The following is a 57,671-nucleotide window of genomic DNA, read 5'->3' as shown; positions in this document are numbered from 1 at the left end:
AGTCTGGATGCCAGCGAAGTGGAAATGTTGTTCACCCTGATGACAGAGTTAAAACATCGCGGGATGAGCCTGATCTTCGTCACCCATTTTCTGGACCAGGTTTACCGCATTACCGATCGCATTACCGTTCTGCGCAACGGCAAGTTTATTGCCACGCACGACACCGCTACGCTGCCGCAACTTGAGCTGGTCAAACTGATGATTGGCCGGGAACTGATGGCGACCGCGCTGCAGCGTCAGGGCAGTACGCTGAAGAGCAACCAGCCGGTCGTGTCATTCGAAGATTATGGTAAGAAGGGCACGATCGAACCCTTCACGCTTCAGGTCCGGCCCGGTGAAGTGGTCGGGCTGGCAGGCTTGCTGGGCTCGGGGCGGACCGAAACCGCAGAGGTGCTGTTTGGCATTCGCCGCGCCGATCGCGGCACAGCAAAAATCAAGGGCAGGGTTGAACCGATCCGTACGCCCGCGCAGGCTTCCCGTCTGGGGATGGGCTTTTGTCCGGAAGACCGAAAAACCGACGGAATTATCGGGGCGGCTTCTGTCCGCGAGAACATCATTCTGGCGTTACAGGCGCAGCGCGGCTGGCTGCGCCCGATCAAGAAACGCGAGCAGCAGGCGATTGCCGAGCGTTTTATTAAAAGCCTGGGCATTCGCACACCGCACGCGGAGCAGCCCGTCGAGCTGTTGTCGGGCGGAAACCAGCAAAAGGTGCTGTTGTCTCGCTGGCTGGTGACAAAACCGCAGTTCCTGATTCTGGATGAACCCACGCGCGGCATTGACGTGGGCGCACATGCCGAAATTATCCGCTTAATTGAATCGTTATGTGCCGATGGGCTGGCGCTACTGGTCATTTCCTCGGAGCTGGAAGAGCTGGTGGGCTATGCCGATCGCGTCATCATTATGCGCGATCTGAAACAGGTAGCAGAAATCCCACTGGAAGCGCTTTCTGTGGCGGCAATCGTTAACGCCATTGCTGATGGAGGTACGAAGCATGCTTGAATCACCGGTTACCCCGACCCGGGCGGCACGTCGCACGTTCAGGCTGCCGCCAGGCATGCCGCAACTTATCGCGCTGTTGCTGGTGCTGTTGGTCGACAGCCTGGTCGCCACGAATTTCTTCGCCATCCATTTACAGGATGGCCGGCTGTTTGGCAGCCCGATTGATATCCTCAACCGGGCTGCGCCGGTAGCCTTACTGGCCGTCGGCATGACCTTAGTGATTGCCACAGGCGGGATCGATTTATCGGTCGGCGCCGTTATGGCGATTGCCGGCGCGACGGCGGCCACGCTGACCGTGGCGGGCCACAGCGTGCCGTTTATTATTCTGGTCACGGTGGCCAGCGGGCTGGCCTGCGGGCTGTGGAACGGCATTCTGGTTGCGTTGTTACGCATACAGCCATTTGTGGCGACCCTGATTTTGATGGTGGCCGGGCGCGGCATCGCCCAGTTAATTACGCAGGGACAGATCGTGACGTTTAACAACGACAGCCTGGGCTGGTTCGGCAACGGCGCACTCTGGCTGTTGCCGGTGCCGGTCTGGATCACGATTGCGGTCGCGCTGCTGGTCTGGCTGCTGGTGCGTAAAACGGCCCTTGGGTTGTTTATCGAAGCCGTCGGGATCAACCTGCGCGCTGCGCGTAATGCGGGCGTGAATGGCTGGCTGGTCGTGATGTCCACCTATGCCATCAGCGGAATCTGCGCAGCGGTGGCGGGGCTGATTGTGGCGGCCGATATTCGCGGGGCCGATGCGAACAACGCGGGGCTGTGGCTGGAGCTGGACGCCATTCTGGCGGTGGTGATTGGCGGTGCCTCGCTGATGGGCGGGCGATTTAACATTCTGCTGTCGCTGATGGGGGCACTGATTATTCAGGCGATGAATACCGGTATTTTACTGTCGGGCTTTCCGCCGGAACTTAATCAGGTGGTGAAGGCGGTGGTGGTGATGTGTGTACTGCTGCTGCAATCCCCGCGCTTTATTGCGATGTTTAAACGGAGACGTGCATCATGATTAAACGTCATCTGCCTTTAATGATTACGCTGCTGGTGTTTGTACTCGGCTATCTGTTTTGCCTGAGCCAGTTTCCCGGTTTTGCCTCGACGCGGGTCATCTGTAATATTCTGACGGATAACGCGTTTCTGGGCATTATCGCGGTGGGCATGACCTTTGTGATTCTGTCGGGCGGCATCGATCTGTCTGTGGGGGCCGTCATCGCGTTTTCTGGCGTCTTCCTGGCCAAAGTCATCGGCGATTATCACCTTAATCCGCTGGTGGCCTTTGCCCTGGTCCTCTGCATGGGGGCGCTGTTTGGTGCGATGATGGGCTGGCTAATCGACGCACTCAAAATCCCTGCGTTTATTATTACGCTGGCGGGCATGTTTTTCCTGCGTGGATGCAGCTATCTGGTCTCCGAAAACTCCATTCCGATTGATCATCCGCTGTACGCCACGCTTTCCGGCCTGGCCTGGAAAGTGCCGGGCGGCGGGCGGCTCAGTTTGTTGGCGTTGATCATGTTGCTGGTGGTTGTAGGCGGGATGATTCTGGCGCACCGCACCCGGTTCGGTAATCAGGTGTACGCCATCGGGGGCAATATGACTTCCGCGCAGCTGATGGGCGTTTCAACCCGCGCCACGACCATCAAAATCTATATGTTGTCGACCACGTTAGCCTCGCTGGCGGGTATTGTGTTTTCCATCTACACCTCTGCGGGTTATGCGCTGGCCGGGCTGGGCGTTGAGCTGGATGCCATCGCCTCTGTCGTCATCGGGGGAACCCTGCTGTCCGGTGGTGTAGGGACCCTTCTCGGCACGTTATTTGGCGTCCTGATTCAGGGGCTGATTCAGACCTGGATTAACTTCGACGGCACGCTCAGTTCCTGGTGGACCAAAATCGCCATTGGCATCCTGCTGTTTGCCTTTATCGCCCTGCAACGGTTACTCACCGTAATGTGGGACAGGCAGCAGAATGCACCGGTGAAGCGGCTGAGTTGACGTCAGGCAGGTGCATGAGAAAGCGGCGCTGCGGCGCCGCTTTTGTCGGTGTCGGGCAGGGAAGAGGGACGCGACGAACCTGCGGCAACCTTATCGTCATCTCAGGCGCGAGCATCAACGATGAGGGCTCGGGCGCAGGGGGAATAAGCCCGCACGGCCGCCGGGCTCTGTCTTTGAAACCGCCGCGCCGGTACCCGACGCGGTAAGGTTATTAAAAGCTCGTCCAGCCGTCGTCGGCATTGTCCGCCTTCGTGGTAACCGCCTTCGTCTGGCGTGGAGACATGACCGTGGGCGCGACACCGGCCGTCGCCACCGTGGTCGCCGGAGAACCCAGGCTGAACACGGAAACGGCCTGTAACAACATGTCGGCCTGTTCTTTCAGACTGGATGCGGCAGACGCGGATTCTTCCACCAGTGACGCATTCTGCTGTGTGGTGCTGTCCATTTCCGTCACGGCGGTGCCCACTTGCTCAATGCCACGCGCCTGTTCGGCACTGGCAGTGGTAATCTCTTCTACCGTATCTGTCAGTTTGCCCACAGCAGACAGAATGCCTGACATGGTTTCAGACGCGTGAACAACCAGTTCATTTCCCTGGCCTACGCTTTGGGCGTTTGCCGCGATCAGCTGGCGAATTTCACCGGCTGCGGTGGCGCTGCGCTGTGCCAGCGATCGCACTTCACTGGCGACGACCGCAAAGCCTTTGCCGTGCTCGCCTGCACGGGCGGCTTCCACCGCGGCGTTAAGCGCAAGGATATTGGTCTGGAAAGCGATCCCGTCGATAACGGCGGTGATTTCAGCGATACGGCCGGAGCTGTCGCTGATGGATTTCATGGTGCCGGTGATCGCCTCTGTCGCGTCACTGCCTTTATTGGCCACTTCCCGCACACTGACTGCCAGTTGCCCCGCCTGACGGGCATTGTCGACGTTATTTTTGACCGTCATACCCAACTGCGTCATCGTTGCGGCGGTCTGTTCCAGCGAGCTGGCCTGTTCCTCGGTACGTTGTGAAAGCTCCGCATTACCCTGAGCAATCTGTGTGCTGGCCGAGGCAACACTCTCCGCGTTTTTCCTGACCAGGCTGACCGTATTGATTAGCGAATCCTGCATTTCGCGGATGGCGGACAACAGTTTGCCCGTTTCATCTTTACCCGTGGTTACGACCACACCACTCAGATCGCCGTGAGACACGCGATAGGCGGCCTCAACCGCTTCTTTCAGTGGACGTGTAATACTGCGGGTGATAATCGCGGCGGATATGGCGGCCAACAGCAGCGCAACAATCCCGGCAATAATGAGTATCATCAGCGCATCGGCGCGATCTTCCCCCGATTTGTCGGCCGCGTATTTCATGCGCGCTTCCTGAAACGTCTGCATCTCTTTCAGCGACGCCATGAAGTCACCCTGCGTCTGGTAACGGGGGCCAAAAAGCAGTTGCGTCGCCTCATCACTTTTTCCATGCTGAGCCAGCGCGACAACCTCATCGATAAAAGGCAGGAACAGGGCTGAGCGGGCGTTCAGTTGGTCAAAAATCGCTTTGCCCTGAGACGTGCTGACCTGTTTGCCCATCTGCGCGATCAGCGTATCCACTTCATGACGTTCCCCACGGTAATCACTTATGGCTTTCTCTCTTTTCGTCACGTCTTTAAGAAGAATGGCATTTCGTGCCAGACGGCTCATATCAGAGGTGTAATAGCGCAACGCAGCAGACGAGGAGGATTTGCTGTAGAGCGCGCCCGAGATCTCATCATTGGCGTTGCCGAGTGAGTTAATTTTTATCACGCCGATCAGGACCATAAAAATAACCAGCAGCGCCATAAAGCCGAAGGCGGCCCCAAGCCGTATTCCAATTCTGATGTTGTTCATATGCATTCCATAGTGTCAGGCCCCGGCATGAACGAGCCCGATGGGCGAGCTGATGCGAAAATGTTTTACGTAAAGGTCGGAAGGTGATCGGTATAAAATTTTGTAAGGTTAACTATCGCCAGTCGTGGTATCGGCATTATGCGACAAAGGCTTTAGGTGAAATATTCACGTTGAGTAACATTTAACCATGTGAATAATTTGTTAAATAAAGCACGGCTGAGTGGTTGTCTTATGGCCTCGTGCGGCACATCGTCAGAACGAGACCGCTAAAAGCCGTGACAGGCGTAAACTGCCAGGTTCAGAAAGGGCGTAACCCGTCGGGTGAGGAAAAAACGTATCTGTGTCGATATAGCCGCCAGACAGCAGCGGTAGCGGGCGCAAAACGGCCGGACAGGGCGCGGACCCACACCGCAACGAAACAGACGGAAAGGCGGTTCAACGGTTGATGTCTCAGGTAACGCCCGTCCCCGTGCACAGGCCCGTTACTTGCCTATTCCCAGCTGCAGTTTCCGTTGGCAATTTCGCTCAACGGTTCTTCCCGCCACGGCCAGGGGTGCCTGAGCACCACGCGGCTGGCGAATTTGGCAATGCCGATTTCGTCGTCCAGCAGCCGCGCCATTAAATCCTGAAACCGGTAAAGGTTGGGGGCGATGATTTTCAACAGATAATCGTAGCCGCCGCTGATGTTGTAGCACTCGACAATCTCCCGATACTGACGGGCACCGGTTTCAAACCGCAGGAAATCAGCAGGGTAATGACTCGCCAGGGTGATCTCGGAGAACACCACCAGATTGCAGCCCAGTTTATTCAGTGAAATCCGGGCGGCATAACCGGCGATAATGCCGCTCTGCTCCAGACGGCGGGTTCGCGCCAGACAGGGACTGGGGCTGAGGTTTATTGCCTCAGCCAGTTCGACAATCGAACAGCGCCCCTCGCGTTGCAGATGCTCAAGTATCCGGATATCGGTGCGGTCAGGGAGCCTGGCATGTGACATAGATGGCGTATTCTCTCAGGTTGAATGGCCCATGCGTGCTGCGGTGGCGTCCGTCAACGCCTGGTCGAGCACGTCGATTATTATTTCCGCCTGTTCGGCCGTCAACACCAGAGGAGGACGGATCTTCAATACGTTATGGCCCATGGCGCAGGCACTCAGCAATACGCCTTTTTGCCGCATCCGGTTCACCACCTGACTGGTCAGCCAGCGGTCGGCTGCGCGGCTCTGCCGATCAGAAACCAGTTCCACGCCGACAAACAGGCCCTCCCCCCGGACATCGCCGATGGCTTCGTGCCGGTGGCTCAGGCCGCGAATGCCTTCCAGCAGCCTGTTCCCGGTTTCACGCGCATGCGCAATCAGTTCCTCTCGCTCAATGGTATCCAGCACCGCCAGGGCCGCCGCGCAGGAAACAGTATTACCGGCAAAGGTATTGAAGTAGCGGGAGCGCTGCCCAAACTCCGCCAGCACGTCGGCTGTGGCCAGTAAACCGGCAACAGGCTGACCGTTGCCCATGGGTTTGCCCAGCGTCACGATATCCGGTCTGAGTCCGTGACGTTGAAAGCCCCACATGTTTTCGCCCGTGCGGCCAAAGCCGGGCTGGACTTCATCGGCGATAAACAGGCCGCCAGCCTGCCGGATGGCGTTCACCGCGCCGTGCAGGAAGCCGGTCGGGCCGGGCAGAATCCCGTCGCTGGTAAAGAGTGAATCCACGATCAACGCGGCAGGCTGAATGCCGTGACGTTGCAGATCGGCAATGGCCATTTCCACATCCTGGGTAAAACGTTCGCTCAGATCGACACCGTCGGCGTGATAGGCGCGCGGGGCAGGGACCAGCCGAACATGCGGCCCCAGATCGACGCTTTTGCCCAGCGAGGGTGAGAACTGTGAGACGGCGTCCGTAATGCCATGATAAGCGGTTTCGGTCACAATAATTCCGGTGCCACCGGTCCGGATTTTGGCAATACGAAAGGCCAGATCGTTGGCTTCACTGCCCGTGCAGGTCAGCATCAGGTGAGCCAGGTGGGTTTCAGGTACCGTCGCCAGCAGGCGCTCGGCCAGAGTCAGAATCGTGTCATGCAAATAGCGCGTGTTGGTGGCCAGCGTTTTGACCTGATTGCAGATGGCGTCCGTCACCGCCGGATGGCAGTGCCCCAGCGAGGTCACGTTGTTATACACATCCAGATAGCGACGCCCTTCGGGATCGAACAGCCAGGCACCCTCACCGCGCACGATGTGCAGAGGATGTTCATACATCAGGCGATAGGCCGGGCCCAGCAACGCATCGCGGCGGTCAATCATCGCCGCGGTCACCGGGTCAACATTGGCCTGTCCGGGGATATAGGCATTAACCATATTCAGGTCGGTGGTGCTTTTCATGGAAGTCTCCCGTATCAGAGTTCGGCCAGCAGGCGATCACGTGCCGTGTCGCGGGTCAGGTCTGCCAGCATCGACAGCGCCTCCCAGGCGGCAGGATTGTGACGCATGATGTAAGCGCGGTTATGTGGATAGCGGGCCGCGCGCCATTCGGTAATCAGGACTGTAATCAGATGACGCGTCGCCATCAGGTCGGTGACAATAGCCTGTTCCAGATCGGTGAGCGGCAGGGTTTTGTGGTAGGCACCGACGAACTGCGCAGCTCCTGCGAAAGGATCGTCACAGCCGGTCATCTGAAAGGCCGCGGCAGTGGCCACTTCGCCTACCAGCGGTGCATAGATCATGTCGCCAAAGTCAATGATGCCAGTGAGACGCTCCTGTGCATCTGGCGCAACCAGCACGTTATACAGGTGATAATCGTTATGGATCACCTGCGCCCGCAGCGAGCCAAGACGCGGCAATACCTGGGTGGTGAAGCGCATCATAAATTTTTCTGCGAGGCGACGCCGTGCCGGATCGATGACTGCCTCCAGTTTGTCCATCAGGCGATGCGCGGCGGAAACATTCCACAGCAGATCGTGGCGGGCGGCCGGATGTAAAAAATCCTGTAACGCCAAATCCAGCCGGCCCAGACAGCACGCCATGGCCCGACGCTGTGCGGGGGTAGGTTGGGTATCCCTGACCTGAGTGCCCTCCAGCCAGCTCAGCATACGAACCAGCGTGGTGCTCCCTGCTGGTAACGTGACAACGTCACACTTCTTGCCCGCTGATGTGCGCACGACGCGCGGTATGGGCAGATCCGGTGCCACCTCGGCGATATGCTCAAGCGCGGCGATCTGGAAATCGACAATCGCCTTCGCTTCGGCGGGATTACTGATTTTCAGGACAAAACGCGTACCGGTCGGGGTTTCGATGCAGCAGTTCTGGTCGCGTTCGCTTGCAAGTGGCTGCACAATGGTATCCGTCATACCGTACCGCTCTGCCACTAACGCCTGTACGGCAGATAACGACAGCACAGGCGCGGCGGTATTCAGGGCGACAGCCTGATGTGTCTCAGTTTCAGACATGATGTTTCCCTGCCGTTGAAGAGATTACAGGCCCAGCAGGCCGGGAAGCTGGCGGAAGTCGGTCAGGCGGTTCACACCGTAACCGTCAATGGCCGGCTCATGACCGCGATCGATAAACGCCCTGGCCATAAAGCCCAGATCGCACGCTGTCATCAGGTCATAACGAAAACTGGATGAGCAGTGCATCATCTGTTCGGGGCCGCAGCCCAGTTGGTCGAACATATACTCAAAAATTCGGGCACGCGGCTTGTAGGCCTGGGCTTCTTCGGCGGTGTACACCGCATGAAAGGGCGCGCCGAGACGGGTAACGCTGTGCGGGATCAGGTCGATCATGGAATTGGATAAAATCACTAACGGAATATGCTGTGCTATCGTCGTCAGCGTCTCAACCACATGCGGATGAGGTTGCCAGCTGGCCACGGCAGCATAAAGCGTCTGCGCATCGCTTTCCCGATAGACGACGCCATGGGCATGACAGGCGCGCTGAAGCGCATTTTCAATCACCTGGTGAAACGGTTTCCAGGCACCCAGCACCTCATCAAGCCGGTAGAAACGAAAATGCGCCAGGAAAGTCGCTATGTGCGCTTCGCTGACCCGATCGGCATAAATGCCCTTTGCCGTCGGGCCCATTTCGAAATTGATTAGCGTGCCATAGCAATCAAAGCTGATAAATTTTGGCCTGAAAATCATTTGCTTAACCTCTTTCATGTGGATGAAAGAAGTATATCGCGCGACGCAAACACATAATTTCTTATTACCGCGACAAAGAAGGGGTTTTTGCTCAATTGCGGCCGCTTTACGGCATCGGCCCGGGTGGTGGGGAAGATCCTCACTGACGGGGCAGGCTGAAACGGCGGGACCGGACGTAATGATGCCCAAAAACGTAGTGCGTACGGGCATTGTGTTTTACACTGCGCGCTGCAAAAATTAAGGTGATAAACGATTAAACAGGCGACAATGGCGATGAACGGTACAATTACTACCTGGTTTCAGGATAAAGGCTTTGGTTTTATTAAAGATGAAAACGGCGATAACCGTTATTTTCATGTCATCAAAGTTGCCAATCCTGACCTGATTAAAAAAGATGCCTCGGTCACGTTCGAACCTACGACGAATAATAAAGGGCTGTCAGCGTTTGCGGTGAAAGTCCTGCCAGAGAGTAAATACATTTATATTGCGGGTGAGCGCATCAAACTTACCGCGATTAAATCTTACGTTGTTTTCAGTGAAGACGTTCCGGCAGATGCAGGGATTGATAAAGAAAACACGGTGCTGTCGGTGGGAATACTGATGAATAATATCCGACCCAAATCAGCGCAAAAGACGAAAGCGATGCGCACCCTGAAAAAACTGGCGATCACGACCTTTCAGGGCGCAACCTTAATCTTCACGGAAGATGAGATTGATATTGACGCTACCGTCAAAATGCTCAAAATCTGATGCCCGATAACGCCGCAGGCCCGCTGGGACGACGGCCTGGCCGACAAGGCGATGCCCACGGAGCGAGGCCATGCGCCGCCAGCAGCGCCGTTATGACGACGCGCCGCCTGCCACGCGCCGCAGATTCGCACCTGACCTCGCGCTTTCCGCCTGTCTGCCGACGCAAAAAGGCGGGGCGGTAACGCCTCAGGCTCACTTCTACACCCTAATTTCACCGATGCAGAGACGACAATGACAAAACTCACTCTTCAGGAGCAGTTATTAAAAGCGGGACTGGTAACCAGTAAAAAAATGGACAAGGTCCAGAGAACCGCGAAAAAATCACGCGTGCAGGCGCGCGAAGCGCGAGAAGCCGTAGAAGAAAACAAAAAAGCGCAGATCGAGCGGGACAGGCAGCTCAGCGAACAGCGTAAACAAGCGGTGCTGGCGAAAGAGTATAAAGCGCAGGTGAAGCAGTTAATTGAAATGAACAGAATCGTCGTGGCAAAAGGTGAGATCGGTTTTAACTTCACGGATAACAACCTGATTAAAAAAATCATGGTCGATAAACCTGTGCAGACCCAACTGATTAACGGTCGCCTGGCCATCGCCCGTCTGATGGCAGAAAACAGCGACGAGCCGCACTACGCGATTATTCCGGCCAGCGTCGCGGATAAGATCGCGCAGCGCGATCCCGACAGCATTGTCTTAAACAGCGCACTCAGTCAGGACGCGCAGGAAGAGGACGATCCCTATGCCGATTTCAAAGTGCCAGACGATTTGATGTGGTAATCCACGCGACATCCGCCGCTTCAGAGCGCCTCCGCCTGGTCGCGGGGGCGCAGAATAACCGCGTGGCGTTTTCCCCCTAAAACGGACTGTCATGACGGGCCTGAATCGCGTCTCCGCTGACAGGATGGGTAAAATGCAGCTCGCTGGCATGCAGCATCAGTCTGGGTGCCCGTGCGCTGTGCGGCGGCAGACCGCCATACCACTCACAGCCTAAAATAGGGTGCCCCAGGTGCTGACAGTGAATACGCAGCTGGTGAGTGCGACCGGTTTCAGGACGTAACTGCACCCGCGTGACCGGCAGAGACGGCCCGTCATCTGGGACATACGTAAAACGCGCCAACACCTGATAGCGCGAGCGCGCTGGTTTGCCGGTGCGTGCGCAAATCGCCATCAACGGAAACTGCTTCGCAATCGGCGCATCCACTCTTCCCTCATCGTGTTCAACGTGGCCGCAAAGTAGCGCGGTGTAAACTTTGCTGACGCTTCGCTGACTGAACTGCGCGCACAGGGCGGCATTGATCGCCTTATTACGGGCAATGACCATCAGCCCGGAGGTGCCGAAATCCAGCCGGTGAACCAGGGTACAACCGGGAAAGCGCGCTGCCAGCCGGAAATGGACCGAGTCCTGATTTTTCGGGTGCCTGCCGGACAGGCTCAGCAGCCCGCTGGGTTTGTTAATCAGCAGCAGGTGCGCGTCCTCATAGAGGATCGCGATCGCCTCATGGCAGGGCGGCGCAATAAAATCGTCGAACAGGGCAGACATCAGGCAGCCTCAAAGGGAAGCGGGCGCGGATAGTAACCCATTTTCCGCCCGCAGGCGAATTACGCCAGGCGCAGGACAAGCCCGCGCACGCCGCGTTAGTTAATGCCGGTCACAGCGGCTAACGGCTGATAGCCAGCGCGGTGATTGCTGGCGTGCTTACCGGCAGGCCGAACGTCATCAGTTCACTGCGGGGATCTGACCAGATCAGCACGGTTGCGGGCACCGCGCCAGTAAGCTCCGGGCGTGACTCGCTGTTCACCGCCTTGTTGCAGGCGGGAACAGACATCACGACAGGGCGCGACAGACCAGGCGCATCCTGCCAGATAACCGGGCCCGCGCCACAACAGGCTGCATTATCTTTCCGTCTTTCCCTGGCGCTGGCAGCGACACAGCCGGTTACGGGGCGTCAAAAAAGGTTAATAAAAAATACCTAAAGGTTTTTCATGAATACCCGTTATAGATAAATGCAGTGTGATCATTATAACTGCATAAAAAATAAAGATTTAGGGCGACTGAATAAAGGGAATGGCATTCATGATGAACAAAATTATCGTTACGGGCACGCTGGCTTTACTCTTTCTGACGGGATGTGCGGAGAATAAAAATACGCATTTGATCAAGGCGGAGAACGGCAGTTCACTAACCGTCAACACGATTTTCGCACCTACCGATATGAATAATAATACCTACGCGGATGTTAAACTGCGCCAGGTCACGCCGGCCCGAGCCGGGACAGGAATGGGAATAGCGGTACTGAGTGCCGTGCTGGGGGGCGGCATCAGCACGGGTTCATTTGATAAGAATAACTACAAGGGCAGTGATATTGACAGCATGCCGGAACCCACCGCCGCGTATTTCACGCCCAAAGCCGACGTCAAAATCCAGCAATGGCTGAATAAAAATGGCGGGGGTTATGCTTACACACAACCCTTGTTCATTGCTGCCTCAAAATGGTCGCTGGTGTACACCGATATGTCGTCCGGCAACAGTAACTACGATTTAACGTATCGGGTCCTGTTTTATAAACGTCCGGAAGGCGGCACGATCCTGAGTCCCTATGTGGTTTCGGAATGTGAACCCGCGCATGTCACCGCACCGCTGAATGACTGGACGGCCAACCATTACGCCAAAGTCACGCAGGTGACGCAAAAGATGATGGATGCCTGCCTGCTGGAGCTGGATAATCAACTGCCACGCTTACTGAAAAAATAGTGAGCAGTACGGCCTGTTTTAACCGGCAGGCCGTGCAACAAGCGCCTCAGTCTCCGCTGTAAATCCGCCTCCCAACGTCCTTTATCCGCTGCGCCATAAAGATAATGACCGCAGCAATTAATTTTCAGGCCGCGCCTGCCGATAATCTAATCACAACTCTGAACGGAGGGCGTTTCGATGTCTGAACTTAAACTGTCTTTATCTGCGGATGATACGCGCACACTGATCATTCGTGCAGGTTTTATGCTGCGTAATTTACGTAACAGCCTACGTGAACTGGGCTACGATCAAATCCTGTCAGAGGTCGCGGGCGGGATCCCGGATGCCCGCGCGCGTCTGGGCTATGTGGTGACTATGACCGAAAATGCGGCCAGTGAGGTACTGGGCTGCGTGGAGCTGACACAGCCTGCGCAGACAACGCTACAGGATACGGCGGAAAGTCTGCTGGCGCGCTGGAACAGCACGGCTATCACACCGGAAAACGAGGGCGCGGCACGGGCGCTGGCGGAAGAAACGCGCACATGGCTTGGCACAGTGCCGCAGTTAACCGGTTTCACCCGTCAGCAACTTCAGGCGGTGATGATGGCTCAGGGTTTCCAGGACCTGACGGGCCAGATTATCCAGCGCATGACGAAAATGCTGAACGAGCTGGAAGTCCACCTGGTTCAGGTGCTGAGGGATAACGTGCCCGCACAGCCTGTGGCCAAAGTGGCCAGTCCACCGGCTGCTGCACAGCCATCAGAGAGCCCGTCAGCCTCGCAGGATGACGTGGACGATTTGCTCGCCAGCCTGGGACTCTAAGGCTGGACTCGCTCTCTTTAAGACCCATCTCTTCCGGCATACTAAAGGGTTGGCTGCGCCATTCGTCAGGCAGGGGGCGACCTCTCAGCGATACCGCCCACCGGCGCCTTTTCCGCAACACCGACGGCACAGCGGGACAGATTTCTTCTCCCGTTTTGCCAGCCGCACCGCGCATCCTGGCGCGGTACTGTCAACGGCGGCAGTCGCGTATGCCTGCCTGGCCGTCGGCTGTCAGGGCTTGCGCTGACATAAACATCCCCACACAGAACGGCGATCCGCTGCTTCGCGAAAGAATAAAAATGCTATAAATAACAGTTAATTGTATTCGGCTGTCTCGGGCCATATGCATGCTGGCAGGGCTTTTTTACCGACAGGTCAGTCAATTGTTAAAAAATTTCATAAACTAATGTGCGCAATGACTTCATTCGTAGATAACCGGGAACACAACGGTTACTGATTTTAGTGACTTATCCGACAACTCAGGTTGCTGACGGACTATAAGGGGAAATGATGCCATTACTTATTGGGGAGTTATCGGGTGCGCCAACATGGATACCTGCTGTATTGCTCGTCACGCTTTCATTTATCGTGGGCTTTCTGGCCCGGTTTATTTTTCTCAGGTTCATCCGCTTCTGGCAGAACCGGGACCGAAAACTGTTCAAATCACTGGAAAAGCACCTGCGCGGTTCGCTGTTTCTGTTTATCCCCTTGGTGTTGATCAATATCGGCATTAACTACATCGATCTGCGTCCTGAAACCGTGGCGTTTATCACCTCCACCGCCAATATCTTTATCATTTTATCGATTTGTTCCATTTTGATTCGGTTGACCAATGTGGCGCAGGATATGCTTTTCATTCGCTACGATATCAATCTGTCGAACAATCTGCGTGCCCGCAAGATTCGCACGCAGTTAATATATGTGAAAAAAGTGGCCATCGTGATCCTGGTTTCGCTGAGTCTGTCGATGATCTTGCTCAGCTTTCCCGGCGTGCGTAAATTCGGCACGACCATCCTGGCCGGTGCGGGCGTCGCAGGCATCATCATCGGTTTTGCGCTGCAAAAGTCGCTGGTTAACCTGTTTGCCGGTATTCAGATTGCCTTTACCCAGCCGATCAAAATTGATGACGCTGTTGTGGTGGAAAAAGAGTGGGGCTGGATAGAGGAGATCAATCTGACGTATGTGGTCGTGCGTATCTGGGATCTCCGTCGGCTGGTGCTGCCGATTACCTATTTCACGGAAAACGCCTTCCAGAACTGGACGCGCAACAACGCGCAAATCCTGGGCTCGGTGTTTCTGTATGTGGATTACTCCCTGCCGCTTGAGCCGCTGCGCCAGCATTTCGAGAAAGTGCTCAGTGAAACCAAACTCTGGGATCAGCAAACCCAGGTGCTTCAGGTCACCGACACCTCTGAAAAAACCATGACAATCAGATTATTAATGACGGCACAAAATTCGCCCACCGCCTGGGATTTGCGCTGCTACGTGCGGGAAAAAATGATCGAATTTATTCAGCAGAACTACCCGCAGAGCCTGCCGCATGTCAGGGCAACGCTGACTGAGACGGACTCGCGCTGACGCCAGGGGTTCTCACGTCTGTATTGAGGCAGGAGGCTGGCTCACCCGTGTGGGGCAAACGGGCGTGGGGCAAGGAAAGTGTGGCGTTAAGCCACAGGCGGGCGCGACGTCTGGACTGCATTGACACGCCGGTCTCAGGGACGGTCAGAGGCACCGCTGCGTGCGGGGCGGTGGCGTTCCTGGCGGACAGCGTGATTGAGCAAGATAACTGCCGCTGTCGACAGTCCGTCAGGGACAGGCTTTGTCGTGATGACGCCCACCTGTTCCTGGCGGTTTGTGCCGAATTTATTGCTCTCTGGCGGCGGTTGCCGCCTTTTTTACACCTGGAATGCCGCGACCATGCCGCGCAGCGCATGCGCCTGTTCCGACAGTGAGCGTGACGCCGAAGACGATTCTTCAACCAGTGCGGCATTGTTCTGCGTCACGCCATCCATCTGGCTCACCGCGATACTGACCTGCGAAATGCCCTGCATCTGTTCGGAGGAGGCCAGAGAGATATTATCCATGGCGTCAGCCAGTTCGCCGACCATTCCAACGATTTTCAGGATGCTCTGACCGGTTGAGGAGGCAACCGTCACGCCGCTTTCCACCTGTTCAACGGCCTGTTCTATCAGCGTTTTAATGTCACGTGCTGCCGTAGCGCTGCGCTGGGCCAGCGTGCGCACTTCGCCCGCGACCACGGCGAAACCGCGTCCTTCCTCGCCGGCACGGGCCGCCTCAACAGCCGCGTTCAGGGCCAGGATGTTGGTCTGAAAGGCAATGCTTTCGATCACGGCGGTGATGTCGCGCACTTTAGTGGCGCTGACCGAAATGTCATGCATGGTGTGCGTCATGCGCTGCACGTCAGATTCGCCCGTGCGAGCAAGCTGTGCGGTTTCACGTGCCGAATCCGCCGTCTGCTGTGCACCGGCCGTATTGCTTTTCACCGTGGCCGTCAGCTGCTCCATGCTGGCAGCCGTCTCCTGCAAAGCCGCCGCCTGCTGTTCGGTACGTGAGGACAGTTCGGTATTGCCCTGCGCGATTTCATCGGCAGCCAGCGCAACGGAGGCCGAAGCCTCTTTAATCTGGGAAACCAGCGCACGGAGCCTGGCTTGCATGACGTCAAGGGAGGCCAGCAGGCTGGTGGTGTCCTTGCGGCGCAGTGATACGGTGGCGGTCAGATCGCCGGCTGCGATGGAGGCGGCCAGCGCCTGCGCCTGTGCCGGTTCACCGCCCAGCTGGCGCATCAGCACGCTGATAGTGACCGCACAGGCACCGACCGCGACAATCACAGAAGCGGTGGCCAGTAGCATCAGAATCAGCGAGGCGCGGGCAGTAGAATGGCTGTTTTGTTGCACAGCAGCCTGGCTGTTTTTCTCCTGAATCTCTGTCATATCGCGCAGAGCATTCAGTAACTTAGTCTGAACAGGACGCACGTCCTTTAACAGATAGTCCGTGGTTTCTTTATCAAGATTGGCCAGCCCGAGCCTGGTTGCCTGATCCAGGGCGGCAAACGTTGGTCCTTCGCTGTCGGTAATTCTTTTGAAAGCCTCACGACCCGCCGGCGTAGAGTCGGTTGCCAGGATAGCGCCGAGCGCCTGACGGTTAGCAATAAAGAGCGCTTTCTGTTTCTGAATCCGCGTGACTTCAGGCTGCATCGCCTGGGTGTCGCTGAGCAGCGCGATATTCCTGACGGCAATGCCCATATCTCTGACTTCACCGTACATGGATTGCGCTAACTGATACTTTTTCATCTTGATGTTGACGGTATCGTCCATGCCTTCACGGGCATGATGCAGGGCCTGTTGGGCGATCCCGGTGCACAGGATGAACAAAAGAATAAGCAGGCCAAAACCTGCAATAAGGCGTGTGGATATTTTCATTATTGTCTCATTATGTAGGTTAAATTTGCTGTGTTTGCGTTCGTAGCAAAAAGGCATTACTTTTTACGGCTACGTTTAAATCGTATCAGAAATAAGCAGTTTTGCTTTTTCGTGCGCACATTTTGCCGAACAGGCCTCATCACATTTTCCAATGACGCATGGCCTTGTCACTTCAGCGTGAGCATGACACTATCCTTGCCTGTCTATACATGTACTGTCACCCTGCGTTGGCGTCCGCCGGACGTAAACAGCAACGCACCCCATACACTGCCCAGTGAGGAAATGATGCCAGCCGAAACATCTGCAGCAGGTTATTCAGGCGTTGAGAAACCGCGCCTCTCTGAAAGCCGTTCCATTGATTACATCCCACTGCGGGAGCGACATGGTCATCCTTTTAGCCAGTTCACACTGTGGTTTGGCGGAAATCTGCAAATCACCGCGATAGTTACGGGTGCGCTGGCGGTGGTGTTGGGGGGCGATGTGGTCTGGTCACTGGTGGGATTACTGGTCGGACAGATCCTGGGCGCAGGTATCATGTCATTACATGCGGTTCAGGGGCCGCGCCTGGGTTTACCGCAAATGATCACCAGCCGCATGCAGTTCGGCGTCTATGGGGCAGTCATTCCGCTGCTGCTGGTATGCATGATGTACGTCGGTTTTTCGGCCAGCGGTACCGTGCTGGCCGGCCAGGCGCTGGCTAAGCTGGTGCATGTCAGCAATGCGACGGGCATGATCCTGTTTAGCGCGCTAATCATCGTCATTGCGGTGCTGGGTTACCGGGTGATCCATCAGCTTGGCAAACTGGCCAGCCTTGTTGGTGTACTGGCTTTTGCTTATCTGTTTATCACATTGGTGGTAACGCATGACTTAACGCCTGTCTGGCAGAATCAGCACTTCACGCTGGCTCATTTCCTGTTGGCGGTGTCGCTCTCCTCCTCATGGCAGATCGCATTTTGCCCTTATGTCTCCGACTATTCGCGCTATTTGCCTGCGAATGTCTCCGCGAAAACGTTGTTCTGGTCAGTGTTTTTCGGCACCGTAACGGGGACGCAGGCGTCCATGACGCTGGGTGTGATTGTCGCGGCGCTGGCCGGAAAGGCGTTTGCGGGCAATGAGGTTGGCTATATTGTCAGCCTGGGCAGTACGCCCACGATGGCGATGGTGATCTATTTCGCTATCTGCTTCGGCAAAATCACGTTCACCACCCTGAACGCTTACGGCAGTTTTATGGCACTGACCACTATTGTCTCGGGTTTCCGCCAGCAATCCGCAATGGGTCGGGGTGCACGCATTCTGTTTGTGGTCCTGATGGTCAGTGTGGCCTGTGTGATTGCATTGCTGAGTGAACCTGCTTTTCTGAAAACGTTCACCCATTTTCTGCTGTTTTTACTGGCGTTTTTCGTGCCATGGAGCGCGATTAGCCTGATCGATTTTTATGTGATCACCCAGGGCAAAGTGGATATTCCTGCGCTGTCACAGCCAGACGGACGTTATGGCCGCTGGAACAGGGTGGGAATTACCGTTTATGTCCTGGGTGTGCTGGTACAATTGCCGTTTATCGACAATCCACTTCACCATGGTTCACTCACCTGGCTGTTTGCCGGTAACGATGTGTCGTGGTGTATTGGCTGGTGTATCACGGCACTGCTGTGGTGGATGGCCCGCCGCTGGGATCGCCGGGGCACACCCGTCCATTCAGTCTCCCCGGCAGAATAGCCGTTGCCATGCTTTCTGGCGGCAGGTAAGACAGGTTAACGGGGGAATGGAAAAGCGGTTTACGGCATCTTCCCCGTCTCAACAACGGACAACATCGCGTCACAGGCATTTCCGAAAGGGACCCGATGAATCATCCTGACCGTGTCGATGTTCATCGCAAACCGGGCACAGAACCGCCTCCGCCCGTACAGAATTCATGAGGTTACGCCTGGCCTGCGGGCGTTGCCGTCAACGTAACACACTGCTGTTCACAGAAGCTGGAGATCGCATTCGAACAGCATGATCCCCCTGTGTCGGGAGATGTCTGATACGCCGCGTTTTATCGTGACATGTTTACTAACAATATTCTGAAAAATAAGTTTTCGCCCTCCCAGCCGCGCTATGCGCGACTTTGCCGTATTGGCTTTGCTTTCTGTCCGCTCTGTCCCACCTAAATTCCATTTTGTCATCTATATAGATTTTCCTGTCAGCCGTTACTGACAGGTGAAGGAAACACACATTTTCATTTGCAGAGATCTTTCCGGCAAATGTATTCAGCAAAATCGGACTACACACAGCAGTAGCAACATTATCGGGGAAAACACCATGGAAATTGCCACACGTCTCGCTGCAGGCTTCAGTCTGCTCATCCTGCTTTTTGTGCTCTGCACAGGCATTGCGCTTCACGCACTCTGGCAGGCACGGGACGACATGGATAATGCCGTCAACAATAAAATGTATCGGTACAATCTGATCCAGGATATGCGCAGTGCTGCCCGGGATATGTCCGTTGCGGTAAGAAATATTGCCTTACTGAGCGATGCAAAAGAGAAGCAAACCGAGTGGGAGCGGGTGCAGAACCAGAAAGCGAACTACCTGGCGAAACGCGAAAAACTGGTCAGCAGCATGTCGCAGAATGTATCAGCCGAAGGGAAAAATGCCCTGGAGAACCTGCTCGCTAAAGATGACCAGGCGCTGAACCTGATCACCATGGCAGGCCAGAAGGCGATGCAAAGCGACCAGGCGGCCACAATTGATTACCTGCTGAAAACGGTACGGCCGGTACAGCGGAAAATGCTGGACGCCCTGGATCGGCTTTCCGAGATTCAGATGGAGGTGAGTCAAAAAACGGTTTCTGATGCCAGAGAGTCAGCGTCACGTACGGCCAGTCTGATGGCGATAATGGTCTTTTTGTCTCTGGTTGTTGCTGTGATGGCCTGCGTTATCATTATCCGTACGCTGATGCGCCAGCTGGGCGGCGAACCGGCGCAGGCACAGGCGCTGGCAGCATCGATTGCGTCCGGAAATTTAACGTCACCTGTCACACTTCGTCGCAACGACACGACCAGCCTGCTGGCTTCCCTTCATGTCATGCAGGCCAACCTGCGCAACATGGTCGCGAATATCCGGGATACGTCGAACGCTGTCGCGTTAGCCGCCGATGAAATTTCTAAGGGGAATGCCGAGCTTTCTTCCCGCACCGAACAGCAGGCGGCAGCTTTACAGGAAACGGCCGCCAGCATGGAGCAGCTGACGGCCACGGTGAAAAGCAACACCAGCGGCGCACGGCAGACCGCCGAATCTGCCCGCGAAACCGCCCGTCTTGCCCGAGGCGGCGAAGAGGATGTGCAGCGGATGGTCGATACCATGCAGGACATATCCATGAGCGCAACGAAAGTGCGTGATATTACGACCGTCATTGAAGGCATCGCTTTCCAGACCAATATTCTGGCGCTCAATGCTGCGGTTGAAGCGGCACGCGCAGGCGAAGAGGGCCGGGGATTTGCGGTAGTGGCCGGTGAAGTCAGAACGCTTGCGCAGCGCAGCGCTACGGCTGCGCGCGATATCAAACTGCTGATTGAAGAGGCGGTAGGTCAGGTAGAAAACGGCACCACGGTGGCGTCTACGACCGGACAGAGCATTGTCAACATTGTGGGGAGGGTGAACGAGCTGGCTGAGGCTATGGATAATATTTCTCTGGCTTCCTCTGAGCAAATGCAGGGCATTTCGCAGGTCAGCATCGCGGTGAGCCAGATGGATGGCGTAACGCAGAACAATGCAGCCCTGGTCGAGGAGTCATCCTCTGCCTCCCATTCGTTGTCAGAACAAGCGCATGCGCTGCGTAACATGGTGGAGGCATTTCAGGTCTGACAGATCACCGCCCGCCGGGCTATCCGGGCGGGCGGTGCAGTAACCGGATGAACCCTGTTATCTGACGCAACGTCATGAATGTTGAGGGGGATATCCTCACTGTCTCAGCTGACAGCGAGTCATTATCAGCATGACACGGGTGACTAACAGGATGCGCCTGGCTGCGAAAATCAACGCCCGGTGAGGCGCAGCCCCTGTCAGGGCTTTCTGATGCGCGCTGACCGGCTGATGGCGAAAGCCGCCTGTGAGACACTTTTCTGTTAACGTAAATATGTCCCGCGCCTGCGTCGTAAAAAAATAACCTCATGTTCACGATGCCGTTTAAAAAAGCAGACAGCAGCAAAGCGTTTATATGGCTGCAATGACACAGCATTGCAGAAAAGAGAAAAATGATATAAGGCTATTAAAATAGTGTGGCGCTTATTTAGTTTTGCGAAAAAATAACATCTGATTACATCTCTTATGGTATTCCCTACAGTAATAATGCGGCGCTCAACTACACTTCCTGCGCTGCGCTATACAGTGTCGGCCTAAAGGTGGCAGTTTATTGATTGGTGTTAGCCCGGCATGCCGGGCTTTTTTTATGGCTACAAGTAATGAGTTATCGCTTAAGGATAAATTAAAAATAGGGTTTTATGCGTTGCCGGTTCATCACTGTACAGGCATTCAGCGTGGCTGATGACGTGAAATGTCTCTGTATTGAAAACGACAGGGTAACGGTTTAATGGCACGTGTCGCAACGCGATTTTGCCATAATTTTTTGTTTTAACAGTATTTTTATGGCGTTTTCGTGTAGTGAGGCTGGCTGTCGCATCAGAAAGCAGCAGGACGCCGCTCTGCAATGTGAGGACGCGATGCAGGATTCCCCCCTTACAGAACAGCGCTCCCGCGTAAAGAAAAAATATTTAAATATGTCATTTAAAATACTGCTTTAATTTTCTTGATGGTTTTTCCCTTTTAACAGGAAAAATGAATGATAAAGGCGGGGGCTTAACGTCAGGCACAGAAAAAGGGGTGTTATTACGTTTTAAATGCGCGGCATTAAACTTTTAGAAAACAGCGTTGCAAAAATAACTGAGGCCTTTCAGTGAGTTGTTTTTTCAGGAGGGAGGCATGTATAAATGGCGTGTAAACAGAGCGGGAACTCCGTTTGATTATTTTTTTATGGCGCCGATATTTTATTTGACTGTCTGTATGTCGCCTCTTTTCTGAATCATATCAGACGTATTTCTTTTTTCTTTTACCAGGTAAAAACAATGACTATAACTCAGCGTCTTTTGTTCACGTTTTCGCTGCTTTCCGCAGCGCTGGTCGCTATGGTTGTCGTATCTGTCAGCGTATCGCAAGGGTTTCAGACCCGCTTCAAATACGTTAACGAAAATACGGTCCCGTCAATCACCGGTATTTCAAAGATGATTGAAGGCAGTAATGCCGTCATCATCGCCCTTTATCATCATCAGAGCGTGACTGACCTGGCCAGGCAGGCTGTCATCGAAAAAGAAGTCAACGACACAATCAAAAATATTCGTGCGCTTAATCAGCACTACCTTGCAGAGGACACGTCCAACGAGCAAGACAGGCAAATGACGGAAAAGGCGTTTACGATGATTAATAAAATAGAACGCGACCTGCCAGCCTTTCTGGCCGCCTCACGTGCTCAAAATGATGCTGTGTCTCTGGGAATGTTGCAGGGGACAACAGGGATTGGTGCCGAAGCCCGACAGCTCATTGCGAATTATCAGCAGCAACTTCAGCTCAATACCGATCTCGCCAATGCGCTCAGCAGAGAAAACGACAGAACCTATCACCATACGCTGTTAACCCTGATCACCGGCTCAGCCGCCGCTATTTTGCTGCTGGGGTTTTTTACCGTTAAGACAATTTTATCCATTCGCCGCCAGCTGAATGCCATGCGCCTGACGATGGAGCAGGCCAGCGAAAACCTCGATCTCACTCTCAAAGCAGATGACACACGCTCTGATGAAATCGGCCTGACGGCAAAAGCGTTTAATCATCTGATTCAGACTGTGTCGCTGTCACTAAACGCTGTGGAAAGTGCCGCGCAGTCTGTCAGTACAGCGTCATCGCAAATGTCAGCGGGTAACGAGGATTTATCGGCAAGGACTGAAGAGCAGGCGGCATCACTTGAGCAAACGGCTGCCAGTATGTCAGAGCTGAGTGAAACGGTGCGTCAGACGGCAGAAAATACCCGACTGGCCAGCCAGTTAGCGAAAAATGCGCGTGAGATTTCAGAAGACAGCGCAGATCGGGTGAAAACAATGCTGACGACGATGGGCGATATACGCGAAAGCTCGGCCAAAATTACCGACATTATTTCTCTCATTGAGGGGATTGCCTTTCAGACCAATATCCTTGCCCTGAATGCGGCGGTCGAAGCCGCACGGGCAGGCGAGCAGGGCCGTGGTTTTGCGGTCGTGGCTGGCGAGGTGCGCAACCTGGCGCAGCGTTCGTCGTCATCAGCCCGCGAGATTAAAGCGCTGATTGAATCGTCAATGGGCTTTGTGGAAGCCGGTGCGGTACAGGCTGAAGGGGTGGGTACAAATATGCACAAAATGAACGATGCCGTCCGGCAGGTTACCGATTTGGTCGATGAAATCTCTGTCGCCGCCCAGGAACAGTCTCAGGGAATTAGCCAGGTCCATCTGGCCGTCAATCAAATGGATGATGTGACGCAGCAAAATGCGGCCCTGGTGGAAGAAGCATCCTCTGCGTCGCGTTCATTAATGGAACAGGCCTCAGCATTAAACCGCCTGGTTGCCACGTTTGTTATCCAGCGTGCAGGACCTGACGCGCTTAAGGAAGTGAAAAGCGCGATAGCTCCGCCCGCCATGATGCGCCCTGTCAGCAATATTGTTCCCGCTGCAGCGGAGACCAACTGGCAGAGTTTTTGAAAATCAACACAAACGCCTGTGCTGCTGAAAACGGGCGCAGGCTCTGAACGGGCAGGGGTCACCACAGATTTTCCGTGGTGACCTTGCGGTTCTTACAGAACGTGATCCTTGCAAAAAAAACCCCTGCCGGAGTAAGTTGAAATCCGCCTGACGTGTCACGTCACCGAGGCACGCCACGACCGGGCGTGCGATGACAGAAACACGCAGGCTGTTCGCCGCTTCAGGCGGGAAACCCGGAAGGCAGAGCTCAATTCGTCATGCAGAAACCCAACCCTGAAGATGTGGCAGAGGCGTAAAGTAAAGGTGCAGGCAGGCGCGATGGGTCCGGCGCTTCACCGCACGGAACGGCGGGCGAAGGGTCGCGCGCGTGCGCTTCCTGAAGAAGCCCTTTCAATGACGAACCTTAATTCTATACAGTCAGGTCACTATGAAACCATCACTGAGCAGATATGCGTTGGCCGTCTTTGCGAGTGCGGCTTTTCTCTTCCCGTCCCTGTCGGCTGTCGCCAGCCCGGTTCCGGCTGGCAACGTCCAGTCCGTGCCGCCGCAGGATGCGCCCTGTTGCGGCGCGCTCACGCCCAACGCGCAAAAGATTCTTGCCGTGCTTGACCATGCAGACGTGGAGCATTTATGGCTGAATCATCATCACGTCAACTGGGAAACGGGCAAGCCTGACAGACCGGATAACTATTCTGGTCCCGGTAATCATACGCACTGCAGTGCGTTTGCGGCGGCGGTAGGCGCACGCCTGGGCGTCTATATGCTCAGGCCGCCTCAGCACAGCCAGATTTTCCTGGCGAGCGCACAAACGCGCTGGTTTGACAGTAGTGAAGGGCGTCAGTCAGGCTGGATCAGGGTCAGCGATGCGTGGCACGCTCAGCAGCTGGCGAATAAAGGCATGCTGGTGGTGGTCGCCTATGAAAGCCCCGATCAGCACAGACCGGGTCATATCGCTGTTGTCAGGCCGTCACGTATCTCGCTGGCAAGATTACGCACTGACGGTCCGGATATCACCCAGGCAGGCAGCCGAAATATGACGATCGGTCACGCCGCTGACGCCTTTTCAGGCCATCGGGGCGCCTGGCCTGATGGGGTTAAATTCTTTGCACATGCACTACCGCAATAAGGGTATTCGGGGCGCGCTTAGCGCCTTGTTATCACCAGCCTGAGGGGTGCCATATTATGCTAAACAGGGCCCGTTCTTTCCGGTCTGAAAACACAAGCACGTGGTGAAACAGCCAGCCTGTAGCGCTGTTCGCTTCATGCAACCTGTTAAAGCTTTCTGCTGGCAGCAACACCTGGTGCGGGCAGACCTGTCTCCATTTCCTCTGAAACCGACCCGCTGTATGACGACCTGTAAGCCGTTCCCTGTTATCTGGTATAACCGGCCTTATCACCTGAACGACGGCGATCCCGACTTCTTCCCGGAGCATATAATCCCTGCTATTCACAATCGAGCGGGTCTTTGTCGGGTAACCACTGACAAGACAGTGTCTGATTTCAGGCAGCGCCCGGGCCCGCATGATGTACGGATAAAAAAACGGCTATCTCTGCGCGGCGTCCCTTTTAGTAAGGAAACAGTTAAAAACCGCTGCGTTAGGAGAAAAAATGGCCGCCTTACATTGATGGGATGGCGAACTTTAAAGAGTGGGTAAAACCCATCCTGCGCATTCAGGCTGACGTGAGAATCAGGCGTAATTTTCCAACGATGCGCAATATCGCCTTGTTTCTCGCCTGCGCCCCTGGCGGTCTTGGTGTTTGTTTCAGGATTAACGCCTGACGTTATAAATCATTAACAGGCTTTTCATTACATTATCCTGTGGCGAGGGTTGAATACGTCATAAGCCTGTGAATCAAAGAGTTAGCGTGATTTTATATTGCATCGTGTGAGGAATACTTATATTACTAATTGACAAGCCGTGCGCTTCTCTGACGCTTCAGTGTGCAACAGACCCATCATAAGGTGACGTATGACAACAAAGCCCGCCGCTGAAATCAGGGTAGAGCCCGGTGTATTTAAGACGTTAAAAACCTTTCCGGCGACAGTTCACGCGCTGCTCATTTTTACCCTGATTATTCGGTTCAGCTATTTTATGGCCTGGCCATTTATCGCAATGATCATGACACAGAACTACCACATGTCGCCTGTTGCCATCGGTTGCGCGATGACCAGTAGTGCGCTGGTATCCGTGGGGCTGGGCATGTATGGCGGCCAGATTTCGGACAGGTTAGGACGACGGATTATCCTGCTGATGGGCTGTGGATTTTCGGCAGTCGGCTATATCCTTCTGGCGCAGGCGACGGGAGTCGGTCTGTTTATTACCGGCCTGATGATTATCGGCGTTTGCTTTGCGTGGGTCGATCCGCCTTTGCGTGCGTTAATGAGTGATTTACTGGGCGATCGTCGCCGCCGCGCACTGGCTTTGCAAGTGCGCTACTACCTGGTCAACGTCGCTGCGGTGTTGGGCCCCCTGGTGGGCATTGCTTTTGGCCTGACGTCTCAGAAAGGCACATTTCTGATAACCGGCCTGAGCTATTTCCCTTTTTTTATCTACGTGCTCCTGTTTATCCCGGCGGGTAAACCGGTGAACACGCCGCCGGCCGACAAGGTTTCCGCTGTTAGACTTCACCAGGTTATGGGAATTATTATCAGAGATAAAATTTTTGTGGCCGGGCTTTTGTGCAGCACATTGTGCAGTATCGTTTTTATTCATTTTGAAGCGGTACTGCCCCAGTACCTTCTGTTACTGAACAGCGACGCGGCTGTAAAGCTGGTGACGTTAATACTGGTCACGAATGCCTCGACCGTGCTGGTATTTCAAACCTTTCTGGTCCGCATTATGGCGAGGATGCATTTACCTCAGCGAATTCTGTTGGGTGCAGTGATTTTCTTTTTCTCACAGCTGTGTTTTTTCTCCCTGCGAACAGCGGATAGTTGGCTTTGGCTGTCTGTCACCGTGTTGTTTAGTGCAGGCGAAGCGATTCTGATGCCGAACCTGAATATTTTACTCGACCAGTTGGCACCCGCAGAACATCGAGGTGCCTACCTGGGCGCCTCAACATTGTCAACGCTCGGTATTGCTGCCGGGCCGCTACTGGGTGGTGTGATGCTGGCCATGACCGGGCCGGGCGTATTTATAAGCACGGCCATGCTGAGCCTCCTGCTCTGCGCCATTATTTATGTCAACAGGCAACGTATGCTGGCACGTTTGCAGGCGAAATCGTGAAGGCACCTGTATAGCGCAAACGGGAGGCGGTCACGGCAACTGACATGCGCAGCAACGAACCAGAAGATCGGGTCAGGCGTGATAACTGTCCGGCGGGGAGGTCAGGATGCCGAACCGGCAAGAGCGTCGGCAGGGCAGGTCTACGATGCAAACCGGTTTACAAAGCACGATGAGGTGAAGAGGGAAGCCTGTATTCAGCCATGTGGGCAGGAAAGGCAGGCTGTTTTGCACAGTTTGCCTTGTGGGCTCGGTGAGAATTCACGCCTATTGTGCCCGTGTCAGCCGGCTAATCACAAATGCTAGCGTTGAGCGGGGCCTGCAACAGATGACTTGCCCGCTGCAAACCCGCATCCCTCTGTTCAGGCCGGTGTCTGATCGTCCCGTATTTCCTCCCGCGCCGCATGGCGTGTGGCATTGGCGACCGTGCCGTGGTCGATCAGTTTTGCCTGCAACAGCAGATTATACACGGGCGCATGGGGCCGGTTCAGACGGTTCTGCAGAAGCTGGATGGCTTCGTAGCCCAGCTCCCGACACGGGACGGCAAAGCCTGTCACCGGCCTGCCGGCCGCGCCCGCCAGCTGACTTGCCAGATCGGTCGTCATCAGTGAGATATCTTCGGGAATACGCAAGGAACGTGCCGCCAGCACAGTCTGAACGCCGGTAATAATCCCTTTGCCCACCGGCACTATCACATCGGGCCACTCCTCACGCGGATGTTCGTCCAGCCAGCCCTTCAGGGCGGCTTCGGTTTCATGCTCAGAATAGGCTTCAACCACAATCAGGTCCTTCTGCGCGCTAAAGGGCAGGTGAAAATGGCGATACGCGTCTTTAATTCCCTCCAGCCGCAGAAACAGCGTTTCACGGCGCAGACAGGTGACGGTCAAAACCCGGCGGTGCCCTTGCTCAAACAGGTGCTGCATGGCGCTGAACCCAATCGCATGGTGATCGGGGGAGACCGCATCCAGTTTCATGTCTTTATCGCGGGAATTTATCAGGACGCAGGGTTTATTCAGCGAGGCTGCCAGGCTGAATATCGCCTGATCGTCGGTGCCGATGATGATGATCGCATCGTTGCTTTTTGCGCCCGCCTTCTCCAGAAACAGTTTCACATCGGCACGCTGTTCCTCCAGTGGGCAGTAACTGATGTGCACATCATGGCTGGCACAGGCTTCGGCAATCCCGCGCGTCACTTCCAGATAGAAGTGATCGCCGCGCGGCGCAAAGGTCCGGGCGGGCGCAAAGACCACCAGACCGTTAATTAACAGGCGGCTGCTGACCATGTCGTGCAACACACCCAGTTGACGTGCACAGCGCACAATCGCATTACGGGCTTTTTCACTGGTATAAGCCTTGCCGCTCAGTACGCGCGAAACGGTACTGACAGAGTACCCGGTTTTTGCCGAAATTTCGTCCATCCTGAGCTTGCCCGCCATAGTGTGATCCCCGTCCCAATCAATTTTTGCAATTTTTTGCAGCCGTAGTGGCTTGATAGTAATGCGGTTTTACATGCTGTTCACAAACTACCTTGCCGCTCTGCGAACATTCTCACAAAAACAGTTTGTCCCACGACAGCCGCTTTTCTATGTTCCTCGCAAAGACGACAGCGACGGTCAAAGACGGAGAAGTGGCATGTTAAAAATTGCGATAGTAGGTATGGGTAATATTGCCAATTTACATATTCAGGCGTTTTTGCAGTTTCCCGAACGCGGCAAAATTGTGGCGGTAGTGGATGTGTACCCGGACAAAGCCCGCGATAAATTGCAGCGTTACGGCCTGAAGGATGTACGCGTGTACAGCGATCATCTCGCCATGCTGGCGGATGGCGCAGATATCGATGTGGTGGATGTCTGCACGCCGCCTTATGTGCATGCCGAGAATACGATAGCGGCGCTACAGGCAGGCAAACATGTGCTGTGCGAGAAGCCGATGGCGGCATCGCTTGAAGAGTGCGATGCCATGATCGCGGCGCAAAAGGCCAGCGGCAAAGTGCTCTCCGTGGTGGCGCAGAACCGCTTTACCGATGCCTTCTGGCGGTTAAAAGCGGCCGTGGATTCCGGCCTGGCAGGAAAGATTTGTCACGCCCAGGTTGATTCATTGTGGTGGCGCGGTCATGCCTACTACGACCTGTGGTGGCGCGGGACGTGGGAAAAAGAAGGTGGGGGCTGCACGCTCAATCATGCTGTGCACCACATCGATGCGCTGCAATGGATGCTCGGCGCACCGACGGACGTGGTCGCCATGATGAGCAATGTCGCCCATGACAATGCGGAGGTCGAAGATCTCAGTGCCGCTATTTTCCGTTACCCGAACGGCACGCTGGCACAGCTGACGGCCTCGGTGGTGCATCACGGTGAAGATCAAAAAATCATTTTACAGGGCGAGAAAGCGCGGCTCTCTGCGCCCTGGCAACCCGTTGCTTATCAGGCGGCGGAAAACGGCTTTCCGGAACAGGATCATCACATCGCGCTGGAAAACGAACTGGACCAGCTGTATGCGCAGATCCCGTCCTTGACATGGACACTGCATGCCGGTCAGGTGGATGACTTTTTCTCGGCCATTGAGCAGCAGCGTGCGCCGCTGGTAGACGGTGAGCAGGGCAAGCAATCCCTGGCGTTAATCACCGCCATCTACAAGTCGGCTATAACCCATACCACCGTCACGCTGCCGATTGCCAGCAACGACACCTTCTACCGTACCGGTGGCCTGATTGCCAGCGCACCGCACTTTTATGAAAAACAGGCCTCCGTGGAAAATTTCGCGGATGAGGATGCGATCCCGTTAGGCAAAAACTTTGCGTGAGGACAACAGCATGAATCAAAAGGATGGCATGAACTACGCGCCGAAAGGCAAACCCCAGCCGGTTGTAAACCCAGGCGAGTTTATTATCGCTGCCGCCGGGCTGGATCATGGGCATATCTATGCGATGTGCAATGGCCTGACTGAAGCCGGGGCGACGCTGAAATGGGTTTATGACCCGGATGCGACCAAAGTCGACAGGTTCCTGCAACAGTTTCCGCAGGCTCAGGCGGCGGATTGCCTGGACACGATCCTCGCTGACACACAGGTGCGGCTGGTGGCAGGGGCGGCCATTCCCTCGGAACGCTGTGCGCTGGGACTGAAAGTCATGGCGGCCGGGAAAGATTACTTCACCGATAAAGCCCCACTCACCAGCCTGGAACAGCTGGACGATGCCAAAGCCATGTGCGCCAGAACCGGCCGCAAATATGCGGTGTACTACAGCGAGCGTCTGCACGTTGAGAGCGCGGTTTTCGCGGGACAGCTGGTGGAACAGGGCGCGATTGGACGGGTGGTGCAAACGCTGGGCACGGGCCCGCATCGCGAAGGAACCGGCCGTCCGGACTGGTTCTATCAACGTCGCTACTTTGGCGGCATTTTGTGCGATATCGGCAGCCACCAGATCGAGCAGTTTCTCTATTACACCGGCAATGGTCAGGCTCGAGTGGTTGCCAGTCAGGTGCGCAATTTTCACCATCCGCACCATCCGCAGTTTGAAGATTTCGGCGAGGCGATGCTGGCAGGGGAAAATGGCGCAACCGGCTATTTTCGCTGTGACTGGTTCACCCCGGAAGGCTTATCGACCTGGGGCGACGGGCGAATGACGCTGCTCGGAACCGACGGTTACATCGAAATTCGCAAGTATACCGATCTCACGCGTGACGAGCAGGATGTGGTTTACCTGGTGAATCAGGACGGTGAGTTTCGCTACAGCGTGGCGGGCACGGTGGGTTTCCCGTTCTTTGGCCAGTTGATCAACGACTGTCTGCATCGCACAGAGCACGCCATGACACAGGAACATGCGTTTAAAGCGGCTGAACTGTGTATCAAAGCCCAAATGTTAGCTAACGCGGTGTAGTCAGCCCGCACGCCCATTCTTTTCCAATTCTGTTGATAACAGCGACGGCAGGCACTGGCTTGCCGTTATAAAACACCGACCAGAACAGGAAGCAGATAAATGGTTAAACCGACTGAACGTCGCGTCGGGTATGGCGTAGCAACAGGCTACGGCATTACCGACTTATTTGGGGGCGGTGCCTTTGCAGTGATAGGTGCCTGGTTACTGTTTTTTTATACCACCTACTGCGGGTTATCGGTGCTGGAAGCCGGATCCATCTTCGCCATCGCCAGGGTGATTGATTCCGTACTGAGTCCGATCATGGGGTATATCACGGATAATTTCGGCCATACCTGGGCCGGGCGCAAATTCGGCCGTCGTCGTTTCTTCTTGTTAATTTCCTCGCCTCTGATGCTGCTGTACGGCGCATTATGGGTCACAGACATGAGCTACTGGTATTATCTTGGCACCTATCTCACCATCGAATTGTTATCTGCCATGGTGCTGGTGCCGTGGGAAACCCTGTCGTCAGAAATGACCAACCGTTTCAGTGAACGCACTCGCCTTTCCGGCGTGCGGATGATGTTTTCCTCGCTGGGAAGTTTTCTCGCGGTCTCGGTACCGGGCGTCATCATGACGTACACGGGCAAAGACAACGCCATCACCTATACACTCACGGGCGTGATTTTCTCAGTGATTTACTGCGTCGCGGTATTTATTACCTGGTATACCACCTGGGAAGCGAAAGATATTCAGGATGCAGACGAGGTTCAAAAGCCACCGGTACCCGCGCGTCATTTTCTTTCGCATGTGAAACACATGTTTGTGGATCTCGCCTCGTCATTTAAAATTCGGGCGTTTCGTCAGCACCTGCTCATTTATATCTGCTCGTTCACAGCGATGGATGTGTTTCTTGCCGTTTTTACCTATTTCGTTATTTATGGGTTAAAACAGGATGCCTCATTAGCCTCGCTGCTTCTGAGTAATATGATGTTTATGTCTATCCCCGGCACCTTTTTATTTATGCTGTTGCTGGGCAAATTTTCTATGACGCCCTCTAACGCCTTGAGACTCTCTTATATATCTATTGCCGTCGTGTTGCTTTTTCTGTATGCCGTTTATCTCTGGCAGTGGCATGTACCCGTGCTGTTATTTAGCGCCGCCTTCCTGTTTATGGGGATAGCGCGCGCGGGGCTGTATTATATTCCGTGGAATATTTACAGCTTCATTCCCGATATTGATGAAATGGTAACCCGTCAGCGCCGGGAAGGCATTTTCGCGGGCGTCATGGTGCTTACGCGCAAAAGTTCGGTCGCGATTGCCATCTTTACTATTGGCGTGGTGCTCCAGGAAAGCGGGTTTGCCAAAGGGAACGGCGCTCAGCCTGATAGCGCAATCACCGCCATTGTCCTGCTGATGGCAGGCGTGACAGGCGCGCTTCTGGCCGTGAGTTTCTGGCTGACGTTCCAGTTCAAACTGACCCAGCGCAGCCACAAATTGCTGATTAAAGAAGTCGCACGCCGTAAGCTGGGCGGTTCACCTAAAGACTGTGATGCCGAAACCCGTGAGGTGATCAAAGCGCTGACCGGTTATGCCTATGATGATGTCTGGGGGGCCAGTAAAAAAGAACCTCTACAGGATGCTGCTGTAAAGTCAGAACTGAAAGGGTAAGCGAACAGGCCGTTGGCGTGACTCACCGGAGAAATATAAACCGCCAGAAGCGTCAATGGCCAGCTAGAAATAAGCAGAACGGATAAATGAATATCATGCGACGCGAGTGGATATGATTTTCGTCGTCATTTTCCCGCTATTTGGCGGACGCTGCCTGCTCATGATTATGCAAATGAAAAGTGACGTCGGCTCGCTATTTACGCGTGATTTAAAATTCTGCCTTTTAAGCGAAACACGGCGGGTAACGCCGTTGGGACACAAAAAGCGCATGGGCTGCAATTAACCGCAGCGAGGTAACATTTTGCAAAAATTAAATCAGGCTTTGCGCCCTGCTTAACAGGCGTGTTCCCAATCCTGTACCAGGCTTAAGCAAAAGCCATTGATACAGGTTGGGATAAAAATGAAAGAAACGAATCGTACTTTTGGGGTCAAACCGTATGGCGGCTCAGCGGGTGGCTGGGGCGCATTAAAAGCTGTAGCGGATGCGATTCGGGGACAAATGGCGGTGAAACAGGACGTCATTGCCCTGTTCAGGGTGAACCAGCCCCAGGGGTTTGATTGCCCCGGCTGCGCCTGGCCTGATCCGCAGCATACGTCTTCTTTTGAGTTTTGCGAAAACGGGGCCAAAGCGGTGTCGTGGGAAGCCACCAGTAAGCGTGCCACGCCCGATTTTTTCGCGGCTAACAAGGTCAGCGATTTGTGGGCGCGCAGCGCGTTGGATCTGGAAGGCGAAGGGAGGCTGACCCATCCGATGAAATATGATGCGGCCAGCGATACCTATCAGCCCATCGCATGGGAAACGGCCTTTCGTGAAATAGGTGAGCGGCTGCGCAGCTATAGCGATCCGAACATGGTTGAGTTTTATACCTCTGGCCGCGCATCGAATGAAGCCGCTTTTCTCTGGCAGTTGTTTGCCCGCGAATACGGTACCAATAACTTCTCAGACTGTTCCAATATGTGCCACGAGCCGACCAGTGTGGGGTTGCCGGAATCCATCGGCGTAGGAAAGGGCACCGTCGAGCTGGATGACTTTGACCATTGCGACCTTGTCTTATGTATTGGTCATAACCCGGGCACCAACCATCCGCGCATGTTGGGCACGCTCAGAGAGGTGTCAAAACGTGGTGCGACGATTGTTGCGATTAATCCGTTACGCGAACGCGGGCTGGAGCGGTTTACCTCACCGCAAAGCCCAATCGAGATGCTGTCGATGGGCTCAACCGAGCTGGCGTCAACCTATTATAAAGTGCGCGTAGGCGGTGACGCGGCCATGTTGAAAGGGATGATGAAATTCCTGCTCGCTATGGATGCGACGGCCAGAGAACAGGGCGAACCGGGTGTGCTGGATGAGGCCTTTATTCATGAACACACTGAGGGCTTCGAGGCGCTGAAGGCCGATCTGGAGGCGACCAGTTGGGCGCACATTCTGAAAGTCTCAGGGATGGAGCGTGAAGAGATTCAGCATCTGGCCCGTCTGTATGCGGAGGCGGATCGCACCATTATTTGCTACGGCATGGGTATTACACAGCATCAGTACGGAACACAGAATGTACAGCAAATCGCGAATCTGTTGCTGATGCGCGGCAGCATGGGCAAAAAGGGGGCCGGCATTTGTCCGCTGCGCGGCCACTCCAATGTTCAGGGTGATCGCACGGTTGGGATTACCGAAATCCCGTCTGACAGTCTGCTGAACAGTCTGGAAAAGGTGTTTGGCTTTACGCCGCCCAGACAACACGGTCACGGCGCGGTTGAGGCAATTCGCGCCATCCGTGACGGCAGTGCTAAAGCGCTGCTGTGCCTTGGCGGCAACCTGGCTGAAGCCATGTCTGACCCACAGGTCACCTTTCCTGCCATGCGCAACCTGGATTTGGTGGTGCACATGGCGACGAAGTTGAACCGTTCACATCTGTTGATGGCAAAGCACAGTTATCTTTTTCCGGTACTGGGACGCACGGAGGTGGATGAGCAACCCTCGGGTGCGCAAAGTGTCACGGTTGAGGATTCCATGTCGATGGTACATGCTTCACGAGGCACGCTCGATCCCGCCTCGCCGCACCTGAAGTCAGAGCCGCTGCTGGTGGCCAGCCTGGCGAAAGCCACATTGCCTGATACGGTTGTCGACTGGGACAAGATGACGCGTGATTACAGTGATATCCGCCAGGCCATTGAAGCGGTGTTTCCGGGCTTCGAAAACTATAATCAGCGCATTCAACAACCGGGTGGTTTTCGACTGCCCAATGGCGCATCCGAGCGCATCTGGCACACGCCGTCAGGAAAAGCGCAGTTCCTGGTGATGGCGGGCATCAATGAAGATCCACGCTCACTGACCTGCCACGATCTGGTGCTGACGACATTGCGCAGCCACGACCAATACAATACAACGCTCTATGGTCTGAACGATCGCTACCGGGGCGTAACAGGACGCCGGGATGTGCTGTTTATCAACCCGGATGAGGCCGAAAAACGGCAGTTACGCGTCGGCGAGCAGGTCAACGTCATCGCCCTGGACCCGGACGGCAACCCGACCTCAAGGCGCATGGATAAGCTGACCATCGTGGTGCACGATATGGCCTATGGTTCGGTCGCAGCCTATTATCCGGAAGCGAACGTGCTGGTACCGCTGGACAGCCATGATACCAAAAGCGGTATACCGGCCTATAAAAGCACTCCTGTCAGGCTCGAACGCGTTCAGCCTGAAAGCGCACTGGCCGGCTCTGCCACGCGTCGTTAGCCCGGTATTCACAGAACGTGTGCGCCCTCTGAGAGAAGCGGTACGCAGCGGGCGCACAATCGCGTCGCCAGTGGCATTGAGTTGTATGGGGCGCATCACTGGGGGCGTGCACCGCCGGGGATGCGTAACCGGAAAAGGCGGCCCGGAACTAACCTGTCCGGCTCAGTCACCGCCATGCTATGGCCCGCGTTAGTCCACGGTCTTTCATAAAACGTCAGGATTGAAGGATAAGTGAGCGCGTTTACGGTAAGGCTGGGGTCACGCGTGTCCGCACCAAAATAGCACGCAAGGGGGTGTCAGAACGCAAGGGAAAGCGCCGGAGAACATACCGCAGCCACGCGGAGTGCAGAGAAAACGCTAACCTGTTTGCGGAATGAAGAGGGGAAGGGCAGCATTAACGTGAACCGGCTACTGAACGCTGATTTGGCTGGCCTGCCAGATCAGATGGTGATCGTAAGACTTACGCTGATGGGCTGGCAGCGGCACAGAGGTGTCCACGCAGACATCCACATTAAAGCCCTGTGCCGTTAACCGGATGGCCTCAAGCAGCACATCCGTGTTCTGTACTTCACCTGCAATCTCAAGCAACAGCGGTACGCTGGCCGAGCGAGAGGCTGCGCGGGTCACACAGGCGTGATGATGCTCCGTGACATGTTCAAAGCGGGCAAGCCTGCGCGCAGCGCCACGACGCTGGTCCTCGCGCAGCCAACTGCAGAGTGGACGCATTAAAGACCGGATAAAATCGTCACCGGCAAAGTCCCGACTCAGGCTACGGATAACCCGGATCAACTGCCTGTCTGAACCAAACTCCAGACTGGTCAGGATTTCGCCACGGCGGGCGGGCCAGCCATACGTCATTACGCCCTCTGATTGCCTGCGGCCATCGTGCATTTCCTGCGCCGTTGCGCCGTGGGCATTGGCTGACATGACTTCGCGGATTTCTTCGAGCTGGGCTTCTGTCCAGTAGTCTGTCACGGGATCTACAGCAACAAGTCCATACCGTTGCCAGCGTCGTACATTGGTCAGGGAGGCGCCTGTGAGCGCACAAAGCGTGTCGGATGACAACATAAAAACTCCTGTTTATAAAAATCAGATGTGCGCCAGCGCCAGGAAGATAAGCGGCCTTCCTGGCGTTGCGCGTTTCGGTGGAGATATAAAGAGATGCTCGCCAGCGCGGCAAAGGCAGACGGGCGAAATCGCAAAGGGAACTAGCCCGTACGACGGCTGAATTTCCCCCTTTACGGCCCGCCTCTACTGCACGCTCGGGGTTGTTCCTGAAGTTTCCGCTACTGTTTTTGCCGCCTTTCCGACCCGCTTCAGAGGCTCTCTCGGGGTTTGCTGCAAAATTTCCTGCGCCGCCACGATATTTGACCATGGGTCTATCCTCTCTCATTTCATCATTAACAGTGGAAAGCCTCATTTTGGTCGATGGTTTCTGATAATTCCAATGCGAAACAATACAATGGAAAAAAATAAAAAACGGTTTTTTTAATACCGCTTCGTCTTGAAAGGTTTTTTACTCTTTGAAAATGAGGATTATTAGCATTAAATTTGTACGAAAGTTTCATTCCATGTACAGCTTTACTGCCCGATTTTTTTAAGACGAATCTTAACTTTTTTATAGCCTGTCGACCTGACGGCGACATATTCATGCTGCCACGCAACGATCCCATTTTCTTTTTTTACCCAACAGAAACGCTCAATCCGCTTATCAACACACAGGGCGCGATAGCATTTTTTGATGTCAGTGAATGCCACTATTTTCATAGCTGGCGTTGGGGGCGTCCTGTTATGTTTTAACCGACGAAACGGGAGGTCGTCTTTTTAAACAGCCAGGCGAGAAAATAAAGCGGTATATTCACTCGCGCGACAGGCGCGGGGAGCCTTTTTTAGGCGCAGGGTTTTATTTAGAGCGCGATGAGTAATGAATATTCACAATCGCCGTGGCTTTTCCTGAGCGCGCGCTGTTGCCGCTGACGGATGACTGAAATACATTACCTGCTCCTGACGACAGACCACTCTCTTTTATTTCCAGGCAGCGTTAGTGTGCCCCTGATCAATAAGGCCGTTAACACGTGGCCGACGCCCACAGGTAAAGCTTAATGGCAGAGCACGGTATTACAGGGCAGGCGTCAGACGTGGTAGCGTCGTTTTCTGAGGCTGGCAAAAGGTTGAGTGGGATGCTGCGGGAGCACGTGGTGGTGCGTAAACAGATTGTCTTTTAACCGTGAAGGGATGTCAGCCTAAGGCTGAGTATTTATTTTGCCTGAAAATTGCCGTTCTACACGCCTAAATGTAACCTCTTGTTAATTTTTTGACGAATGAAAGCAGTCGCATTTAAACAAGGGAAGCGAGTTTTATGGTGATTATCTTGTTGTTTTTCGCTTTTATTTTCCGCCCTCCGTTGCGGTTGCGCGGCAGTATTAAAAGCGCTAAACAAAGCGGCGAATGTTTTATCCGCCACGCTTGCAGATTAACAGGCGCGTTATAACCTTAACAGTGCCATGCAAATGGTGAAGCAAAGAAGCAGACAACTTTAACCTGAAGAGGAAATATTATGACTGAACATCGTGGCGGATCAGGTAATTTCGCGGAAGATAAAGAGAAAGCTTCTGAAGCCGGTAAAAAAGGCGGCCAGAACAGCGGCGGCAATTTCAAAAACGATCGTGAAAAAGCCTCAGAAGCCGGTAAGAAAGGGGGCCAGAACAGCCATCGTGGCTCCTGATACCGGCTTATAAGGGACTGAACAGCGGAGCAGGGACTGCTCCATGATTGCATTATGTCCCACCGTTTCCGCAGGCATGATCAATGCCCACGCTAATTCATCAGAGACGGCAGCGGCCCCCGCACGAAAAAGCCCGGTCAGTGCCAGGCTGTTCTTACACAAAGGGATGATAACGACAAGGCAGGGATGGCAGGCGAGTCACGTCAGCGCGCTCACCTGCTGCAGATTACCCGCGTGAACTATGCTGAAAGCTCCTGACGAACAATAGCCGCACCCGCGCTTAAGGCATGGAGCTTGCCACGCGCCACCTCACGGGATAATGGCGTCATACCGCAGTTGGTTGACGGATAGAGTTTGTCGGCATCCACAAACTGCAACGCCTTACGCAGCGTAGCGGCCACTTCTTCCGGCGTTTCAATGGTATTGGTTGCTACATCAATGGCACCCACCATGACTTTTTTACCCCGAATCAGCTCAATCAGCTCCATCGGCACGCGCGAATTCTGACATTCCAGCGAAACGATATCGATTTTTGATTTTTGCAGTTTCGGGAAGACTTCTTCATATTGACGCCATTCCGTCCCCAGCGTCTTCTTCCAGTCGGTATTGGCTTTGATACCGTAGCCGTAGCAAATATGCACAGCGGTTTCGCACTTCAGGCCTTCCACAGCGCGTTCCAGCGCGGCGATGCCCCAGTCGTTGACTTCATCAAAGAACACGTTAAAAGCGGGCTCATCAAACTGAATAATGTCGATGCCAATCGCTTCTAACTCTTTGGCTTCCTGATTCAGAATTTTGGCAAATTCCCAGGCCAGTTTTTCACGACTCTTGTAATGGCCGTCATACAGCGTATCAATCATGGTCATCGGACCCGGCAGCGCCCATTTGATCGGCTGCTTAGTCTGCTGACGCAAGAATTTCGCATCGTCAATAAAGACGGGTTTCTGACGGCTAACCGCGCTGATCACCGTCGGTACGCTGGCATCATAACGATTACGGATACGGACAATTTCGCGCTTCTCGAAATCAACACCATTCAGGTGCTCAATAAATGTCGTCACAAAGTGCTGGCGCGTTTGTTCACCGTCGCTGACGATATCAATACCGGCCTGGATTTGATCGTCCAGAATTAAACGCAGCGCATCTTTTTTCCCTTCAGCCAGTTCTGAGCCTTGCAGCTTCCAGGGCGACCACAGCGTTTCAGGCTGAGCCAGCCAGGATGGCTTCGGTAAACTGCCTGCGGTTGAGGTAGGTAACAACGTTTTCATAATAGGTGACCTTGTATTTCGGTTAATCAAAGCGCGTAACTGGCAGACCACTCTTCAAGAACGGCTTTATAAGGTTTAATGAATTTCTCTTCGGTAAATTTCCCTTGTTCTACCGCTAACAGGCTACGCTCTTCGCGATCGTAAACAATGCGCGTTAATGAATAGTCCAGATGGTTCAGGCTTGGCTGATAACACTGGCCAGCCGGTGAATTAGCATTGTAAATCTCAGGACGATAAATTTTCTGGAACGTCTCCATCGTACTAATGGTGCTGATCAGCTCAAGATTGGTGTAATCACTCAACAGGTCACCCGAGAAATAAAACGCCAACGGGGCAACACTGTTTTCCGGCATGAAATAGCGCGCCGTCAGGCCCATCTTGTGGAAATACTGGTCAGTCAGGGAATAGGCATCCTGCTGGTATTCAATACCCAGTACCGGATGACGGTTTCCTGTGCGGGTATAAACGTTTTTGCTGGACACGCTCAGGCAAATGACCGGCTGTTTTTTAAAGTTCTCTTTAAAGGCCGAAGAGTTCACGAAGCACTTGAAAATATTGCCGTGCAAATCGCCAAAGTTAGCAGGTGCGCTGAAGCCGGTGTTGTTTTTATTGTGCTCAGACAGCAGCACGCTGAAATCATAATCGCGCACGTAAGAGGAGAAGTTATTGCCAACAATACCTTCAATACGCTGCTGAGTTTTTTTATCGACGATATGGGTTTTCAGAATTTCAATTACAGGAAACGCGCCGCGTTGCGTCTCGTTTTCGATATTTAACTCAACCGAGATAATTTCAAGTTCCACACCATAACGATCGGCCTTTGGATTATCCCAGTGCGCCAGCGAGTTGAAGCGATTATCAATCATCGTTAAGGCATTGCGCAGGTTTTCCTGACGGTTTGTCCCGCGCGCCAGGTTAGCAAAATTGGTGGTGATGCGCGTATTTTCAGACGGGTTGTAATTCTCATCGAAAACACTGCTCTTAATCGTAAATGTGAATTCTTTTTTCATCGTGATGCACCCTGCGTTCTGATGTGAAAAACGGTCTGTGGCTGTTAGTTATCCAGACTGGCCTGCATTCTGGTTTTTCGTTTAACCGCTTTCACGTTGTGTGTTTGTCAATAAAGCATATTTTATGCCAGAGGCGCGGAGGAAGGGAAAGCGACTTAATTTCAACACAACATGAGCCATCTTCATGGTCGACAGAGGTAAAGCCTCTGCCATACGCGGAATGGAGACAAACGGACAGACTGTGCCGTGATGCAATGCGCCCTGAACCCTTGTGGCGTAAGGCCTGCCAATATCCCGGTTTCCGTCTCCTCATGAAAACGGCTCATGTGAAGGTTTCTCATGTTGCGGGAAAAGCGGTGATATTTATTCAGGTTAATGAGCCTCTTTCATAAGCGTTGTACAGGCCCGCAGCAAGCGCTGCCGTACTCACGCAGGGATTTTCAGCCCCGCGCAGCCATATTCCCCTGAAGTCCGCCCTCATCCCTTGTTTCGGGCCGCCCGATCAGGCGTTTTCTTTACTGAACTTGCCTGGTGAAACACCGATGACACGCTTGAAGGCTTTTGCAAAGGCGCTCTCAGATTCATAGCCCAGCCCGGCAGCAATCGCGGTAAGCCCGCCATTCCCTTTTTTTAACTGGTCGCAGGCAAGATGCATGCGCCATTGCGTGAGATAGTCGACGGGCGCGATGCCCACCGTTTGCTTAAATCGTTCAGCAAAAACCGCGCGTGACATTCCCACCCTGGCTGCCAGTTCCGCCAGCGTCCACTTGTGTTCGGGGTGCTGGTGCATGCAGGCCAGCGCCGCGCCCAGCTTTTTATCCTTCAGAGCCGCAAGCCAGCCTGACTGATGCGGGTCATTTGCATACAGCCGTAACGCCTGAATGAGCAGCATAAATGCCAGCTGTTGCACGATGAGGACGCTGCCGGGCTGCGCTTCACGGACTTCCTGTGACATTCTTTCCAGCGCCCATTGCATGGCGGCTCTGTCTGCGCTGCGCCGGATATGCACCACTGGCGGCAGCGTACCTAACAGCATCTGTGCGGGCCGTCCGGTCAGCAGGAAATGCCCGCCTACCAGTAAACAGGCGGAGGTTTCATCAAGCTTTGCCGCTGTCACGGCAACCATCTCAGACCGCACCGTCTGGAAATCGACAGTCTGCGCGTCCGGGTTTGTGGCCAGCCTGAAAGGCGCGCCTGGCGGGAGCAGATAGCACTCGCCGGCGTTAAGGCGCAAGGGTTCCGCAACACCGTCAACGGTCAGCCAGCAGGCACCCGCTACGACGGCATAGCACTTCACGCCATCATGAGCGGGCCATTGTACCGACATCTCCGGCGTCAGTATCACACCACCGGAAACGTAACGTTGTGGTTCAAGCAGGGCTAAGAGCTGTGAAAGCGGGTCCATGATCATCCCAGACGGTCAGACATAAAAAAGCGACGTTATCACATAGAGCGCATTCCTTCTCCACCGTAAAGTAGACAACCACGGTTGCGAAGGCTGACAAGAGGACGAACAGACATGCGGTTATTTCTTACAGGAGCAACGGGTTTTATCGGGTCGGCGATTGCGGCCGATCTGATCGCGGCAGGGCATGAGGTGGTCGGACTGACCCGACATCAGCAGGGTGTCGACAGGCTCAGCAAAGCAGGTGTCGAGCCCTTTTGGGGTGATATTAACGATCACAATAGTTTGCAACGGGGCGCGGCAAGCTGCGAGGGGGTGATTCATACCGCCTTTAACCATGATTTTTCGACGTTTCTGACAAACTGTGAAGCCGATCGACAGGCAATCGCCGCGATGGCCACGGCACTGGCAGGAAGCGCACGGCCCTTAATCATCACCTCGGCGGTGGGACTGGGCTCGACGGGGCAGGGAAGACCTGCCGTAGAAGACTATTTCAACCCGCTTCATCCTAATCCGCGCCGGGCATCCGAGCTGGCCGCAATAGTGGCACTGGAAAAAGGGGTCAACGTTTCCGTTGTGCGGTTATCTCAGGTACATAATCCGTTGAAGCAGGGCCTGGTTACGTCGTTGATTGAGGTGGCGAGACAGACAGGCGTTTCCGCTTTTATTGATGAAGGCCAAAACCGCTGGTCAGCAGTGCATCTTGACGATGCGGTTTGCCTCTACAGGCTGGCGCTGGAAAAAAACAGACCAGGAAGCCGTTATCATGCTGTCGCCGAAGAAGGCATTACGCTGCGCGTGCTTGCCGACGCCCTCGGGCGGATCCTCAACCTGCCGGTCATATCCCTTTCAGCCGCTGAAGCTACCGATCATTTTGGCTGGCTGAGTCATTTCGTTGCGCAGGATATGTCCGCCTCAGGCAGGCTTACTCGCGCGCAACTGGGATGGCAGCCCACAGGGCCGGGATTGATTGCCGATCTTGAACGCATGCCGGGCTAAGCGTGCTTAGCTGCCGGGAAGATGGCAATATGCGACGAGTCAGTATCATTTTCCCCTGATTTGAGAGGTCATATGTCTGTGACGCCGGTTTACCGCGTAGGTGAGTGCGAGGTCTTTAAAATTCCTGAACTGGACGCGTCTCTGTCCACGGAATGGCTGTTTCCCGCGCAGGCGTTAGCGAGCGGAACGCCGGAAACGATTACGCTCTCTGTTCACAGTTGGGTGGTCCGCACGCCTGACAACCTTATTGTGATCGATACGGGCAGCGGCAATGGTCGCGAGCGGGCAGGCTCTCCGCTCTCCCATCAGCTGAATACGCCGTATGCGCAGCGCTTACGTGACGCGGGCGTCGATCCTGACGCGGTGGATATCGTGCTGATCACCCATCTGCATGGCGATCATGTGGGCTGGAATACGCACTGGATGGACGGTAAATGGACACCGTTTTTCAAACATGCCCGCTACTACTGTTCGGATAGCGGGTTGAAAGGCTGGCAACACGATCCGGCACGCAAAACGCTGTTAGAGGACAGCATTAATCCGGTTATCGCGGCGGGTTTGCTGGAGACGTTCGATGTGACGCAAGAGCCGGTGTTTGCTGATGTGCTGCGCTATGTGCCCACGCCCGGCCACAGTCATGACCACGCGTCGATTATTCTGCACAGTGCGGGCGATTATGCGCTGTTTTCCGGTGACCTGATGCATAACGATTTGCAGGTCAGTCAGCCCCAGCTTGCCTCGCGCTTTTGTGCTGATGCCGCGCAGGCCGAAGCCCAGCGGCGCTGGGCAATGACGTGGGCGAGTGAGCATCAGGCACGCTGGTTTAGTTCGCATTTTCCGGGCTCGTCGGCAGGTTATGTCAGCCAGACCTCTGCGGGATTTGAATGGCAGTTTATCTGAGTTTTACGTTCTGTAGCTAAGCTCACGGACGTAAAACGGTAATGAGACGAGTCCTGTTAATGATGCAAAAATCACAACAATTTATGCTGTTAGCGCTGGCGCAGTCCCGCCATGCGCTGCCGCATTGCAGACCTAACCCACCGGTAGGGTGCGTAATTGTTCACAATGGTCGGGTTGTCTCGACCGGATTTACCCGTTCACCGGGTCAGTACCATGCTGAGGCTGATGCACTTTCCACACTTACGTTACCTGTAGAAGAGTGCGAAATCTATGTCACGCTAGAGCCCTGTGCCTTTCAGGGCAGAACCCCGTCCTGCGCACTAACACTGGCCCGGCTCAGGCCCAGACATATTTACATCGCCATTGAAGATCCGCATCCGCGCAATCGCGGAGAAGGGATTGCGATCTTAAAGCAAGCGGGCATCGGCGTGACGCTGGGGGTGGCGAGAAATGACGTTGAGTGTTTTCTGGCGCCCTATTTAATTCGCTCGCTTGCGTAAAATGTAGGTGAGAAGGCGTGCTGTTAGCCAGACATCGGCATTTACATCCCTGAACCGCTGGTGAAACATCGTGAGATTCCCTTTCAAAGCGTAACGACTGGAAATGAACTTCTGTTTTATCTCTGCTCCGGGGCATGTGATGTTAGGTGTGCGGTGAGGCCTTTTGCCCGCCAGAGAGCAAAACGTTTCCGCGACATCCCGTAAACAGACCACCAACGCGCACTGAGTTAAGGGTAAAAAATGGAAAAACCATTTTTACAACAGCCATCACCTGAGTCGTCCCGCGTGGCCGCGGCTGGCGGCGTTTCCTCTGCCTCACTGTTTGTGCGGCGTAATCTGTTCTCGCTGGTGGTGGGGACGGTGAGCCTGATCTGTTTTGTCGACAATCATACGTCCGCTCTGCGCCAGGTGTTGTCCAGCCGGCACGCATCCGCGCGTCCGCTCAGCGCCGCTACTGCACCCAACCCGACCGGACAAATCGCTGCCGTCAGTGAACATTTGCCGCATGCCTCCGTGCCTTCAGTCGTTATGATCGCCGAGGCAAACCGTCAGGCACTCAAAGGTATGCAACTCGTCAGCGATCAGTTGAAGCTGGAGCAGGGCAGCCTGCTGCAGGACATGGCCCACACGCAGCAGCTGGCGCTGCAACAGGTCAGTGATAACCACTTCCAGGCCGCCATGCTGAACGGACAACTGGCGCAACTTGATCAGCAAATCAAAATCGAGTCCGCGCAGGTTGGCATGGCGCAAAACCTGGTCAACAAATGGCGACCGCTGCTGAACAAAGGCTATATTTCGGCGTTGCAATTTGCACAGGAGCAGTCGGTGGTCTGGGGCTATGAAAGCCAGTACCGCGCGTTGCTGCAACAACAGTATGCGACCCGTCAGCAGATTAGCGTGCTGGAGGATCAGGAACGTCAGATTCCGCTGGCGACCGCAGTGAAACTTAACGTGCTGCGGCGGCAGCTGGCGCAGGTGAATGAGAATCTGGCCCAAAATACGCTGACCGAGGCGCGGATAGCCTGGCAGCCTTCGGCAGCGCCCGTGAAGCCGCTTCAGGTCAATGCAGGCAATGCCGCAGCAACGCCCACGCAACAGACACAGCAAGACAGCCGCTTCCTGTCTGACAGGCCCGCTCGCGTCAGCCACAGCGACGTTCACTATCAAAACATTAACGATCAGACGGGCAGTCATAGCGTGACGCCGCGTCACACTGCCCTCACGCACAACGTCTGAGCCGCATGACAGCCATGTAACGGTGCCTCGCGGAGGGGAAGGTTAACGAAGATAACCTGTCCCGTTATCGGGCGGTCATATCGCCAGGCCGGCAGCGGCTTTTGCCGATCGACTGGCAAAGGAAACAGACAGCGGTCAGGGGGGATTATTGCCCGATATCAGGGCAGTAACGCTGTGCCTCAGGTTGAGCGCGACGCATAAAAAAGCGGGCCGCCAACGGGCTGGCCCGCCGCTTTGTTAATGCGTTCGCTAGCGGTGCTTAACGCTTCATATGGTAATAGGCGTCATTCCAGCGCAGCACATCTTTAAAGGCCGGAAGCCGGGTGTGCTCATCAATCACCAGCACTTCAATGCCGTGCATCTCGCCGTACAAATACATATCGTCCAGCGTCAGGGCCTGACTGAACACCGTATGGTGCGCACCGCCTGCCAGAATCCAGGCTTCAGAGGCGGTCGCCAGAGACGGCTGCGCTTTCCACAACGCGCGGGCTACCGGCAGTTTTGGCAGTGGTTTAGGCTGTTCAATCGCGTCCACTACGTTAACCAGCAGGCGGAAACGATCGCCCATATCGATCACGCTGGCGTTAATGGCACGACCGGCCGGCGTGGAGAAAATCAGCCGCGCCGGATCGGCTTTGTTGCCGATGCCGAGGAACTGCACGTCGATCAGCGGCTTCTCTTCCCGCGCGATAGACGGGCACACTTCCAGCATATGAGAACCCAGCACTAAATCGTTGCCCGGCGAGAAGTGGTAAGTGTAATCCTCCATAAAGGAGGTGCCGCCGGGACGGTCACCCGCCAGCACTTTAAAGATGCGCAGCAGCGCGGCGGTCTTCCAGTCTCCTTCGCCCGCAAAGCCATAACCCTGGCCCATCAGGCGCTGTACCGCCAGGCCGGGCAACTGCGTCATGCCGTGCAGCGTCTGGAAGTTGGTGGTAAACGCCTTGCAGCCTTCGTCGTCCAGAAAACGCTTCAGGCCCAGCTCGATGCGTGCGGCGTCCAGTACGTTTTGCCGTTTTTCACCGCCTGCGGCGGCCACGTCGGAGAAACGATACTGGCTTTCATATTCGTCAACCAGCGCATTGACATCACCCTCGCTGACGCTGTTGATCACCTCCACCAAATCCCCCACGCCCCAGCCATTAACCGCATAGCCGAACTGGATTTGCGCCGCCACTTTATCGCCTTCGGTGACCGCGACTTCACGCATGTTGTCACCAAAACGCGCGACTTTCAGATGCTGACTGGCCTGTTTGGCCAGTGCCGCACGCATCCAGTTGGCGACGCGCTGCTGGCTGTGTTTATCCTGCCAGTGGCCGGTCACCACGCTGTGCTGCAGGCCCATGCGCGCACCAATAAAGCCAAACTCACGGCCACCGTGCGCCGTCTGATTCAGGTTCATAAAGTCCATGTCCATGCTGTCCCAGGGGATCTCGGCATTGAACTGGGTATGAAACTGTAGCAGGGGCTTCGTTAAGACATTCAATCCGCCGATCCACATTTTGGCCGGCGAAAAGGTATGCAACCACGTAATGATACCGATACAGTTTTGATCGTGACTGGCGTCACGGCACAGCGACAGCGCTTCATCAGGCGATTTGACCAGCGGTTTCAGCGTCAGACGTACAGGCAAACCCGCCTGATTTAATCCGTCCACCACCTGCCGGGCATTGTGTTCAACCTGACGTAACGTTTCCGCGCCGTAGAGGTGCTGTGTACCAATGACAAACCACACGTTGAACTGTTGCATAAAACCACTCCTTTACTTAGCGGAAGCGGAACGGGCGGCATAATGGGGTTCTGCCGTCTCGCACCATTGTTGATAGCGTTGATAAAGTGCCTGATAACGCGCGACGCGCTGCGGATCGGGCTGCAGCGTCACGTCAATCGGGCTGGCCATGACGTCCTGTGCCTGCTCCACATCGCGGTGAACGCCCGCGGCGACGGCAGCGAAGATGGCAGCGCCCAGCGCACAGCACTCATCGGAGGCGACGATATCCAGCGGCCGGTTCATCACGTCGCAGCAGGCCTGCATAATGGCGGGGGATTTACGGGCAATGCCGCCGAGGGTAAGAATGTTTTCCACCGGAATTGCCTGCTGCTCGAAGCACTCCATGATGGCGCGGGCACCAAAGGCGGTGGCCGCAATCAGGCCGCCAAACAGGGCCGGAGCATCCGTGCCGAGATTCAGGTCGGTAATGACCCCTTTCAGGCGCTGGTTGGCATTGGGCGTACGGCGGCCGTTGAACCAGTCCAGCACTACGGGCAGGTGATCCAACTGCGGACTGGCGACCCAGGCCTCGGTCAGACGGGTGATCAGTGACGTTTGCATCTCAGCCAACTGCGGTTTAAGTTCGGGATGGTGCTGCGCTGCCAGCTGCAGCGGCCAGCCCAGCAGGCGGCTGTACCAGGCATAAATATCGCCAAACGCCGACTGGCCTGCTTCCAGACCAATCGCACCTGGCACGACGCTGCCATCAACCTGACCACAGATGCCCTTGATGGCGCGGTCGCCGACTTTCCCGGTGTCAGCAATCAGGATGTCGCAGGTCGACGTGCCAATCACTTTCACTAAGGTATAGGGTCGTGCACCGGCGCCGACCGCGCCCATATGGCAGTCAAATGCGCCGCCCGAAATCGTAACCTGCTGCGATAAACCCAGGCGTTGCGACCATTCCGGGCTCAGCGTGCCCACCGGGATATCCGCGGTCCAGGTCTCGCTGAACAGGGGAGAATCCAGCTGTTGAGTCAGCGCCGGGTCCAGCGCGTTAAGGAAGTCGGCGTCGGGTAAGCCGTTCCAGTCAGCATGAAACAGCGCTTTGTGACCAGCGGCACAACGCCCACGACGGAGTTTGTCCGGGGCGACGGTATCGCTGAGTAAGGCGGGTACCCAGTCACAGAGTTCAACCCATGACACGGCCGCATCGCGCACGGCAGCATCCTGGCGGGTAATATGAAGAATCTTGGCCCAGAACCATTCCGACGAGTAGATCCCGCCGATATAGCGGCTGTAATCGGTAAAGCGGCCGCTGCGACACAGGCGATTAATCTCTTCCGCTTCTTCAATGGCCGTATGGTCTTTCCACAGCACAAACATCGCATTGGGGTTTTCCGCAAACTCCGGTCGCAGGGCAAGTACCTTGCCGTCACGATCGATCGGAGCGGGGGTGGAGCCGGTGCTGTCGACACCGATGCCGACGACGGCGGCCCGTTGCGTGTCGCTCAGCGCCGCGAGCACACCCAGCATGGCCTGCTCCATAGCATCAATATAGTCCTGAGGATGGTGACGAAAGCGGTTGCTGTGAGGATCGCTGTAAAGTCCCTGCTGCCAGCGTGCATAGTTGGCCACGGCACTGTGCAGCTCCTGACCAGTGTGACAATCCACCGCCAGCGCACGCACCGAATCACTACCAAAGTCCAGCCCCAGGGTGATGGCTTCAGTACGCATTTGACTCTCCTGTTGTGAATAAACCTCCTTATCCTGAGAGGTGTAAAAAAGAAGGGTTAGTCACGGCTGGCTGAGAATATGCACTTTTCTGCCACACGCAGTGAATTTGTGATCCATTGCAAAAGTTAACAGACGGTTAAATTTGCTGAATATATGGATCATTCTGTCGTGATTTTAAGATGTGATACCGCTCTACATTTTTCTTCTTCATTCCCGCTAAAACTAGGCCAGCGTTTAAGCAGGCTACCCACATGGCTCCCGCTAACGTGCTGATTTACATCTGTACCTACAAAAGAGAGTGAACTGGTAGCGTTTACACCGATTCGTATTTAACAGCGATAAAACCACTAGCGCCGGAGAGCATCATGCATAAATTCACTAAAGCGCTGGCAGCCATCGGGCTGGCAGCGGTTATGTCACAATCAGCTATCGCCGAGACCATGAAGCTGGGTTTTCTGGTGAAGCAGCCGGAAGAACCCTGGTTCCAGACCGAATGGAAATTTGCGGATAAAGCCGGTAAAGACCTGGGCTTTGAGGTGATCAAAATTGCCGTTCCGGACGGCGAAAAAACCCTTAACGCTATCGACAGCCTGGCCGCGAATGGCGCAAAAGGCTTCGTGATCTGCACACCGGATCCCAAACTCGGCTCCGCCATCATGGCAAAGGCGCGCGGTTATGGCCTGAAGGTGATCGCCGTGGACGATCAGTTTGTGAACGCCAAAGGCAAGCCGATGGACAGTGTACCGCTGGTCATGATGGCCGCGACCAAAATTGGCGAACGTCAGGGACAGGAACTGTATAAAGAAATGCAGAAACGCGGCTGGGATGTCAAAGACACCGCCGTGATGGCGATCACCGCTAACGAACTGGATACCGCGCGTCGTCGTACCGGTGGTTCGATGGATGCCCTGAAAGCGGCCGGCTTCCCGGAAAAACAGATCTATCAGGTCCCGACCAAATCGAATGACATCCCCGGCGCATTTGATGCCGGTAACTCCCTGCTGGTTCAGCACCCTGAAGTGAAGCACTGGCTGATTGTCGGTATGAACGACAACACCGTGCTGGGCGGCGTGCGTGCGACCGAAGGTCAGGGCTTTAAAGCCGCTGACGTGATCGGTATCGGTATCAACGGCGTCGACGCCGTCAGCGAACTGTCAAAAGCCAACGCGACCGGCTTCTATGGCTCACTGCTGCCAAGTCCGGACATCCATGGCTATAAGAGCAGCCAGATGCTCTACAACTGGGTAAGCAAAGGACAGGAGCCACCGAAATTCACCGAAGTGACAGACGTCGTGTTGATTACGCGTGACAACTTCAAAACCGAGCTGGCGAAGAAAGGGTTGATGTAATAACAGGCAGTACGGATAACACCATCGGGTCATCAGGAAAGCAGGGCTGAACACCGCGACGGTATTCAGCCTGAGCGTCAGGTGCCCCGATTCCTCACAGCCATTTATTGGAGACACCATGAACACTGATTCAGCCTTTCTGTCGTTTCATGGCATCAGTAAAACTTTTCCCGGCGTGAAAGCGCTGCAGGATATTTCATTTGAATGCCATGGCGGTCAGGTGCACGCGCTGATGGGGGAAAACGGTGCCGGTAAATCGACACTGCTTAAAATCCTCAGCGGCAGCTATCTGCCCAGTGGCGGCGAGATTCGCATCAAAGGCAAGCCGATGAATTTCCAGCACACCACGGATGCGCTGGATGCGGGTGTCGCCATTATCTACCAGGAACTGCATTTAGTGCCCGAAATGAGCGTGGCGGAGAATATCTATCTGGGCCAGTTGCCGCATAAACATGGCCTGGTAAACCGCAAGCTGCTGCGTTACGAAGCCGGGCTGCAACTGAAAAATTTAGGTATGGATATCGATCCGGACATGCCGCTGAAATACCTGTCGCTGGGCCAGTGGCAGATGGTTGAGATTGCCAAAGCGCTGGCCCGTAACGCGCGCATCATTGCCTTTGATGAGCCAACCAGCTCGCTGTCCGCACGCGAAATCGACAATTTGTTTCGGGTGATCCGCCAGTTGCGCGCGGAAGGGCGCGTGGTGCTGTATGTCTCGCACCGTATGGAAGAGATTTTTGCCCTCAGTGACGCCATCACCGTGTTTAAAGACGGACGCTATGTGCGCACCTTTACGGACATGGCCAATACGCATCACGACGATCTGGTACAGGCGATGGTCGGACGTAATCTGGGTGATATCTACGGCTACGCGCCGCGGGAAAAAGGCCCGGTACGGCTGGCGCTACAGGACGTGGAGGCGAAGGGCGTCAGAGCGCCAATCTCGCTGAATGTGCATGCCGGGGAAATTGTCGGCCTGTTTGGCCTGGTGGGCGCGGGACGCACCGAACTGCTGAAAGGGCTGTTTGGCGCCACGCGCCTGCGCGGTGGCCGCATTCTGCTGGACGGGGAACCCCTTAACGTGACGGCGCCAATTGATGCGATTCGGGCGGGCGTGATGCTGTGCCCTGAAGATCGCAAAGCCGAAGGCATTATTCCGGTGCATTCGGTGCGCGACAACATCAACATCAGCGCCCGCCGTCATAACCTCACCGCCGGTTGCCTGATCAAAAACGGCTGGGAGGTAAAGAATGCCGACAGCCATATCCGTTCCCTCAAAATCAAAACGCCCAGCGCTGACCAGTTGATCATGAACCTGTCCGGCGGTAACCAGCAAAAAGCCATTCTTGGCCGCTGGTTGTCCGAGGAGATCAAGGTGATTTTGCTGGACGAGCCTACCCGCGGCATTGATGTCGGGGCTAAACACGAAATTTATAACCTGATTTACCAGCTGGCGAACAACGGCATTGCGGTGCTGTTTGCCTCCAGCGATCTCCCGGAAGTGATGGGCCTGGCCGACCGCATTATCGTGATGCGCGAAGGGGCGGTCGCCGGGGAATTACTGCATGACGAGGCCACAGAGCAGCTGACGCTGAGCCTGGCCATGCCTAAAACGACACATGCGGCCGCCGTGGCCTGACAGGAGAGTACCGTGACTTCTTCCACGACATCAAATACGCCGCCAGCCGCCCCTCGCCGGGGTGTGCATTTTGGGCGCGTCTGGGACAACTTTGGCATGCTGGTGGTGTTTGCCCTGCTGTTCATCGCCTGTGCGGTTTTTGTCCCTAACTTTGGCTCCTTTATCAACATGAAAGGCCTGGGGCTGGCCATGTCGATGTCCGGCATGGTGGCCTGCGGTATGCTGTTCTGCCTGGCCTCCGGCGATTTTGACCTGTCGGTGGCCTCGGTGATTGCCTGCGCGGGCGTGGTCACCGCCGTGGTGATCAATATGAGCGAGAGCCTCTGGCTGGGGGTGGCGGCCGGGCTGTTACTCGGTGTCATCACCGGATTTATCAATGGGTTTGTTATCGCCCGACTGAAAATCAACGCCCTGATTACCACGCTGGCGACCATGCAGATTGTGCGCGGTCTGGCCTATATCTTCTCGGACGGTAAAGCGGTAGGCATCGAAGACGAGCGCTTCTTCGTACTGGGCTTCGCCAACTGGCTGGGCGTGCCTGCGCCCATCTGGATCACGCTGGGTACCATGGTGATCTTCGCCTTCCTGTTGAACAAAACCACCTTTGGCCGCAACACGCTGGCGATTGGCGGGAATGAAGAGGCTGCACGGCTGGCGGGCGTGCCGGTTGTGCGTACCCGCATCATTATCTTTATTCTCTCTGGCCTGGTTTCTGCGGCGGCGGGCATCATCCTGGCGTCACGTATGACCAGCGGTCAGCCCATGACCTCAATTGGTTATGAACTGGTGGTCATCTCGGCCTGCGTACTGGGCGGCGTGTCACTGAAGGGCGGCATCGGCAAAATCTCCTATGTGATCGCCGGGGTACTGATTCTGGGCACCGTTGAGAATGCGATGAATTTATTAAATATCTCGCCATTCTCACAGTATGTTGTGCGGGGTTTGATACTGTTGGCAGCGGTGATATTCGACCGCTACAAACAAAAGAATAAAGTCTGATTTGGCGTGAAACCTTCCCGCGGACGCGAAAGGTGTCCGCGCGTGATCAATCAACGACGAAGTGAGGACAGTATGTATCACCGTGAATTACCGGCAGAGCAGCAGAACCCTTTGCTGCCCGGATACGCGTTTAATGCCTGGCTGGTGGCGGGATTAACCCCGATCACCGCGGATGGTCCGCTGGATTTCTTTATTGATCGCCCACACGGCATGAAGGGCTATATTCTCAACCTGACCATTAAAGGTAAAGGGCGGGTGTTCGACGGCGAAAAGGCCTTTGACTGTGAACCGGGTGAAATGCTGCTGTTCCAGCCAAAAACGGCTCACTATTATGGTCGGGCGCCCGACAGTCCGCAGTGGTTTCACCGCTGGGTCTATTTTCGTCCGCGCGCGTACTGGCATGACTGGCTGCGCTGGCAGGATGAACAGGAAGGCGTTGGTCGGCTGCGCTTACCGGAGTCACTGCGGGGCGAATTTGATCGCCTGTTTGCCACCATTGAACAAACCCACAACTCATCGCGTCGTTTTGCCGAAGAACTGGCAATGAATTTGCTGGAACGGCTGTTGTTACGGGCGGTGGAAGAAGATCCACGTAACCATCAGCAAATCCGCGATCCCCGTATCATCGAAGCCTGCCAGTATGTGAATAATCATCTTGCCAGCGAGGTCAAAATCGAGGAAGTGGCGCGCCATGTGTGTCTGTCACCTTCGCGGCTGGCGCACCTGTTCCGCGAGCAAATGGGCGTGAACCTGCTTCGCTGGCGGGAAGATCAGCGCGTCATTCGCGCTAAGTTGCTGCTGCAAACCACGCAGGAACCCATCGCGAGCATTGGGCGTGAAGTGGGCTACGACGATCAGCTCTATTTTTCGCGCGTCTTCCGTAAGCGCGTCGGCGTCAGCCCGAGTGATTTCCGCCGCCGCAATCAGGACGTACACGATAATCTGGCCAGTCAGAGCGCCTGGAACGGTGCACGGCGCTCAGTCTCCTGATTTTAAGGGGAATCCTCCTTGTCCTGACCCGACTATTAGTCTTAAATCAGTCTGGTTAGCGATTAATGAGGAAAAGGAATGAGCGAGAAACTGCGAGTAGGACTCATCGGCTATGGCTTTGCCAGCAAAACCTTCCACGCGCCCCTGATCGCGGGCACGCCGGAGGTTGAACTGGCTGCCATCTCCAGCAGCGATGCCAGCAAAGTCCATGCCGACTGGCCCGCCGTGCAGGTCGTCGCCGAGCCCCAGGCCCTGTTCGACGATCCTACGTTAGATCTGATTGTTATCCCTACACCGAATGATACGCACTTCCCTCTGGCTAAAGCCGCACTCAACGCAGGCAAGCACGTCGTGGTGGACAAACCGTTCACCGTGACGTTGTCACAGGCGCGCGAGCTGGATGCCTTAGCTAAAGCCAAAGGGCTGCTGTTATCCGTATTCCATAACCGCCGTTGGGACAGTGATTTCCTGACGCTGAAAGGCTTACTGGCAGCGGGTGAGCTGGGTGAGGTGCGTTATTTTGAATCGCACTTTGACCGTTTCCGTCTGGAAGTACGGCAGCGTTGGCGCGAGATGAAAGGGGCGGGCAGCGGCATCTGGTACGATCTGGGACCGCACCTGCTGGATCAGGCGCTACAGCTGTTTGGCCCGCCGGTGGCGATTAACGTTGATCTGGCGGAAATGCGGCCGGGTGCCCAGACCACCGACTATTTTCATGCGACGCTGACCTATCCACAGCGCCGGGTGGTGCTGCACGCCAGCATGCTGGTGGCGGCCGAATCCGCACGCTATACCGTGCACGGTACGCGCGGCAGTTACGTCAAATACGGTCTGGACCCGCAGGAAGATCGGCTGAAAGCGGGGGATTTCCCGCCGGGCGAGAACTGGGGTTATGACATGCGTGACGGTACGCTGACCCAGGTGGAGGGCGACGCGCTGAATGAAAAAACCATCCTGACACAGCCGGGCAACTATCCCGCCTATTACGCTGCAATTCGTGATGCCATTTCCGGGCGCGGGGCGAATCCGGTGACGGCGGAAGAAGCCATTCAGGTCATGGAACTGATTGAGCTGGGGCTCCAGTCGGCGGAAAAACGCCAGACGATGTCGCTGAAATAAGCGCTTTCAGCGCTAAAAAGGCCGCGAATAACGCGGCCTTTTTTATGCTTACTGCACTTTCGCCCGGATGGCGGCTTTTTCTGCCGCGCTTAAAAACGCGATAGTCAGGCCGTTGTCCTGTGCCTGACGCATTTGCGCCTGGCTCAGTCCCGCAGCCGGGGCGGCATGCAGGTACTCATGGGCCAGCTCAATGCCCTGTACGGCGGGATCGTCGGTGTTGATGGTCGCCAGCACGCCATGCTCCAGGAACGTTTTCAGCGGATGCTGCGCCAGCGAGGCGACGGTGCTGGTCTGGATATTGGAGGTCAGGCAGGATTCGATACCAATACCGTTTTCCGCCAGATAGTCCATCAGCGCGCGATCTTCAATAGCCTTCACACCATGACCGATGCGTTCAGCGCCCAGATCACGAATCGCCTGCCAGATACTTTCCGGGCCTGCGGCTTCACCGGCATGCACGGTAATGTGAAAACCGGCATCCCGGGCGCGACGGAAGTGGCTCAGAAAACGGTGACCCGGCGCACCGAGTTCATCCCCGGCCAAATCCACGGCGGTAATATGGTCGCGATGGGCGAGGAAGCCGTTCAGTTCATCCAGACAGGCCTGTTCGCCAAAAGTCCGGCTCATGATGCCCGTTAAGCGCACGGTGATATCATGCTGCTGGCAGCCGGCCTTTACGCCATCAATCACCGCCTCAACCACACCGGCAATCGGCAGATGGTGGGTCATCGCCATATAGCCGGGTGAAAAGCGCAGCTCGGCATAGTGAATCCCGGCGCGGGCGGCATCCTCGACGTTCTCACGCGCGATACGCTGACAGGCGTCAAGATCGCCCAGCACTTTCACGCCCCAGTCCAGCTTTTGCAGAAAGCTGACCAGATCCGGTTGCGTTTCGGTGACCTGAACATGCGGACGCAGGGTGTCCAGCGTATCCGCCGGTAAGGTCAGGTTAAACTGGCGGCCTAAATCAAGGATGGTTTGTGCACGGATGTTGCCATCAAGGTGGCGGTGAATGTCGGTAAGGGGAAGCGTTGAATCAATCATGGAGTGCACTCGTCTGGATATCTGTAAAGTGCAGAGCATTATAAAAATATCTTGCGCAACAACGCCAGTGATTTGCGCAACAAGTGTGAAAGGCAGGGGTTAACTGTTCACTTTATAAACGGGAACGCGGCGCAGGCCGCCTGGTGAGAGCGAATCGGGAGAGAAAAGCGGGCGATGCAGTGACGTAAAAAAGGCGGCCAGGGCCGCCTTGATCGAAAAGGTTAACCTTATTGCGGCATGCCTTCGTTTGTCGGGACGCCAAGCATATAGCGTGACATGAACTGCTCCAGCGACATCTTATCGCCGTTCATGTTCACCTGACCGTTGGCATACTGCAGGCTGGTGACGATGTTGTTGTCCTGCGTTTGTGTCAGACGGAACATCTGGCCCATCGCTGCCAGCCCTTTAACCTGCTGATCGGCCAGTTTCTGCGCGTCGTCAGCCTGATAACCTTCAGCCAGGCCAATATGGCGCATGGTTTCCGTCGCCATCGGCATGTTGACAGACAGCTTCAGATCCAGCGTTTTCAGCACGCGATCAACGGATGCCGCCAGCGTCTGCGGTTCGCCTGTCACCGTGGACGGATCGTTAAAGTGGGCGTTCAGGTTGAAGGTGCTCTCGCCTTTATCGTTCTTCCAGCTCAGTGGTGCGATGCTGATGGACGGGGCCCCTTTCAGCAGGGTCGGCAAATTGTTCAGCAGGATCGCGCGCACACCGTTCTGGAAACGCACCGGATCGTCTTCCACGCCAGGCTGGTTCATCAGGGTGGTCAGCTGAGCGTTATAGTTATCCGAGAAGGTTTTAACGCTTTGCGCATCAAACTGTGACAGCTTCATTTTTAATGCGAACTGACCCAGGTTCTGCTTCTGCACCTCAACGCCGTCAATTTTGTAATTAATGTCGCCATTGATTTTGCCGGACTGATTATCAAAAGAGGAATTACCGACCATCTTGTTAAGAATAACCGCGTCCTGACCGCTGACTGCGGCGGCCACTTTATCCACGCTGATGGACTGATCGCCAATGCGTACGCCTTCGTTGGTGAGATGCGTATCCGCTTTCAGCTTCAGGCCGTTCAGCGTAAACATCACCGGCTGATCGACCTGATTTTTGGTGGTGATGGCAATGCTGTCGATGTCACTGTCCAGGCCCACTTTATCGCCTTTGTTGTCTGCGCTGATATTCAGCGTGCCGCCGCTGGTGGCTAAGCGTTGCGCTGTTTGCGCATTTTGATAATCGATGGGCAGAATTTTTATTGCGGTGTCGGTGCTGCCGCTGTAACCCACACGCGTTTCGGCGTTGATAAACGACTGGTTGTTGGTCAGTTCAAACAGCTTTTTGACCGCATCGGTATTGGTCAGCGTGGTATGCACGGACGCCATGCTGGGGATCAGGTTGGCTTTTTTCAGCTGTGCGAAGGGGAACGGGCCGTGGTCGATCTGCTCGTTCAGGATGATGCTCTGGCCGGGCTTGAGCAGAGGATTATCTTCGGTCTGAGAGCTGGCCTGGATAACCACATTCATTTTGCTGCTGAAAATGCCGCGTTGATAATCCTGATAGCTGACTTTCAGACGACTGTTGGGCGCCAGGGTGGTTAACTGAGCGTTAGCATTTTGAATCATTTGATCCATATTGCTTTCCAGCTTTTTGCCGGTAAACCACGCCGCGCCTGTCCAGACTACGCCCAGAGCGACTACCACACCAACGGCAACTTGAGTCTTTTTCATTGCTGAATCGTCCTTATCCTTGATTTCACCCGTGTCACAGACAGCGGGTGAAGAAGCGCCCGCAGGCATTTTAGCTAATAGTTTGAAATAATAGCAGTTAAGCGCAATGGCGTCAGCCGTCTCAGTTAAACGTGTTATACACGCGCGCCACCCGACCCTGGCCGGTGAGTGACACTGGCGCATCGGTGGCGGCCACGAAACAGGACTCGCCGGGTTTTAGCACCAGTTGCTGCTGGCGATTGGTGACGGTGGCCTCACCTTCAATACAAAACAGCAGTGCCGCGCTTTCCTGATGCAGGGTAAGCGGCTGCGCATTCACCGTATGAATGGAGAAAGCAAAGTCGTCTACCGGAATGGGA

46 protein-coding genes and 1 pseudogene (2 of these 47 cut by a window edge) are annotated in these 57,671 nt (G+C 55.0%); 28 read left to right on the top strand and 19 right to left on the bottom strand.

What is annotated here, in order from left to right; all coding sequences use genetic code 11:
* The 3 genes in view from RAC60_RS02585 to yjfF are tightly spaced (each overlapping or abutting the next) and all read left to right on the top strand, a layout consistent with a single transcriptional unit that may run on beyond the window.
* Window positions 1–999 carry the 3' portion of a sugar ABC transporter ATP-binding protein gene (locus tag RAC60_RS02585; protein ID WP_375092533.1) on the top strand. Its footprint begins 522 nt before the window's first position, so 999 of the gene's 1,521 nt are visible here — the last part of the coding sequence; its start codon lies off the left edge, out of view; it ends in the stop codon at window positions 997–999.
* Complete coding sequence (gene ytfT / locus RAC60_RS02580; RefSeq protein ID WP_185199489.1) at window positions 992–2,008, top strand: galactofuranose ABC transporter, ATP-binding protein YtfT; 1,017 nt, start codon at window positions 992–994, stop codon at window positions 2,006–2,008. The genes RAC60_RS02585 and ytfT overlap by 8 nt, the downstream gene beginning before the upstream one ends.
* Window positions 2,005–2,988, top strand: a complete 984-nt coding sequence (yjfF, locus tag RAC60_RS02575; RefSeq protein ID WP_033741251.1) for a galactofuranose ABC transporter, permease protein YjfF — start codon at window positions 2,005–2,007, stop codon at window positions 2,986–2,988. The genes ytfT and yjfF overlap by 4 nt, the downstream gene beginning before the upstream one ends.
* Window positions 2,989–3,199: 211 nt before the next feature.
* Here the strand turns inward: yjfF and RAC60_RS02570 are convergent, their stop codons facing one another.
* From RAC60_RS02570 to RAC60_RS02550, 5 genes are all read right to left on the bottom strand, one after another.
* Window positions 3,200–4,852 (bottom strand): methyl-accepting chemotaxis protein, encoded by a 1,653-nt coding sequence (locus tag RAC60_RS02570; protein ID WP_375092531.1) that lies wholly within the window; start codon window positions 4,850–4,852, stop codon window positions 3,200–3,202.
* Window positions 4,853–5,342: 490 nt separating this feature from the next.
* On the bottom strand, window positions 5,343–5,846 hold the full coding sequence (locus RAC60_RS02565) for an Lrp/AsnC family transcriptional regulator (RefSeq protein ID WP_033741252.1): 504 nt from the start codon (window positions 5,844–5,846) through the stop codon (window positions 5,343–5,345).
* Window positions 5,847–5,861: 15 nt separating this feature from the next.
* Window positions 5,862–7,223: an aspartate aminotransferase family protein gene (locus tag RAC60_RS02560; protein ID WP_375092528.1), complete on the bottom strand. Its 1,362-nt coding sequence runs from the start codon at window positions 7,221–7,223 to the stop codon at window positions 5,862–5,864.
* 14 nt (window positions 7,224–7,237) lie between these two features.
* On the bottom strand, window positions 7,238–8,287 hold the full coding sequence (locus tag RAC60_RS02555; RefSeq protein WP_375092526.1) for a phosphotransferase: 1,050 nt from the start codon (window positions 8,285–8,287) through the stop codon (window positions 7,238–7,240).
* A 24-nt stretch (window positions 8,288–8,311) separates the two neighbouring features.
* A complete protein-coding gene (locus RAC60_RS02550; protein WP_375092524.1) occupies window positions 8,312–8,977 on the bottom strand; it encodes a haloacid dehalogenase type II in 666 nt (221 codons plus the stop codon).
* A 267-nt stretch (window positions 8,978–9,244) separates the two neighbouring features.
* Here RAC60_RS02550 and RAC60_RS02545 point away from each other — a divergent pair, with 267 nt between their 5' ends.
* Entirely contained in the window at window positions 9,245–9,727 is a 483-nt protein-coding gene (locus RAC60_RS02545) for a cold-shock protein (protein WP_375092523.1), read from the top strand.
* Between the two features lie 231 nt (window positions 9,728–9,958).
* Window positions 9,959–10,498: a DUF2058 domain-containing protein gene (locus RAC60_RS02540; RefSeq protein WP_205958375.1), complete on the top strand. Its 540-nt coding sequence runs from the start codon at window positions 9,959–9,961 to the stop codon at window positions 10,496–10,498.
* Between the two features lie 76 nt (window positions 10,499–10,574).
* Here RAC60_RS02540 and RAC60_RS02535 read toward each other — a convergent pair whose 3' ends face one another.
* Both RAC60_RS02535 and RAC60_RS02530 read right to left on the bottom strand, forming a co-directional pair.
* On the bottom strand, window positions 10,575–11,261 hold the full coding sequence (locus tag RAC60_RS02535) for an RluA family pseudouridine synthase (RefSeq protein WP_325990951.1): 687 nt from the start codon (window positions 11,259–11,261) through the stop codon (window positions 10,575–10,577).
* 118 nt (window positions 11,262–11,379) lie between these two features.
* Entirely contained in the window at window positions 11,380–11,550 is a 171-nt protein-coding gene (locus RAC60_RS02530) for a hypothetical protein (RefSeq protein ID WP_375092522.1), read from the bottom strand.
* A 248-nt stretch (window positions 11,551–11,798) separates the two neighbouring features.
* Here RAC60_RS02530 and RAC60_RS02525 point away from each other — a divergent pair, with 248 nt between their 5' ends.
* The 3 genes from RAC60_RS02525 (at window position 11,799) to RAC60_RS02515 (ending at window position 14,852) form a co-directional block, all read left to right on the top strand.
* Complete coding sequence (locus tag RAC60_RS02525; RefSeq protein ID WP_253274972.1) at window positions 11,799–12,473, top strand: hypothetical protein; 675 nt, start codon at window positions 11,799–11,801, stop codon at window positions 12,471–12,473.
* A 177-nt stretch (window positions 12,474–12,650) separates the two neighbouring features.
* Window positions 12,651–13,274, top strand: coding sequence for a protein phosphatase CheZ (locus RAC60_RS02520; RefSeq protein ID WP_039340497.1), 624 nt, complete (start codon window positions 12,651–12,653; stop codon window positions 13,272–13,274).
* 510 nt (window positions 13,275–13,784) lie between these two features.
* Window positions 13,785–14,852 carry a mechanosensitive ion channel family protein gene (locus RAC60_RS02515; RefSeq protein ID WP_033741268.1) on the top strand — a complete coding sequence of 356 codons (1,068 nt, stop codon included), beginning with the start codon at window positions 13,785–13,787 and terminating at the stop codon, window positions 14,850–14,852.
* Window positions 14,853–15,169: 317 nt separating this feature from the next.
* Here the strand turns inward: RAC60_RS02515 and RAC60_RS02510 are convergent, their stop codons facing one another.
* Entirely contained in the window at window positions 15,170–16,714 is a 1,545-nt protein-coding gene (locus RAC60_RS02510; RefSeq protein ID WP_033741269.1) for a methyl-accepting chemotaxis protein, read from the bottom strand.
* 285 nt (window positions 16,715–16,999) lie between these two features.
* Between RAC60_RS02510 and RAC60_RS02505 the strand changes: the two genes are divergently transcribed.
* From RAC60_RS02505 to RAC60_RS02485, 5 genes are all read left to right on the top strand, one after another.
* Window positions 17,000–18,430, top strand: a complete 1,431-nt coding sequence (locus RAC60_RS02505; protein WP_058701977.1) for a cytosine permease — start codon at window positions 17,000–17,002, stop codon at window positions 18,428–18,430.
* Between the two features lie 585 nt (window positions 18,431–19,015).
* Window positions 19,016–20,560, top strand: a complete 1,545-nt coding sequence (locus tag RAC60_RS02500) for a methyl-accepting chemotaxis protein (RefSeq protein ID WP_375092521.1) — start codon at window positions 19,016–19,018, stop codon at window positions 20,558–20,560.
* A 1,256-nt stretch (window positions 20,561–21,816) separates the two neighbouring features.
* Window positions 21,817–23,472 carry a methyl-accepting chemotaxis protein gene (locus tag RAC60_RS02495; RefSeq protein WP_375092520.1) on the top strand — a complete coding sequence of 552 codons (1,656 nt, stop codon included), beginning with the start codon at window positions 21,817–21,819 and terminating at the stop codon, window positions 23,470–23,472.
* A 427-nt stretch (window positions 23,473–23,899) separates the two neighbouring features.
* On the top strand, window positions 23,900–24,598 hold the full coding sequence (locus tag RAC60_RS02490) for a hypothetical protein (protein WP_205950121.1): 699 nt from the start codon (window positions 23,900–23,902) through the stop codon (window positions 24,596–24,598).
* A gap of 844 nt (window positions 24,599–25,442) precedes the next feature.
* Window positions 25,443–26,699 (top strand): MFS transporter, encoded by a 1,257-nt coding sequence (locus RAC60_RS02485; RefSeq protein WP_006119040.1) that lies wholly within the window; start codon window positions 25,443–25,445, stop codon window positions 26,697–26,699.
* 359 nt (window positions 26,700–27,058) lie between these two features.
* Here RAC60_RS02485 and RAC60_RS02480 read toward each other — a convergent pair whose 3' ends face one another.
* Complete coding sequence (locus RAC60_RS02480; RefSeq protein ID WP_375092519.1) at window positions 27,059–28,132, bottom strand: LacI family DNA-binding transcriptional regulator; 1,074 nt, start codon at window positions 28,130–28,132, stop codon at window positions 27,059–27,061.
* Between the two features lie 196 nt (window positions 28,133–28,328).
* Here RAC60_RS02480 and RAC60_RS02475 point away from each other — a divergent pair, with 196 nt between their 5' ends.
* The 4 genes from RAC60_RS02475 (at window position 28,329) to RAC60_RS02460 (ending at window position 34,954) form a co-directional block, all read left to right on the top strand.
* Complete coding sequence (locus tag RAC60_RS02475) at window positions 28,329–29,498, top strand: Gfo/Idh/MocA family protein (RefSeq protein ID WP_054687784.1); 1,170 nt, start codon at window positions 28,329–28,331, stop codon at window positions 29,496–29,498.
* Window positions 29,499–29,508: 10 nt separating this feature from the next.
* Window positions 29,509–30,573: a Gfo/Idh/MocA family protein gene (locus RAC60_RS02470; RefSeq protein ID WP_375092518.1), complete on the top strand. Its 1,065-nt coding sequence runs from the start codon at window positions 29,509–29,511 to the stop codon at window positions 30,571–30,573.
* A 99-nt stretch (window positions 30,574–30,672) separates the two neighbouring features.
* Window positions 30,673–32,223 carry an MFS transporter gene (locus RAC60_RS02465; RefSeq protein ID WP_162285663.1) on the top strand — a complete coding sequence of 517 codons (1,551 nt, stop codon included), beginning with the start codon at window positions 30,673–30,675 and terminating at the stop codon, window positions 32,221–32,223.
* Window positions 32,224–32,623: 400 nt separating this feature from the next.
* Window positions 32,624–34,954 carry an FdhF/YdeP family oxidoreductase gene (locus tag RAC60_RS02460; RefSeq protein ID WP_375092517.1) on the top strand — a complete coding sequence of 777 codons (2,331 nt, stop codon included), beginning with the start codon at window positions 32,624–32,626 and terminating at the stop codon, window positions 34,952–34,954.
* A gap of 408 nt (window positions 34,955–35,362) precedes the next feature.
* Here RAC60_RS02460 and RAC60_RS02455 read toward each other — a convergent pair whose 3' ends face one another.
* Both RAC60_RS02455 and RAC60_RS02450 read right to left on the bottom strand, forming a co-directional pair.
* On the bottom strand, window positions 35,363–36,022 hold the full coding sequence (locus RAC60_RS02455; protein ID WP_375092685.1) for a hypothetical protein: 660 nt from the start codon (window positions 36,020–36,022) through the stop codon (window positions 35,363–35,365).
* 163 nt (window positions 36,023–36,185) lie between these two features.
* Window positions 36,186–36,329 (bottom strand): annotated as a pseudogene (locus RAC60_RS02450) (general stress protein); the annotation flags it as partial.
* A gap of 727 nt (window positions 36,330–37,056) precedes the next feature.
* On the opposite strand from RAC60_RS02450, the gene RAC60_RS02445 reads away from it, so the two are divergent.
* Together RAC60_RS02445 and RAC60_RS02440 are read left to right on the top strand one after the other, a co-directional pair.
* The gene (locus RAC60_RS02445) at window positions 37,057–37,179 is read left to right on the top strand and encodes a hypothetical protein (RefSeq protein ID WP_269750921.1); all 123 of its coding nucleotides are present in this window, start codon (window positions 37,057–37,059) and stop codon (window positions 37,177–37,179) included.
* A gap of 332 nt (window positions 37,180–37,511) precedes the next feature.
* Window positions 37,512–37,679 (top strand): general stress protein, encoded by a 168-nt coding sequence (locus RAC60_RS02440; protein WP_006119054.1) that lies wholly within the window; start codon window positions 37,512–37,514, stop codon window positions 37,677–37,679.
* A gap of 239 nt (window positions 37,680–37,918) precedes the next feature.
* Here RAC60_RS02440 and RAC60_RS02435 read toward each other — a convergent pair whose 3' ends face one another.
* The 3 genes from RAC60_RS02435 to RAC60_RS02425 all read right to left on the bottom strand — a co-directional run bounded on the left by RAC60_RS02435 (window position 37,919) and on the right by RAC60_RS02425 (window position 41,362).
* Window positions 37,919–38,947, bottom strand: coding sequence for a methionine synthase (locus RAC60_RS02435; protein ID WP_039340472.1), 1,029 nt, complete (start codon window positions 38,945–38,947; stop codon window positions 37,919–37,921).
* A 26-nt stretch (window positions 38,948–38,973) separates the two neighbouring features.
* Window positions 38,974–39,957, bottom strand: a complete 984-nt coding sequence (locus RAC60_RS02430) for a DUF1852 domain-containing protein (protein ID WP_033741287.1) — start codon at window positions 39,955–39,957, stop codon at window positions 38,974–38,976.
* Window positions 39,958–40,459: 502 nt separating this feature from the next.
* Window positions 40,460–41,362: an AraC family transcriptional regulator gene (locus RAC60_RS02425; protein ID WP_375092516.1), complete on the bottom strand. Its 903-nt coding sequence runs from the start codon at window positions 41,360–41,362 to the stop codon at window positions 40,460–40,462.
* A gap of 114 nt (window positions 41,363–41,476) precedes the next feature.
* Between RAC60_RS02425 and RAC60_RS02420 the strand changes: the two genes are divergently transcribed.
* From RAC60_RS02420 to RAC60_RS02405, 4 genes are all read left to right on the top strand, one after another.
* Complete coding sequence (locus RAC60_RS02420; RefSeq protein WP_324019759.1) at window positions 41,477–42,361, top strand: SDR family oxidoreductase; 885 nt, start codon at window positions 41,477–41,479, stop codon at window positions 42,359–42,361.
* Between the two features lie 72 nt (window positions 42,362–42,433).
* Window positions 42,434–43,261 (top strand): MBL fold metallo-hydrolase, encoded by an 828-nt coding sequence (locus RAC60_RS02415; RefSeq protein WP_039340466.1) that lies wholly within the window; start codon window positions 42,434–42,436, stop codon window positions 43,259–43,261.
* A 62-nt stretch (window positions 43,262–43,323) separates the two neighbouring features.
* On the top strand, window positions 43,324–43,761 hold the full coding sequence (locus RAC60_RS02410; RefSeq protein ID WP_110267814.1) for a bifunctional diaminohydroxyphosphoribosylaminopyrimidine deaminase/5-amino-6-(5-phosphoribosylamino)uracil reductase RibD: 438 nt from the start codon (window positions 43,324–43,326) through the stop codon (window positions 43,759–43,761).
* A gap of 240 nt (window positions 43,762–44,001) precedes the next feature.
* Window positions 44,002–44,997, top strand: a complete 996-nt coding sequence (locus tag RAC60_RS02405) for a hypothetical protein (protein WP_058701965.1) — start codon at window positions 44,002–44,004, stop codon at window positions 44,995–44,997.
* Window positions 44,998–45,256: 259 nt separating this feature from the next.
* Here RAC60_RS02405 and araA read toward each other — a convergent pair whose 3' ends face one another.
* On the bottom strand, window positions 45,257–46,747 hold the full coding sequence (gene araA, locus RAC60_RS02400) for an L-arabinose isomerase (protein WP_375092515.1): 1,491 nt from the start codon (window positions 46,745–46,747) through the stop codon (window positions 45,257–45,259).
* 12 nt (window positions 46,748–46,759) lie between these two features.
* On the bottom strand, window positions 46,760–48,445 hold the full coding sequence (locus tag RAC60_RS02395) for a ribulokinase (RefSeq protein ID WP_058701963.1): 1,686 nt from the start codon (window positions 48,443–48,445) through the stop codon (window positions 46,760–46,762).
* A gap of 365 nt (window positions 48,446–48,810) precedes the next feature.
* Here RAC60_RS02395 and RAC60_RS02390 point away from each other — a divergent pair, with 365 nt between their 5' ends.
* From RAC60_RS02390 to RAC60_RS02370, 5 genes are all read left to right on the top strand, one after another.
* Entirely contained in the window at window positions 48,811–49,794 is a 984-nt protein-coding gene (locus RAC60_RS02390) for an arabinose ABC transporter substrate-binding protein (protein WP_006119064.1), read from the top strand.
* A gap of 118 nt (window positions 49,795–49,912) precedes the next feature.
* Window positions 49,913–51,433 (top strand): L-arabinose ABC transporter ATP-binding protein AraG, encoded by a 1,521-nt coding sequence (araG, locus tag RAC60_RS02385; RefSeq protein WP_033741304.1) that lies wholly within the window; start codon window positions 49,913–49,915, stop codon window positions 51,431–51,433.
* Window positions 51,434–51,445: 12 nt separating this feature from the next.
* Window positions 51,446–52,432, top strand: coding sequence for an L-arabinose ABC transporter permease AraH (gene araH, locus RAC60_RS02380; RefSeq protein WP_033741305.1), 987 nt, complete (start codon window positions 51,446–51,448; stop codon window positions 52,430–52,432).
* Between the two features lie 72 nt (window positions 52,433–52,504).
* A complete protein-coding gene (gene araC / locus RAC60_RS02375) occupies window positions 52,505–53,422 on the top strand; it encodes an arabinose operon transcriptional regulator AraC (RefSeq protein WP_006119067.1) in 918 nt (305 codons plus the stop codon).
* 78 nt (window positions 53,423–53,500) lie between these two features.
* Window positions 53,501–54,541 (top strand): oxidoreductase, encoded by a 1,041-nt coding sequence (locus tag RAC60_RS02370; protein WP_110267539.1) that lies wholly within the window; start codon window positions 53,501–53,503, stop codon window positions 54,539–54,541.
* A gap of 48 nt (window positions 54,542–54,589) precedes the next feature.
* Here RAC60_RS02370 and add read toward each other — a convergent pair whose 3' ends face one another.
* The 3 genes from add to manA form a co-directional block, all read right to left on the bottom strand.
* Entirely contained in the window at window positions 54,590–55,585 is a 996-nt protein-coding gene (gene add / locus RAC60_RS02365; RefSeq protein ID WP_058709172.1) for an adenosine deaminase, read from the bottom strand.
* 227 nt (window positions 55,586–55,812) lie between these two features.
* Window positions 55,813–57,312 (bottom strand): YdgA family protein, encoded by a 1,500-nt coding sequence (locus RAC60_RS02360; protein WP_375092514.1) that lies wholly within the window; start codon window positions 57,310–57,312, stop codon window positions 55,813–55,815.
* 121 nt (window positions 57,313–57,433) lie between these two features.
* A protein-coding gene (manA, locus tag RAC60_RS02355) for a mannose-6-phosphate isomerase (RefSeq protein WP_054633837.1) crosses the window boundary here: on the bottom strand, window positions 57,434–57,671 show its end. 938 nt of this gene lie beyond the right edge of the window; 238 of the gene's 1,176 nt are visible here — the last part of the coding sequence; its start codon lies beyond the right edge, outside the window; it ends in the stop codon at window positions 57,434–57,436.

Origin of the sequence: Pantoea sp. BR_17, from assembly GCF_041955125.1 — a bacterium.
GTDB lineage: Bacteria > Pseudomonadota > Gammaproteobacteria > Enterobacterales > Enterobacteriaceae > Pantoea > Pantoea stewartii.
This window is presented reverse-complemented; position numbering and strand designations above follow the sequence as displayed.

Coding starts and splice junctions, on each gene's coding strand:
- RAC60_RS02410 (WP_110267814.1), top strand. CDS start 43,324: ATGCAAAAATCACAACAATTTATGCTGTTAGCGCTGGCGCAGTCCCGC.
- RAC60_RS02480 (WP_375092519.1), bottom strand. CDS start 28,132: ATGGCGGGCAAGCTCAGGATGGACGAAATTTCGGCAAAAACCGGGTAC.
- RAC60_RS02420 (WP_324019759.1), top strand. CDS start 41,477: ATGCGGTTATTTCTTACAGGAGCAACGGGTTTTATCGGGTCGGCGATT.
- RAC60_RS02415 (WP_039340466.1), top strand. CDS start 42,434: ATGTCTGTGACGCCGGTTTACCGCGTAGGTGAGTGCGAGGTCTTTAAA.
- RAC60_RS02515 (WP_033741268.1), top strand. CDS start 13,785: ATGCCATTACTTATTGGGGAGTTATCGGGTGCGCCAACATGGATACCT.
- RAC60_RS02545 (WP_375092523.1), top strand. CDS start 9,245: ATGGCGATGAACGGTACAATTACTACCTGGTTTCAGGATAAAGGCTTT.
- RAC60_RS02540 (WP_205958375.1), top strand. CDS start 9,959: ATGACAAAACTCACTCTTCAGGAGCAGTTATTAAAAGCGGGACTGGTA.
- RAC60_RS02390 (WP_006119064.1), top strand. CDS start 48,811: ATGCATAAATTCACTAAAGCGCTGGCAGCCATCGGGCTGGCAGCGGTT.
- RAC60_RS02455 (WP_375092685.1), bottom strand. CDS start 36,022: ATGTTGTCATCCGACACGCTTTGTGCGCTCACAGGCGCCTCCCTGACC.
- RAC60_RS02495 (WP_375092520.1), top strand. CDS start 21,817: ATGACTATAACTCAGCGTCTTTTGTTCACGTTTTCGCTGCTTTCCGCA.
- RAC60_RS02430 (WP_033741287.1), bottom strand. CDS start 39,957: ATGAAAAAAGAATTCACATTTACGATTAAGAGCAGTGTTTTCGATGAG.
- araA (WP_375092515.1), bottom strand. CDS start 46,747: ATGCAACAGTTCAACGTGTGGTTTGTCATTGGTACACAGCACCTCTAC.
- RAC60_RS02405 (WP_058701965.1), top strand. CDS start 44,002: ATGGAAAAACCATTTTTACAACAGCCATCACCTGAGTCGTCCCGCGTG.
- add (WP_058709172.1), bottom strand. CDS start 55,585: ATGATTGATTCAACGCTTCCCCTTACCGACATTCACCGCCACCTTGAT.
- RAC60_RS02510 (WP_033741269.1), bottom strand. CDS start 16,714: ATGAAAATATCCACACGCCTTATTGCAGGTTTTGGCCTGCTTATTCTT.
- RAC60_RS02500 (WP_375092521.1), top strand. CDS start 19,016: ATGGAAATTGCCACACGTCTCGCTGCAGGCTTCAGTCTGCTCATCCTG.
- RAC60_RS02435 (WP_039340472.1), bottom strand. CDS start 38,947: ATGAAAACGTTGTTACCTACCTCAACCGCAGGCAGTTTACCGAAGCCA.
- RAC60_RS02470 (WP_375092518.1), top strand. CDS start 29,509: ATGAATCAAAAGGATGGCATGAACTACGCGCCGAAAGGCAAACCCCAG.
- RAC60_RS02505 (WP_058701977.1), top strand. CDS start 17,000: ATGCCAGCCGAAACATCTGCAGCAGGTTATTCAGGCGTTGAGAAACCG.
- RAC60_RS02565 (WP_033741252.1), bottom strand. CDS start 5,846: ATGTCACATGCCAGGCTCCCTGACCGCACCGATATCCGGATACTTGAG.
- RAC60_RS02560 (WP_375092528.1), bottom strand. CDS start 7,223: ATGAAAAGCACCACCGACCTGAATATGGTTAATGCCTATATCCCCGGA.
- RAC60_RS02440 (WP_006119054.1), top strand. CDS start 37,512: ATGACTGAACATCGTGGCGGATCAGGTAATTTCGCGGAAGATAAAGAG.
- RAC60_RS02425 (WP_375092516.1), bottom strand. CDS start 41,362: ATGGACCCGCTTTCACAGCTCTTAGCCCTGCTTGAACCACAACGTTAC.
- RAC60_RS02520 (WP_039340497.1), top strand. CDS start 12,651: ATGTCTGAACTTAAACTGTCTTTATCTGCGGATGATACGCGCACACTG.
- RAC60_RS02465 (WP_162285663.1), top strand. CDS start 30,673: ATGGTTAAACCGACTGAACGTCGCGTCGGGTATGGCGTAGCAACAGGC.
- RAC60_RS02535 (WP_325990951.1), bottom strand. CDS start 11,261: ATGTCTGCCCTGTTCGACGATTTTATTGCGCCGCCCTGCCATGAGGCG.
- RAC60_RS02360 (WP_375092514.1), bottom strand. CDS start 57,312: ATGAAAAAGACTCAAGTTGCCGTTGGTGTGGTAGTCGCTCTGGGCGTA.
- RAC60_RS02555 (WP_375092526.1), bottom strand. CDS start 8,287: ATGTCTGAAACTGAGACACATCAGGCTGTCGCCCTGAATACCGCCGCG.
- RAC60_RS02485 (WP_006119040.1), top strand. CDS start 25,443: ATGACAACAAAGCCCGCCGCTGAAATCAGGGTAGAGCCCGGTGTATTT.
- RAC60_RS02395 (WP_058701963.1), bottom strand. CDS start 48,445: ATGCGTACTGAAGCCATCACCCTGGGGCTGGACTTTGGTAGTGATTCG.
- araG (WP_033741304.1), top strand. CDS start 49,913: ATGAACACTGATTCAGCCTTTCTGTCGTTTCATGGCATCAGTAAAACT.
- RAC60_RS02445 (WP_269750921.1), top strand. CDS start 37,057: ATGGCAGAGCACGGTATTACAGGGCAGGCGTCAGACGTGGTAGCGTCG.
- RAC60_RS02570 (WP_375092531.1), bottom strand. CDS start 4,852: ATGAACAACATCAGAATTGGAATACGGCTTGGGGCCGCCTTCGGCTTT.
- RAC60_RS02550 (WP_375092524.1), bottom strand. CDS start 8,977: ATGATTTTCAGGCCAAAATTTATCAGCTTTGATTGCTATGGCACGCTA.
- yjfF (WP_033741251.1), top strand. CDS start 2,005: ATGATTAAACGTCATCTGCCTTTAATGATTACGCTGCTGGTGTTTGTA.
- ytfT (WP_185199489.1), top strand. CDS start 992: ATGCTTGAATCACCGGTTACCCCGACCCGGGCGGCACGTCGCACGTTC.
- RAC60_RS02475 (WP_054687784.1), top strand. CDS start 28,329: ATGTTAAAAATTGCGATAGTAGGTATGGGTAATATTGCCAATTTACAT.
- araC (WP_006119067.1), top strand. CDS start 52,505: ATGTATCACCGTGAATTACCGGCAGAGCAGCAGAACCCTTTGCTGCCC.
- RAC60_RS02460 (WP_375092517.1), top strand. CDS start 32,624: ATGAAAGAAACGAATCGTACTTTTGGGGTCAAACCGTATGGCGGCTCA.
- RAC60_RS02525 (WP_253274972.1), top strand. CDS start 11,799: ATGAACAAAATTATCGTTACGGGCACGCTGGCTTTACTCTTTCTGACG.
- RAC60_RS02490 (WP_205950121.1), top strand. CDS start 23,900: ATGAAACCATCACTGAGCAGATATGCGTTGGCCGTCTTTGCGAGTGCG.
- RAC60_RS02370 (WP_110267539.1), top strand. CDS start 53,501: ATGAGCGAGAAACTGCGAGTAGGACTCATCGGCTATGGCTTTGCCAGC.